Here is a 55,653-nt window from a genome sequence, read left to right as displayed (position 1 = left end):
GCAGAAGCGCTAGTGCCCTGCTGCGCCGGGGCGCGGGCCTCGGTCCGCCGGCTCGCACACAGGGTGCGGGGGTCGCACACAGGTCCGGGCCTGTGTGCGGGCACCCGGGCCTGTGTGCGAGCTGCGCTCTACAGGTCGGGGCCGTCGAGCTCGTCGATCTCGGCCCCGTGGGCGGCGAGTGCCTCCCGCACGACGCGGTAGGCGATGCCGCCGCCGTAGCCCTTGCGGGCGAGCATGCCGACCAGCCGGTTGGCCGCCTTCTTCCGCTGCTCCGGGGTGTCGGCGGGGACCGTGCGGAGCTTGCGGTCGACGAGCTCGCGGGCGCGCAGCTCCTCCGACGCCGGGTCGACCTCCTCCAGCGCCTCCCCCGCCACCTCGTCGTCGACGCCCTTGCGGCGCAGCTCCATCGCGATCGCGCGTCGCGAGAGGCCGCGGTAGGTGTGGCGGGAGCGCACGTACTGCCCCGCGAACGCGGCGTCGTCGATGAGGCCGACCTCGTCGAAACGGCTCAGCACCGACTCGGACGCCTCGTCGGGCACGCCCCGCTGCTTCAGCGCCTGGGCCAGCTCGTGCCGGGTACGGGCGCGGTCGGTGAGCAGCCGCAGGCAGATCTCCCGGGCCGCGACCAGCGGGTCGGCGTCGGGGTCGATCTGCCGGGGGCCCCAGCCGCGCCGGGGCTTCTCGCTCCCGGCCCTGCGGTCGTCCGGCGCCTCCTCGGGCGGGGACCCTGGAGGGCCGTCGCTGGTGACGGACGTGTCGGGGCTGGATGGGGTGTCGGGGCTGGATGAGGTGCCGGCGCTCCGCCGGGTGCGGGTTGCCGCAGCGTCGCGCCGGGTCCGGCGCTCGGTGGACCGTGCCTCCCCGGCCCGCCCACCCCCACCGGAGCGCGCCTGCCGGACGCGCCCCTCGCCGAAGCGCGCCGTGCGGGTGGGCGCAGTGGCTCCGGCACCCTCAGCCGCGTCCAGCTCGGCCAGCGGTGCGGCCGGCGGGGCGGCGGCCACCGCGTCGAGACGGGCGACCGCTGACGCCGTCGCGTCGCCGACCGGGGCATGGTCGGCGTCGGCCTCGGCCCCGCCGTCGAGCCCCTCGAACCCCGCCACCGCCGCGGCGGGGCCGTCGGCGCCGATCCGGTCGAGCCGGGCCTCGGCGGCCGGCGCGGACTCCGCACCGGCCTCACCGAACCGCGCGACCCGACCCACGATCAGAAGTCGACGGGAGCGGGGAGGGCGGCGTCGGCGTCGACGACGGCCCCGATGCCGAGCTTCTCCTTGATGCGCTTCTCGATCTCGTTGGCGACGTCGGGGTTCTCGCGCAGGAACTTGCGGGCGTTCTCCTTGCCCTGGCCGAGCTGGTCGCCCTCGTAGGTGTACCAGGCACCCGACTTGCGGACGAGGCCCTGCTCGACGCCCACGTCGACCAGCGAGCCCTCGCGGCTGATGCCGACGCCGTAGAGGATGTCGAACTCCGCCTGCTTGAACGGCGGGGCGACCTTGTTCTTCACGACCTTGACGCGGGTGCGGTTGCCGACCATGTCGGAGCCGTCCTTGAGCGTCTCGATGCGGCGGATGTCGAGGCGCACGGAGGCGTAGAACTTGAGCGCCTTGCCACCGGTGGTGGTCTCCGGCGAGCCGAACATGACGCCGATCTTCTCGCGCAGCTGGTTGATGAAGATCATCGTGGTGCCGGAGTTGCTGAGCGCACCGGTGATCTTGCGCAGCGCCTGGCTCATGAGCCGGGCCTGCAGGCCGACGTGGCTGTCGCCCATCTCGCCCTCGATCTCCGCGCGCGGGACGAGCGCGGCCACCGAGTCGACGACGATCAGGTCGAGCGCGCCGGAGCGGATCAGCATGTCGGCGATCTCGAGCGCCTGCTCCCCCGTGTCGGGCTGGGAGACGAGCAGGTTGTCGGTGTCGACGCCCAGCGCCTTCGCGTACTCCGGGTCGAGCGCGTGCTCGGCGTCGATGAAGGCCGCGATGCCGCCCGCGGCCTGGGCGTTGGCCACCGCGTGCAGCGCGACCGTGGTCTTGCCGCTGGACTCGGGGCCGTAGATCTCCACGACGCGGCCGCGGGGCAGGCCGCCCACGCCGAGCGCGACGTCGAGCGCGATGGAGCCCGTGGGGATGATCCCCACCGGCGGGCGGGTGTCGTCGCCGAGGCGCATCACCGAGCCCTTGCCGTGGTTCTTCTCGATCTGGGCGAGGGCGAGTTCGAGCGCCTTCTCGCGGTCGGGTGCTGCGGTCATCGCCGGCTCCACATCGTGCTCGTGTCGGACTGGAAGGTCGTTGTCGACGGTAGGGGCGACCACCGACATTCTGCGGGCGAGGTCCGAACCTGTGGACGGCCACCGCGCCATGTGGACAACACGATAGCGAACACTTGTTCGATCGTGACCCCGACACGCCGGACGGCTAGGATCCCGCGCCGGGCGGCACCCCTACTGGCGCGCGGGCGGCACGTCGTAGGCCGCGCAGACCGCCCGCCAGACCTCGCGGGGGTCGTAGCCGTGCTCCAGCGCCTGCTCCACCGTGCGGCCGCCGAGCTCGGCGAACACGTGGTCGCGGGCGAGCGAGGAGGCGCGAACGGCCCCGAACTCGCCCTCCATCAGCTCGCGGAACTGGGTCAGGCGCACGCCGACCAGGCTAGCGTCGCGGGCATGACGACGCCGTTGCGGCAGGTGTGGGCCCGGCTCGGCGGCGACCCCGCAGGCCCGGACCGGCTCGCGGTGACGGGCCCGCCGGCCGTGCTGCGCTCGACGTTCGCCGTGACCGACGCCGGCGTCGCCGCGGTCGGCGCGAGCCTGCTGGCCGCCACCGACCACCCAGTCGGCCTCGACACCCGCGCGCTCGCGGTCGCCCTGCGCAGCGAGCGGTACGTGCTGCGCGGCGGGGCGTCGCTCGGGGCGCCGTTCGACCCGCTCTCGGCGTTCCACCGCACCGCCGACGGCTGGCTGCGGCTGCACGCCAACTACCCGTGGCACCGGGCCGCGGCGCTGCGGGTGCTCGGGTGCACCGAGGCGCAGGTGCCGGCGGCGGTCGCGGAGCGCGCGGGCGTCGAGCTGGAGGCGGCGGTGCACGCGGCGGGCGGGGTCGCCGCCGCGGTGCGCACGCAGGAGCGGTGGCGCGAGGAGACGGGCGCACCGCCGCCGCTGGTGGAGCAGCGGGTCGTCGGCGACGCCCCGCCCCGGCCCGTCCGCCGCCCCCGCGTCCTGGACCTGACCCGCGTCATCGCGGGCCCGGTCGCCACCCGCACGCTGGCCCTGCACGGCGCCGACGTCCTGCGCCTGGACGCCCCGGACCGCCCGGAGATGCCGCTGCAGGCCGCCGACACGCTGCCCGGCAAGCGGTCCGCCCTGCTCGACCTGGCCGACGCCGCGCGGCGCGAGGAGCTGCTGGCCGGCGCCGACGTCGTCGTCACGGGCTACCGACCGGGCGCCCTGGACGCGTTCGGCCTCGCCCCGGAGGCGCTGGCGCAGCGCCACCCCGGCCTGGTCGTCGTCACCCTCTCCGCGTGGGGCGAGCGGGGGGCGTGGGGCGGGCGGCGCGGGTTCGACTCGCTCGTGCAGGCGGCGTGCGGGATCGCCGCGGACGAGGGGACGGCCGAGGCCCCGGGGGCGCTGCCCGCGCAGGCGCTCGACCACACCACCGGCTACCTCGGCGCCGCCGCGGCCCTGCTGGCGCTGGCCGCGCAGCGCCGCGAGGGCGGCACGCGGCACGTGCGGCTGTCCCTCGTCGGCACGGCGGCGTGGCTGCAGGGCCTGCCCCGCGGCGGCGCGGCCGACGTGCCGGACGTCGATCCCACCCCTCATCTGCAGGAGATCGACGACCTCACGCTGGCCGCGCCGCCCGGCACCGTCGACGGCTCACCCCTGCGCTGGCCGCGGCCCGCGCCGTCGTTCGGCACCGCGGCCCCGACCTGGAGGTAGCGTCGAGCTCATGGACTACTCGGGCGATCCCACCGGCTTCTCCTCGCCGCTCGGGCAGCTCGTGGTGCTGATGATGCTGCTCACGTCGCTGACGCTGCTGCTGCGCTGGTGGTGGCAGAACCGGAGGCGCTGAGCCGGGTGGCTCAGGTGTGCTCGGCCATGTACTCCTCGGCGCCGGTGTCCGAGTAGTCGAGACCGGCGCCGTGGGCGTGCTCGCGCTTGTACGCGGCGAACTTCTCGCCGACCTCCTGGCGCACCTCGAGCGAGGCCTTCTCCAGGAAGGGGGCGAGGTCGTCGCTCTCCTCCTCCGCGAGGTGCTCGTCGTTGGCCTCGCGGGCCTCCTGGATCCCGGCCCACCACTCGTCGCTGCCCGGCTCGTGGCCGGCGGCGCGGCGGATGCCCTGGCGGATCTCGTCGTGGTCGGAGACGGCGTCCTCGGTCTCGTCCTCGATGTCCTCGACGCGCTTGAGCAGCTGCGGGTAGAAGAACTGCTCCTCGGCACTGGCGTGGACCTCGAGGTCGGCAGCCAGCGGGGCCCAGACGGCGGCGGCGGCGGTGGGGTCGTCGCGGAGCTGCTCGAGCTCGGCGAAGCGCGCGCGGAACGACTCGTGGTCGTCGAGGATCAGGCGGATCACATCGGGCATGGGGTGCTGTTCCCGCAGGCCGGGGCGTCCAAACGGGAAAGTGTCGGACCCCCGGCGCATGATGGGGCCCGTGACCGCTCTCGACGGCTTCTCCCCCGCCACCCGGGACTGGTTCTCGGGTGCCTTCGCCGCGCCCACCGCGGCGCAGGAGGGCGCGTGGAGCGCGGCGCAGGCGGGCCGGCACGCGCTCGTCGTCGCCCCCACCGGGTCGGGCAAGACGCTGGCGGCGTTCCTGTGGGCGCTCGACAAGCTGGCGGCCGGCCCGGTGCCCGAGGAGCCCAAGCACCGCTGCCGGGTGCTGTACGTGTCGCCGCTCAAGGCCCTGGCCGTCGACGTCCAGCGCAACCTGCGCTCGCCGCTCACCGGCATCCGCCAGGCCGCGCAGCGCCTCGGCCTCGCGGTCCCCGACGTCACGGTCGGGATGCGCACGGGCGACACGCCGGCCGACGAGCGCCGCTCGTTCATGCGCACCCCGCCCGACGTGCTCGTCACCACGCCGGAGTCGCTGTTCCTCATCCTGACGTCGGCGGCGCGCGAGTCGCTCAAGGGCGTCGAGACGGTGATCCTCGACGAGGTGCACGCCGTGGCCGGCACCAAGCGCGGCGCGCACCTGGCGCTGTCGCTGGAGCGCCTCGACGAGCTCCTGCCCGCCCCGGCGCAGCGGATCGGGCTCTCGGCCACGGTGCGCCCGATCGACGAGGTGTCCACGTTCCTCGCGGGCGCGCGGCCGGTGGAGGTCGTGCAGCCGACGATCCCGAAGACGATCGAGGTCACGGTCGAGGTGCCGGTGCCCGATCTCGCCGCGCTCGACCAGCGACCCGCGCCGGGCAGCTCCGACGAGGAGGTCATCGGCTCGGCCGCGGGCACGGCCGAGCGGCCCTCGATCTGGCCGGCGGTGGAGCGGCGGCTGCTGGAGCTCGTGCGCGCGCACCGGTCGACCATCGTGTTCTCCAACTCCCGGCGCCTGGCCGAGCGGCTCACGTCGCGGCTCAACGAGCTGGCCGCCGAGGAGGCCGAGGGCGCCCAGGACCTCGACGACCTGGCGTTCCCGGCCGAGGCGGTCGGGCAGTCCGGCATCGGCGGCGGCGCTCCCCCGGTGGTCGCGAAGGCGCACCACGGGTCGATGTCGCGCGAGCAGCGCACGCTCGTGGAGGAGGAGCTCAAGGGCGGGCTGCTGCCGTGCGTGGTGGCCACCTCCAGCCTGGAGCTGGGCATCGACATGGGCGCGGTCGACCTCGTGGTGCAGGTCGAGGCGCCGCCGAGCGTGGCGTCGGGCCTGCAGCGCGTCGGCCGGGCCGGGCACCAGGTCGGCGCCGTGTCCACCGGCGTCGTGTTCCCCAAGTACCGGGGCGACCTCGTCTCGTGCGCGGTCGTGGCCGAGCGGATGACGTCGGGCGCGATCGAGTCGATGCGCTACCCGCGCAACCCGCTCGACGTCCTCGCCCAGCAGATCGTGGCCATGGTCGCGCTGGAGCCGTGGGCCCTCGACGACCTCACGCGCCTCGTCCGCCGCGCCGCCCCGTTCGCCGCACTGCCCGACTCGGCGCTGCACTCGGTGCTCGACATGCTGGCCGGGCGCTACCCGTCCGAGGAGTTCGGCGAGCTGCGGGCCCGCATCACGTGGGACCGCGTCACCGACACCCTGGCCGGACGCCCCGGCGCGCAGCGCCTCGCCGTCACCTCCGGCGGCACGATCCCCGACCGCGGCCTGTTCACCGTGATGACGCCGGGCGGGGCCGACGGCGCCGGGTCGCGGGTCGGCGAGCTCGACGAGGAGATGGTCTACGAGTCGCGGGTCGGCGACACGTTCCTGCTCGGCACGTCGAGCTGGCGGGTCGAGGACATCACCCACGACCGCGTGATCGTCACGCCCGCCCCGGGCGTGCCCGCGCGGATGCCGTTCTGGAAGGGCGAGTCGATCGGGCGTCCGCTGGAGCTGGGCCGCGCGGTCGGGGCGTTCGTGCGCGAGATGTCGGCGCTCGACACCGCCGACGCGCGGGCGCGCGCCGCGGCGGCCGGGCTCGACGAGTGGGCCATCGACAACCTGCTCGCCTACCTGCACGAGCAGCGCGACGCCACCCGCCACGTGCCGAGCGACCGCACGGTCCTCGTCGAGCGCTTCCGCGACGAGCTGGGCGACTGGCGGCTCGTCGTGCACTCGCCGTTCGGGCGGCAGGTCAACGGCCCGTGGGCGCTCGCGATCACCGCGCGGATGCGCGAGCGGCGCGGGGTCGAGTGCCAGGCGTCCGCGGGCGACGACGGGATCGTGCTGCGGCTGCCCGACGCCGTCGACGACTCGGGCACCGAGGTCGTCCCCACCGCGGAGGACGTGCTGCTCGACCCGGCCGAGGTCGAGCAGATCGTCGTGGCGGAGCTGGGCGGGTCCTCGCTCTACGCGTCGCGGTTCCGGGAGTGCGCGGCCCGCTCGCTGCTGCTCCCCCGCCGCGACCCGAGGCGGCGCAGCCCGCTGTGGCAGCAGCGGCAGAAGTCGGCGCAGCTGCTGGCGGTGGCCGGGCGCTACGAGCAGTTCCCGGTCACGCTCGAGGCGATGCGCGAGTGCGTGCAGGACGTCTACGACCTGCCCGGGCTGCGCTCGCTGATGGCCGACGTGCAGGCGCGGAAGGTGCACGTCGTCGAGGTGCAGACGCCGTCGCCGTCGCCGTTCGCGCGCAGCCTGCTCTTCGGCTACGTCGGGATGTTCCTCTACGAGGCCGACGCGCCGCTGGCCGAGCGCCGCGCCGCGGCCCTCTCGCTCGACTCCACGCTGCTCGCCGAGCTGCTGGGCTCCGAGGCGATCCGCGAGCTGCTCGACCCCGAGGTGCTCGCCGAGGTGGAGGCCTCGCTGCAGCGCCTCGCCGAGGACCGCCACGTGCGCGACGCGGAGGGCACCGCCGACCTGCTGCGGTTCCTGGGCGACCTCACCACCGAGGAGGCCGCCGCCCGCGGCGCGGCTCCGGAGTGGCTCGCCGGCCTGGAGTCGGCGCGGCGCGCGATCCGCGTGCGGATGGGCGGCGAGGAGCGCTGGCTCGCCATCGAGGACGCCGGGCGGGTGCGCGACGCGCTCGGCGCGCCGCTGCCGGTCGGGGTGCCGGAGGCGTTCACCGAGCCGGTCGCCGACCCGCTGGGCGACCTCGTGCTGCGCTACGCCCGCAGCCACGGCCCCTTCGCCGCGGCGCAGTGCGCGGCGCGGTTCGGGCTGGGTGTCGCGGTGGTGGCGGGCGTGCTCGACCGGCTGGTCGGGTCCGGCCGGGTCGTGCGCGGGGAGCTGCGGCCGGGCGCCGAGGGCATCGAGTACTGCGACGCCGAGGTGCTGCGGCGGCTGCGGCGGGGGTCGCTGGCGCGGCTGCGCGCCGAGGTCGAGCCCGTCGAGCAGCGGGCGCTGGGCCGGTTCCTGCCCGCGTGGCAGGGCGTGCGCACCGGCGCCGACGACGGCCGGCGCGGCCGGATGCGCCGTGCTCCCGGCGCGGAGGACGTGCTCGGCGTGGTCGAGCAGCTCGCCGGGGCGCCGCTGCCGGCCAGCGCGCTGGAGTCGCTGATCCTGCCCGCGCGGCTGCCCGGCTACACCCCCGCCCTGCTCGACGAGCTCACCGCGGCGGGCGAGGTCACCTGGACCGGGTGCGGCCCGCTGACCGGCAGCGACGGCTGGCTGGCGATCGCCCCGGCCGACGTCGCCGACCTGCTGCTGCCCGAACCCGAGCCCGACGTCGCCGACGCGCCGCTGCACCGCGCCCTGCTCGCCGCGCTCGACGGCGGCGGCGCGCTGTTCTTCCGGGAGCTGGCCGACCGGGCCGGGCGCGCGCTGGTCGAGGCCGGCGACGCGGGCCCCGGCGACGACGCCGTGGTCGCCGCGATCTGGGACCTCGTGTGGGCCGGGCTGCTCACCAACGACACGCTCGGCCCGCTGCGGGCCCGGCTCGGCGGCGGCAAGGGTGGGGCCCACCGCACCCGGCGCACCGCCTCCCGCGGCCGGTACGCGCAGTTGCGGGCGGGGCGGCCCACGATGCCCAGCCGGGGCGGGCCGCCGTCGGTGGGCGGGCGGTGGGCGCTCGCCGTCGACCGCGAGCCCGACGCCACCCGCCGCGCGCACGCCCGCGCGGAGGCGTTCCTGGAGCGGCACGGCGTGCTCACCCGCGGGGCGCTGAGCACGGAGCGGGTGGTCGGCGGGTTCGCCGCGGTCTACCGGGTGCTCCGCGCGATGGAGGACTCCGGGCGCGCGCGGCGCGGGTACGTCGTCGAGGGGCTGGGGGCGGCGCAGTTCGCGGTCCCGGGGGCGATCGACCGGCTGCGCGCGATGTCACGGCCCGACGGCGCGCCGGGCGAGGACGGGCTCTCGCGGGTGGTCCTCGCGGCCGCCGACCCGGCGCAGCCCTACGGCGCGGCGCTGCCCTGGCCCCCCACCGCGGGCGACACGAAGCACCGGCCCGGGCGCAAGGCGGGCGCGCTCGTGGTGCTGGTGGAGGGGGCGCCGGCGCTGTACGTGGAGCGGGGCGGCAAGTCGCTGCTCTCGTTCACCGCCGAGCACGACGAGCTGGCGGCGGCCGCGCAGGCGCTGGCCGGGGCGGTGCACGAGGGGTGGCTCGGGTCGCTGGCGGTGGAGAAGGCCGACGGGGTCGGGTCGCTGGGCTCCGAGCTCGCCGACGTGCTCACCGAGGCCGGGTTCCGCGTGACGCCGAAGGGGCTGCGCCTGCGGGCCTGACCTGGCGCCGGTTCACAGCCAGGAGGCGGTCGCGCACGTAGCGGGCGGTCGCACGGGTTGCAGCGTGTGCGACGGGCCGGTGGGGGTGCGACGAGCGCCGGGAACCCTCCCGCCCGCCGTGCGGCAGACTTCCGCCGGAGCGAACGGACGAGGAGGCGGTATGCGGGCCGGTCCCGGTGACGAGACCCCGGCGCAGCGGCGTCGGCGGCGCGAGGAGGAGGAGCGCCGCCGGCGGCAGGAGGAGGCCGCCCGGCGGCGCCAGGAGCAGCGGGAGGACGCGAGCGACGCCGTCGAGGGGGCGGCGGACGTGGTCGAGGCCGGGTCGGGCCTGGGGGTGCCCACCGGTCTCGGCCGCGGCCGCACCTCCGGCGGGCGCTCCGACGGCGGCAGCGGCGGGTGGGGCTGCGACGGCTGGCCCGGCGGGGGCTCGCGCGGGTCGGGATCGTCCGGGGTGTCCGGGCCGTCCGGCGGCGGAGGGAGCAGCCGGGGCGGTGGGAGCGGCAGCGGGTGGGGCTGCGGTGGCGGCTCCGGCGGACGCTCGGGAGGCGGCGCGTGCGACAGCTGCGACGGGTGCGACTGCAACCTCTCGCTGCTCGCGATCACCCGGCTCTCGACCCTGCTCCTGCTGGCCGCGGCGGTACTGCCCGACCGCGGCGGCAGCGCGCTGGCCCGCGGCCTGATCCGGCTCTACCGACGCCGGCTCACCCGGTTCACGCCCCGCTGCCCGTCGACGCCGAGCTGCAGCGCGTTCGCCCTCGCCGCCGTGCAGGAGCGCGGCGCGCGCCGGGGCCTGGTGGCGGCCGCCCGGCGGGTGCGCGACTGCGGCACGACCGGCACGACCGGCACGACCGGGGGCAGGGCTCAGTAGAAGTCCGGCGACCCGAGCAGCCGCCCGACGACCAGGTCGACGTAGCCCTCGACGACGTCGTCGAGGCAGAGGTCGCGGTCGTCGTGGAACCAGTGCGAGAAGCCGTTGAGCATGTCGCAGATGGCGAAGGCGGCCAGCCGGGCGTCGGGCACCGCGAACTCCCCCGACGCCGCCCCCGCGGCGACGCACCCGCGGACGCGGCGCTGGTAGTAGCGGCGGTGGTCGTCGACGACCGCCCGGTGCTCCGGCGTCAGCGCGGCCATCTCGTGTAGGCCGACGAGGTGCTCGACGCGGCGGCGGTGCAGGTGCTCGAGGTGCGCGCGCACGAGCGCGGCGAGCCGCTGCGAGGGGGTGCCGGCGGCGTCGAGCAGGGGCAGGTTGAGGGTGTTGGGCTCCTCGGTGACCGTCAGGCAGATCGCGTAGAGGATCTCCTCCTTGGCCGCGAAGTGGTGGTAGAGGCTGGCCCCGCGGATGCCGACGGCGTCGGCGATCTCCCGCATGCCGACGGCGGCGTAGCCCTGCTCGGCGAAGATCCGCGCCGCGGCGGTGACGATCTGCTCGCGCCGGGCTGCGCCCCGACCTCCGACGGCCGCCGCCCGAGCGGGCGGGGCGGAGGAGGCGCCGGCCGGGCGGGCGGGCGGACCGGACGCCGACCCGGCGGGTGCCCCGCCTGCGGACGGGGCCCCCGGCCGGCCGGGTGCCCCGCCGGCGGCCGGCGCCCCGGGCGCGCTCACGCCGGCAGCTCCACCTTGCGCAGCTCCCGCTTGAGCACCTTGCCCTGGGCGTCGACCGGCAGCGCGTCGACGAGGTGCACCGCCTTGGGCGCCTTGAACGTCGCGAGCCGCTCGCGGCAGAACGCGACGACCTCGGCCGGGTCGGGGCTCTCCCCCGGCTTCACGACGACGAACGCCGTGACGGCCTCCGACCAGTACGGGTCGGGCCGGCCGACGACCGCGGCGCGCAGCACGGCGGGGTGCGTGTGCAGGACCCGCTCCACCTCCTGCGACGACACGTTCATCCCGCCGGACTTGATCATGTCGCCCTTGCGGTCGGCGAAGAACAGGTTGCCCGCGTCGTCGACGCGGACGATGTCGCCGGTGCGCAGCCAGCCGTCGCGCAGCACCGCGGCGGTGCGCTCGGGCTCGCGGTGGTAGCCGAGCATGACCGAGGGCGAGCGGCAGATCAGCTCGCCGACCTCCGCGTCGTCGTCGTTCTCGTCGACGACGCGGGTCTCCAGGTGCGTGACCGGCCGCCCGATCCACGACGGGTCGCCGCCGGGGACGTCGTCGAGGGTGGCGAACCAGCCGACCGTGCCGAGCTGCGAGAGCTCGGACTGGCCCCAGTAGGTGCCCCACCGGGCGTCGGGCGCGGCCGCCGACCACGCCTCGACCGCCGCCGGGGCGACCTGCCCGCCGTAGGTCATGCACCGCCGGACGGCCCCGACGGCGTCGGGACCGAAGCCGGGCTGCGCGGCGAGCGCGAGGTAGAACGTGGGCGTCTGCGCGATCACCGTGACGCCCTCGCGCGCGACGATCTCCAGCGCGCTCGCCGGCTCGACCGTCGCGGGCAGCACGAGCGTGGCGCCCATCAGTGTCAGCGTCGTCATCGACCCGAGCCCGGCGATCGTGAAGAACGGCATGACGAACAGCCACGTGTCGTCCGGCCCGGTCTGCAGCCCCCAGCTCCACGCCGGCGCGGTGGAGATCAGGTAGTTGCGGTGCGGGATGAGCACGCCCTTGGGCTCGGCGGTCGTGCCGCTGGTGTAGACCAGCATGGCGACGTCGTGCTCGTCGACCTCGGCCTCGGGCTCGGTGTCGGGCTGCGCGCCCAGCTCCGCCTCCAGGCCCGGCCCGAGCACCACGGGCTCCCCGGGCACGGCGCCCGCGAACTCCGGGGCGACGAGCACGGCCGCGGGCCGCGCGTGGTCGAGCTGCCAGGCCACCTCGTGCTCGCGCAGCATCGGGTTGACCACGGTGAACGCCGCACCGAGCTTGAGCGCGCCGTAGTAGGCCGCGACCACGTCGACGGAGTTGCGCGCCATCGCCGCGACGACGTCGCCGCGGCCCACCCCGCGCCCGGCGAGCAGGTGCGCGAACCGGTTGGCCCGGGCGTCGAGCTCGCCGTACGTCGTCTCGACCCGGTCGGGGGTGTAGCTGACGAACGCGACCTTGCCCGGCTGCGTGCGGGCGTGACGGCGGAGTTGGTCGCCGATCGTGGCGCGGCCGATCGGCGAGCGGTGCTGCGGGGCGAGCGTGCCGGTCATGCGAACAGGGGCTTCGCGAACGACTCGGCGTACACGATCTCGTCCACCGGCGTGCGGGTGAGCTTGGTCGGGAACGGCTTCTCCGGGTAGCCGACGGCGATGTGCGCGGCGGTGATGAAGCCCTCCGGTATCGCCAGCAGCTCGCGCACCTTCGGCTCCTCGATGCACAGCAGCGTGGTGAACGCGGTGCCGACGCCCTGGTCGCGCAGCGCGAGGCAGAGGTTCTGCACGGTCGGGTAGATCGATCCGCCGCCGACGACGGAGAGCCGGCCGAGCTCGGTGTCGGTGGGGTGCAGGCCGTCGAGCTCCGCGCACGCGACGACGATCGCGGGCACCTCGGCGAGGTGCTCGGCGAAGAAGTCGGCGTCGGTGACGGTCTTGGGCAGCGCGCCGACGTTGACGTCACCGCTGGAGATCGCGTTGAAGTACGCCTTCCAGAGCGGCAGGTACAGGTCGGCCAGCGCCTGCTTGGTCGCGGGCTCGCGCACGACGACCCAGCGGACCGGCTGGCGGTTGCCGCCCTGCGGCCCGAAGCGGGCCACGTCGAACGCGGCGCGGAGCACCTCGTCGGGCACCGGGTCGGGTCGGAAGTAGCGGCACGTGCCGGTGGTGCGCATCGCCTCGGTCAGCTCCATCGCTGCTCCCTGTCCGCTGTGAGGTGGAGTAGGCAGCATGGTGGCGGATGTGATGCAGGTCAAGCGTCCGTCTTCCGCAATTCCCTAACCACGGTTAGGCTCGGTCGGGTGAGCGACGACGCCCTGACCGAGCCCGTGCCGTCCGCCGTGCCCGGGCGCGAGGCGCTCGCCGCCGCGATGCTCGACGCCAACCTGCCGACGCTGGTGGCCGTGCTCTTCCAGCTCACCGGCGACCCGCGCTGGCTCGCCGACCCCTACCGCCCGACGCGCAGCCGCGGCATGGAGGACAACGACTCCGGGGGCTTCCCGCCGGAGGTCCAGGAGCAGATCCGCGCGGCGGCCGTCGAGGCGGTGCTCGACTGGGCCGCCGGCCGCCCGCCCGCCGTGCCCGCCCCGACCGGTGACGACCTCGTCGCGCTGATGAGCCTGGCCGTCGGGGAGGAGGTCGGCGCGGAGTACGAGCCGATGACCGCGGCCGACATGGGCTTCCGCGACGAGCCCCCGCGCCGCGTCGACACCGACCTGCGCGTCGTCGTCATCGGGGCGGGCGTCTCCGGGATGCTCGCCGCGATCAAGCTGCGCGAGGCCGGGATCGAGCCGGTCGTGCTCGAGAAGAACCTCGACGTCGGCGGCACCTGGCTGGAGAACGCCTACCCCGGCGCGGGCGTCGACACCCCGAGCCACCTGTACTCGTACTCCTTCGCGCCGCGGCAGTGGTCGACGCACTTCGGCAAGCGCGACGAGGTGCTCGACTACCTGCGCTCCGTCGCCGACGCGCACGACCTGCGCCGCACCGTCCGCTTCGGCGTCGAGGTGGCGAGCGCGCACCAGCACGACCAGGGCTGGACGGTGACGACGACGGCGGGCGAGGTGCTCGAGGCCGACGTCGTCATCACGGCGGTGGGCCAGCTCAACCGGCCGAAGGTGCCCGACCTGCCCGGGCTCGCGGAGTTCCGCGGACCGCTGTTCCACTCCGCGCGCTGGCCCGAGGACCTCGACGTCACCGGCAAGCGCGTCGCCGTCGTCGGCACCGGGGCGAGCGCGATGCAGATCGTGCCCGCGATCGCCGGGAGGGCCGGGCACGTCACGGTGTTCCAGCGCTCCGCGCAGTGGGCCGCACCGAACGACGTCTACTTCTCCGAGGTCGCCGAAGGTGCGCGGCTGCTGCTCGCGCACGTGCCGTTCTACCGCCGCTGGTACCGCACGCGGCTGTCCTGGAACACCGGGGACCGCGTGCACCCGGCGCTGCAGGTCGACCCCGACTGGGAGCACCCCGAGCGCTCGGTCAACGCGGTCAACGACGGCCACCGCCGCGTGTTCACCCGCTACCTGCAGTCCGAGCTCGACGGGCGCGAGGACCTGCTGGAGCGCGCGCTGCCCGACTACCCGCCGTTCGGCAAGCGGATGCTGCTCGACAACGGCTGGTTCGCCGCCCTGCGCCGCGACGACGTCGACCTGGTGACGCAGCCGGTCGCGGCGGTCACTGCCACGGGCCTGCGCGCCGCCGACGGCACCGAGGTCGAGGCCGACGTGATCGTGCTGTGCACCGGGTTCGAGACGACGCGACAGCTCTGGCCGATGGACGTCCGCGGCCGCGACGGCGCCGTCCTGGCCGACGTCTGGGGCCCCGACGACGCCGACGCGCACCTCGGGATCACCGTCGCCGGGTTCCCCAACCTGTTCCTGACCTGCGGCCCGGGCACCGTGCTGGGCCACGGCGGCAGCTACATCACCGTCGCCGAGTGCCAGGTGCGGTGGATCGTCGACGCGATCACGACGATGGCCGAGCGCGGCTACGGCACCGTCGAGATCACGCCCGAGGCGCACGCCGACTACGCCGCCCGCCACGACGCCGCGCACGACGCCATGATCTGGACGCACCCCGGCATGCGGAACTGGTACCGCAACCCCGCGGGCCGGGTCGTCTGCGCCATGCCGTGGCGGATCGTCGACTACTGGCGGATGACGCGCGAGGTCGACTGGTCCGAGCTGGTGGTCGAGCCGCGCAGGAGTCGGGTGCACGCGCCCGGACACCCGACGCCCGGCGGGTGACCGCGGTCACCGCCGTCGCGCAGGATCAGGGCATGACCAGCCACGCGATCGACCCGGAGCTCGCCGCCGTCGTGCCGATGCTCCCGCAGCTCGACCTGACCGACCTGCCCTCCGCCCGCGCGAGCATGACGGCCCTGGTGGCCCAGCTCGGCGCGCCGGACGCGACCGGCGTGCGGGTCGAGGAGGTGTCGGCGCCCGGGCCGGAGGGGGCGCCCGACGTCCGCCTGCGCGTGTACCGGCCCGAGCGCGTCGCCGCGCCGGCGGCCGTCTACGACGTGCACGGCGGGGGCTTCGTCCTCGGCGACCTCGAGACCGACCACGCCCGCAACCTGGAGATCGCCCGCGAGCTCGGCGTCGTCGTGGTGTCGGTGGACTACCGGCTCGCGCCGGAGACCCCGTTTCCCGGCCCGCTCGAGGACGTCTACGCCGGGCTGGTGTGGACCGCGAAGAACGCCGCGGAGCTGGGCGTCGACCCGGAGCGCATCGCCGTGCACGGGGTGAGCGCGGGCGGCGGGCTCGCCGCGGGGCTGACCCTGCTGGCGCGCGACCGCGGCGGCCCGTCGATCGCGTTCCAGTACCTCGGCGTCCCCGAGGTCGACGACCGCCTGACGACGCCGTCGATGACCGCGTTCACCGACACCCCGATCTGGAACCGTGCCCGCGCCGTCGTCAGCTGGACCTCCTACCTCGGCGCCGGCGTGCCCGGGACCGACGGCGTGTCGCCCTACGCCGCTCCGGCCCGGGCCACCGACCTGTCCGGGCTGCCCCCGGCGTACGTGTCGGCGATGCACTTCGACCCGCTGCGCGACGAGGGCATCGCCTACGCCTTGGCCCTGCTCGCCGCGGGCGTGACCGTCGAGCTGCACCTGTTCCCCGGCACGTTCCACGGGTCGGGGCTGGCCCGGCACGCGGCCGTGTCGCAGCGCGAGCACGCCGAGGAGACGACCGTGCTGGCGCGGGGGTTGGGTCTCTAGCTCAGGCGCGCGCGAGCCGGTGCGCCAGCAGCGCGCAGCGGGCGCGGAACCGGCCGGCGGGGTCGTCGAGGGTCCAGCCGACGGCGGCCTGGACGTGCGCGAGGCGGCCCGCCACGGAGCTGTGGTGCAGGTGCAGCGCCGCGGCGGCGCCGCGCAGGGAGCCGGTGCGGCAGAAGGCGTCGAGCGTCGCGAGGTCGAGGGCGGGCAGCGCGGCGAGCGCCACGACGTCGGGGTGGGCCGCCAGCACGGCGGACGGGACCTCGGCGAGCAGCGCCGGGGCGCCGAGCGCGTCGTGGTCGACGAGCTCGCCGGGGGCGTCGGCGAAGCGCAGGGCCAGGCGGGCCTGACGCCAGGAGGTCCCGGCGTCCAGCGCCGCGACCGCCCCGCCCAGCCCGCCGCGGGGGCCGCCGTCGAGCGCCGCGCGCAGGGCGTCGACGGTGCCGGTGCCGCCCCGGGCCTGCAGCAGCGCGGCGACGACCCCGCCGACCTCCGCGGCGCGGACGGCGTGCCCGGTGCCGGTGGCGAGCGCGCGCAGGTCGGCCCCGGGCTCCAGGGCCGCGACGCGCAGCGGCCGCCCGGGCTCCAGGCCCAGCAGGTGCAGCGCGCGGGAGCGGTCCTCCTCGGCCTCCCGCCCCGAGAGCACCAGCTCGACGAGCGCTGGGTCGGCGAGGTGCGGGGCCGCGGGGACGGCGCCGAGCAGGCGCGCGGACAGCGCGAACCGCTCCAGCACCAGCTCGTCGAACGGGCCGGGCGGACCGTCGCGCTCCAGGCGGACCGAGCCGCCGCCGGGCAGCGCCACCTCCCCCGACGCCGCGGCCTCGGCGACCGGCCGCCCGTCCGGACCGGAGCGCAGGACCGGCTCGGCGGGCCGCACGAGCGCGGCCGGGCACTCCGCGAGCGCGGCCGTGGCCCGGACCAGTGCGGGCAGCGTCGCACCCCGCTCCACCAGGGCGTCGAACCAGGCGATGACGCGCACCGCGGCCTCCGCGTCGGCGTCGACGGCGGACAGGCGCAGCAGCAGACCCTCCATCGCGGCGACGCTACGGCGCGCCGGTCGTCGCGGGAACCCGCTCAGGCCCGGGCGCGGCCCCGCTTGCGGCTGGGCCGGTGGCCCGAGGGGTGCCTGCGGGGCGCGGCCCGCCTGATCGGCTTCGGGCCCGGGATCGGCGCGGGTGCCGGGGCGGGGGCGGGGGCGACCGGCACCGGCGGGCCGGCGGCGTCGAGGCGGGTGAGGACGACGTGCTGCTGCACGAGCGTCCACACGTTGTTGGTCAGCCAGTACAGCAGGATCGCGACCGGGAACGGGAAGAACAGGCCGCCGACCAGCGCGCCGAGCGGGAAGATCCACGGCGTCAGGCGCAGGACCGACGCGGCGGGGCCGGTGGGCGCGGTCTGGCGCGCGAGCGAGTGCCGGGCCGTGACGTGCGTGGCGACCGCCGCGACCACCATCAGCGGCAGCGCGACGGCCGCGACCTCCCAGCGGTCGACGTGGGCGCCGAAGGAGTCGAGCAGGTCCTGCGGCATCGACAGGTAGGACGACAGCGGCGCGCCGAACAGCCGCGCCTCCAGGAACGAGCGGACGTCGCCGGGCGGGAAGACGTAGTTGGCGATCGCGGCGTTCTGCTCGAACGACAGGCCGGCGCGGTTGAAGCCGTGCAGCACGTGCAGCAGGCCGACGAACACGGGGATCTGCAGCAGCGCGGGCAGGCAGCCGCCGAGGGCGCTCACCCCGTGCTCCCGCTGGAGGTCCTGGGTGGCGCGGGCGAGCGCGGCGCGGTCGTCGCCGTGGCGGGTCTTCAGCTCGGCCATCCGCGGGGCCAGCGCGCGCATCGCGCGCCCCGACCGCACCGACGCGAGGAACGGTTTGATCATGACGGCGCGCAGGGTGAGGACGAGGAAGACGACGGACAGCGCCCAGCCCAGGCCGCTGGACGGGCCGAGCAGCAGGGCGAAGAGCTGGTGCCACGCCCACATGACGGCGGACACGGCGTAGTAGATCGGATCGAGCACGGGAGACACTCCGGGGGCAGCCGGGACGGGGGACGCGTGTCCGGCAGGAGCGTCGAGCAGCTACACCGCCGGGAACGGGTCCGCCGGGGCGCGTGAACGGGTGCGGCCCGCGGCGTCGGGGTCGCGCTGGCGGGGCACGGCGCGGCGGGCCAGCGCACGGCGGCGCTCGCGGGCGGCGACGGCCGGTCCGGTGACCAGCGCCGACGGCGGCACCGCGGGGTGCGCGACCCCCCAGGCCAGCAGCAGCGCGCCGACCGCGCCGAGCACGAGCGACGAGCCGCCGCCGTCGGGGCCCGCGTCGAGGAGCCCGGCGTCGAGCAGGACGGAGAACAGCAGCGCGCACAGGAGCAGGACCGACCCGCCCACCCGCGCCCGCGCGTCCCGCATGCGGCCACGGTACCCCGGCGTGGGCGGGAAACGGCTGGCCTGCGGCACGGCGGCGGGGCACGGTGGCGCGCGTGCTCACCGCGCCCGACGTCCGCCTCCTCGCGCCGCTGTTCCCGCCCGAGCGACCCGGGCCCCTGATCCACGCCCACGCCGCGGCCACCGGCGTCGGGTGCGCGCGGGTCGACCGGTGGCCGGACCCGCGCGCCGCGCTCGTCACGCTGCCCGGCGGCAACCACGCCCTGGGCGGCGATCCCGACGCCCTCACCCCCGACGACCTCGCCGGCGTCGCCGGGTTCGTCGACGCCCCCGGGCACTGGCGACCGCTCCTGACCGGCGCCGACCCGCACGTCGGGACGTGGCGCCGGCTGTTCGCCGAGCTCCCCGCGTCGGTGCCGGTCCCCCGGTCCGACGCCCGGTTGCTGGGCCCCGCCGACGTCGATGCCCTCGCCGCGCTCGACCCCGGCAGCGCCTGGATCCACGACACCTGGGGCGGGGCGGCGGCGCTCGCGGCGGCCGGGGTGGCGCGGGCGGTCGTCGTGGACGGGCGGGCGGTGTCGGTGGCCGTCCCGTTCTACCGGGGCGAGCGCTACGAGGACATCGGCGTCGTCACCGATCCGGCGTTCCGGGGGCGGGGGCTGTCGACGGCCTGCGCGGCCGCGGTGGTGCACGACGTCCGCGCGCGGGGGCGGACACCGACCTGGACCACCTCCCCGCCCAACCTCGCGAGCCGGGCGGTGGCGGCGCGGCTGGGGTTCGTGGGGGTCGGGGAGGGGGTGCTGCACGCCCTGGGGGTGCCGGTGCCGGACTGACCGCCCGCCGCCTCCGCACCCGCGCGCGCCCGCCGACCGCCCCCGCCCCACCCCGAGCCCTTGCCAAACCCACCCACCGCCGCACTTCGCCCTCCCCCACGCGCCTCCGCCCGCCCTCCTCGCGCGCCCTCCTCGCGCGCCCTCCTCGCGCGCCCTCCCGCGCTCCCCGCGCGCCCGGCCCGCGCCCTCCGCCCCCGCCCACTCGCCCACGCGCCCCCGTCCAAGTGACAGTGGAGTGGCTTTACTGCCACTGGACGCCAGTAAAGCCACTCCACTGTCACTCGCAGGGGGGGGGGCGGGGCGGGGCGGGGCGGGGCGGGGCGGGGCAGGGCGGCGGGGCGGGCGGGGGGCGGCGCGGGGGGCGGGGGGCGGGGCGGGGCGGGCGAGGCCGGGGCGGGCCGCTACTCCTGGTCCGCCCTCAGCAGGCCCCGCTGGTACGCCGCGGCCACCGCCGAGGCCCGGTCCCGCACCTCCAGCTTCGCGTAGACGTGAAGCAGGTGGGTCTTCACCGTCGCCTCGCTGATGAACAGGGCGCGGGCGGTCTCGCGGTTGGTGGACCCGGCCGCCACGAACCGCAGCACCTCCATCTCGCGCGCGCTCAGGGCGTCGGCGGTGCCGCCACCCCGCCCGACCCCACGGACCTGCCCCATCAGGCGCCCGGCGACGGCGGGCGAGAGCACGGCCTCGCCCCGGTGCGCGGCGCGGACGGCGCGCAGGAGCTCGTCGCGCGGGGTGTCCTTGAGGAGGTAGCCGGTGGCGCCGGCCTCGACGGCGGGCAGGACGTCACGGTCGGTGTCGAACGTCGTGAGCACCAGGACGCGCACCGCCGGGGCCGCGCGGCGCAGCTCCCGGATGGCGTCGACGCCGCCCATCACCGGCATCCGCAGGTCCATGAGGACGACGTCGGGCGCGGCGGCGGCGACGCGGGCCAGCGCCTCCGCCCCGTGCCCGGCCTCGCCGACGACCTCCATGTCCGGCTCCGCGTCGAGCACCCCGCGCAGTCCGTCGCGGACCACCGGGTGGTCGTCGACGACCATCACGCGGATCACGCCTCGCCCCGTTCCGCCGGGATCGCCGGCACGCTCGCGCTGATCGCCGTGCCGTCGCCCGGCGCGCTCTCGACCGTGAACGTGCCCGACACCCGCCGGACCCGCTGCTCCATCGCGGTGAGGCCGAACCCGGTCCTGGCGGCGGTGGGATCGAAGCCGGTGCCGTCGTCACGCACGTCGAGCACCACGACGTCGTCCATGTAGGACAGCGTCAGCCCGGCGCGGGTCGCGCCCGCGTGCCTGCCCACGTTGGCCAGCGACTCCTGCGCCACGCGGTAGAGCGTCACCTCGATGTCGGGCAGCAGCGGCACCGGGTCGCCCGTGACCTCCACGTGCACGCCCACCTCCGCCGTCTCCGCCCACTCCTTGGCCATGTCGGTGATCGCGTCGGGCAGGCGGGCCCCGGCGAGGCGGCCGGGGGCCAGCGCGTCGACGGAGCGGCGGGCCTCGGTCAGGCTCTCGCGGGCGAGCGCGCGGGCGGTGTCGACGTGCCGGCGCCGCGCCGCCTCGTCGGCGCTGTCGGCCGCCTCCAGCTGCGTGACGATGCCGGTCAGGCCCTGGGCGAGGGTGTCGTGGATCTCGCGCGCCATCCGCGCCCGCTCGTCGGAGACGCCGGCCTCGCGAGCCTGGGCGAGCAGCCGGGTGTGCAGCTCGGCGTTCTCGTCGAGGCTCTCGGCGAGGCGCCGGTTGGTCTCGTTGAGGTCCGCGATGGTCCGGGCCCGGCGCTGCGACAGCTCGGCGGTCCGGGCGCCCATCACGGTGAAGGTGGTCGCGACGGTGGCGATCAGCACCGTGATGACCGCCCACGCGACGACCAGGAGCGGACCGAGCTCGTTCAGGCCGCCCCCGATGGTTCCGTAGGCGTGCAGCACCGCCATCGCGGCGATGCCGACGTAGCGCCAGCGTCCGCGCAGGTACTCGTAGGAGTGGGCGTACCCGGCGAGGGCCAGGAAGGCGAACCAGGGCGAGAGGTGCACCAGCGCGGCGGTCAGCAGGAGGAGGACCACGACGTAGACGGGACCCACCCGCGGGTCCGACGCCCGCACGCGCGGCCGACCGCAGTCGCCCGCCGCCGGTGCGCTCGTCCGGAACGCCAGCACGTACGCCCAGACCGCGGCGGCCGCCACCAGCGCCGCGAGCGGCCTCGCCGCGGGGCCGCTCACGGTCTGCGTGGCCGCGGTGATCGCGCTGCCGATCGCCAGGCCGGCGAACGGCCCGTAGCGGCCGATCGCCCACTCGACGCGGGCGCCGATGTCGACGGGTTCGGGCTCCGTGGTCACTCCCACCGGAAGAACCTAGCCGCGACCGCGGTCGCCGCAACGGCCACGAGCGCCATCACGAGGAGCTGCACCGGCTGCGGACCGGCGCCGGTCCAGGCGTCCTGGAAGGCCGTGATGCCCGGCGGCACGTACGCCCCGATCGCCACGACGGGCTCGGGCAGCAGGAACTTCGGCAGGTACACCCCCGCGAAGAACTGGGTGAGCATGAACAGGACCGTGCCGATCGCCGTCGCGGTGCGGGCGCGCGGCGCGACCCCGGCGACGACCAGCCCGAGCGCGAACACCGCCGAGGTCCCCAGCAGGAACGCCGCCGCGAAGCCGAGCGGGTGCCGGGGCGCGGGCACGTCGAACACGCCGACGGCGACCGCGACCATGAGCAGCGAGCCCGCCGCCGCCGTCACCAGGTTGATGAGCAGCTGCGCGACGATCACGGCCTGTGGGCGCACCGGCGTCGTCGACAGGCGGCGCAGCACGCCCTTCTCGCGGTAGGTCGCGAGCCCGACCGGCAGGGTCTGCAGGCCGAGCACGGCGATGCTGACGGCCAGCAGCGACGGCGCGAAGTACTCGGTGAACCGCAGACCGCCGAACACCTCCGCCGGCTCCCGCAGCGCCGGGATCGAACCCAGGCCGGTGAGGATCGCGGCCGGCAGCAGGATCCCGAACAGCGTGGTGGCCGGGTCCCGCAGGAACAGGCGCAGCTCGGTGCGGGCGAGGACGGTGGTCATCGGGTTCCCTTCGTGCCGGTGAGCGCCAGGAAGGCGTCGTCGAGGTCGGCCTGCTCCAGGCGCAGGTCGACGGGGACGACCCCGCGGGCGGCGAGGGCGGAGGTGACGGCCGTGAGCAGGTCGCCGTGGCCGGTGACCTCGATCCGGGCGCCGCGGCGGGTGACCGTGCGCACCTGCGGCAGCGCGGTGAGCACGGCGTCGAACCGGTCGTCCGGGTCGTCGACGTCGGCGCGGAAGCGCAGGGTCTGGCCCGCGGGCAGGGCGGCGACCAGCCCGGACGGGGTGTCGAGCGCGACGACGCGGCCCCCGTCGATCACGGCGAGGCGGTCGCAGAGGCGCTCGGCCTCCTCCATGAAGTGCGTGACGAGCACGACCGTGACGCCGGAGTCGCGGATCTGCTCGATCGCGTCCCAGGTGTCGCGGCGGGCCTGCGGGTCGAGGCCGGTGGTGAGCTCGTCGAGGATGGCGACGCGCGGGTTGCCGACGAGCGCCAGCACGATCGACAGCCGCTGCTTCTGCCCGCCCGACAGCTGGCCGAAGGGGGTCTCGCGCTTGTCCGCGAGGCCCCAGCGCTCGATGAGCGTGCCGGGGTCGGCGGGGGCCGGGTAGAACGACGCGAACAGCTCGACGGCCTCGCGCACCCGCAGCTTGTCGGGCAGCTCGCTCGCCTGGAGCTGGATGCCGAGGATCTCGCGGACGGCGGCGCGGTCGCGGCGGGGGTCGAGCCCGCACACCGAGACGCGGCCGCCGTCGGGGCGGCGGAGCCCGCCGACGCACTCGACGGTCGTGGTCTTCCCGGCCCCGTTCGGCCCGAGCACGCCGAAGACCTCGCCCTCCTCGACGGTGAAGGACACGTCGTGCACGGCGACGTGGTCGCGGTAGCGCTTGTGCAGGTCCTGCACCTCGATGACGGCCATGGGAACGATCCTGCGCGGCCGCGGCGCCGGGCGGATCGACCGCGGAGGCGGGGCCGGTCAACCGATCGGTGGACCCCGCACCTCACCTCCCCGCGAGTCGGGCTCTCGTTGTGCGCGAGTCGGGGTCTCGTGGCGCGCGAGTCGGGCTCTCGCTGCGCGTGAGTCGGGGTCTCGTCGCGCGCGAGCCGGGCGGGCCGGCGCCGCCCGGACTAGGTTCGGTCCGTGCCTGAGGGTGACACCGTCTACCTGGCCGGGAAGCGCCTGCGGGCCGCGCTCACCGGCGAGACGCTCGTGCGCGGGGAGCTGCGCCACCCCCGCCTCGCCGAGCACGACCTCACCGGCCGGACCGTCACGGGCGTCGCGTCGGTGGGCAAGCACCTGTTCACCCGCTTCGACGACGGCCGCAGCCTGCACAGCCACTTCCGCATGGACGGCTCGTGGCACCTCTACCGGCCCGGCATGTCGTGGCAGCGTCCGGCGTACGAGGCGCGGGCGGTCCTGGCGACCGCGGAGCGCGTCGCCGTCGGGTTCGCGCTGCACGACATGGAGCTGCTGCCCACCGCCGACGAGTCGCGGCTGGTCGGGCACCTCGGCCCCGACCTGCTCGACCCCGACTGGTCCGACGCCCACGCCGCCGAGGCCCTGCGCCGCCTCACCGCGCGCGGCGACTCCGAGATCGGGCCGGTGCTGCTGGAGCAGCGGGTGATGGCGGGCGTCGGCAACCTCTACAAGACCGAGGTCTGCTTCCTGCGCGGGATCTCGCCGTGGACGCTCACCCGCGACGTCCCCGACCCCGCGGCCGTCATCGCCCTGTCCCGCGAGCTGCTGCTGCGCAACGCCGACCGCCCCGAGCAGTCCACCACCGGCGACCTCGGCCGCAACCAGCACTGGGTCTTCGAGCGCGGCGGCCAGCGCTGCCGCCGGTGCGGCACCCGGATCCGCGTGGCCGAGCAGGGCGAGAGCGTCTACGCCCGCCTGTCCTACTGGTGCCCGGTGTGCCAGCCCGGCCCCGCCCCGGCCCCCCACCCCCCGCCGCGCCCCCCGCCGCCGCTGACCCTCCCGCCGAGTTTGCGGATCGGGCACGGGGTGTTGGCCGATCGCGTACGACCTCCGCCCGCAGGACCGGAGATCACCGGCTCGGCACGTTCCCGGCCACATGCGTCCCCGAACGCGCCGAAGTGGCGATCACCGACCGCCGGGGCCGCGGCGACTCCCCGGACGCCGGCGGCGAACTCGCCGGACACCAGCGACGAACTCGCGCGGCTCAGCGGCGAACTCGCCGGGCGACAGCGGCGAACTCCCCGGGCAGCGGCGGCGAACTCGCGCGGCGCGGCGAACTCGCGCGGATCCCGTCGCCCAGCCCCCAGCCCCCACCCCGTTGCAGGAAGGCCACCTTCATGCCGTGAACCGTCCACAAGGTGGCCTTCCTGCAACAGAGAGGGCGCGGGACACAGGGGGCCGGAACGCAGGACGCCGCCCTCCCGTCAGGGAGGGCGGCGTCGTCGAGCGCGGGACGTCAGGCCGTGCCGGGCTGCTGCTGCTTGTCGAGCTGGGGGGTGGAGGCGGGGGTCGGGGCCGCCGTGACCTCACCGGCCACCGGCGTGCCGTGCAGCGACGCCCGGATCTGCTCCAGGCGGCTCGCCCCGGCCATGTCGGCCGTGGAGGCCTGCACCTCGAGCATGCGGCCCTGCACCGAGTTCTGCGCCAGCTCGCCCGCACCGAGGGCGTTGGCGTAGCGCCGCTCGATCTTCTCCCGGACCTCTTCCAGCGAGGGGGTGTTGCCCGGGGCGGCCAGCTCGCTCATCTGCCGCAGCGACGCCGCGGCCTGCTCCTGCATCTTCGCCTGCTCGAGCTGGCTGAGCAGCTTCGTGCGCTCGGCGATCTTCTGCTGCAGCATCATCGCGTTGCGCTCGACCGCCTGCTTCGCCTGGCCCGCGGCCTGGATCGACTGGTCGTGCAGCGTCTTCATGTCCTCGACGGACTGCTCCGCGGTGACGAGCTGCGTGGCGAACGCCTGGGCGGACTGCTCGTACTGCCCGGCCTTCACCTCGTCCCCGGCCGCGCGGGCCTGGTCGGCGAGCACGAGGGCCTGGCGGGCCGAGGCCTGCAGCTTCTCGATGTCGCCGAGCTGGCGGTTGAGCTTCATCTCCAGCTGGCGCTGGTTGCCGATGACGGCCGCCGCCTGCTGCGACAGCGCCTGGTGCTGGCGCTGGGCGTCCTCGATGGCCTGCTGGATCTGCACCTTCGGGTCGGCGTACTCGTCGACCTTCGACGAGAACAGCGCCATGAGGTACTTCCAGGACTTCACGAACGGGTTGGCCATCTCTTCCGCTACCTCCGGGTGCCGTCTACGCGCTGTCCGATCCGGCCGCCGGTGCGCTGCTGCGCCCCATCGTGGCACTGCACACCGCCCGGCTTCCACCGGGCGCCGACGATATCCGGGAAGATCCCGACCTCGGTGTCGGGGCGCTCCCCGAGATCCAGGCTAGCGGCCCGGGGGCGCGGGCGCCCGTACTCGGGGTGGACCGCGCGATCAGGCGGCGGCGCGGGCCACCGGCTGCGGCAGCGGGACGGGCGCGACGGGGGCCAGCGGCATGCCCGCGGGCGCGGCGACCGTGGCGGGCTCGTCGACGCCGGCGATGCGGAGGTCGGTGTGGCGCAGACCCACCGGGCGGCGGCCGACGACGTCGAGCGCGGCGGCGGACAGCGCCTCGGCGGCGTCGCCCAGGAGGTCGGACAGCGTGATGTCGAGGGCGTCGCAGATCGCGGCGAGCAGCTCGCTGGAGGGCTCCTTGCGCCCGCGCTCGACCTCGGAGAGGTATCCGAGGCTCACGCGCGCCCGCCGCGACACGTCGCGCAGGGTGCGCCGCCGGCCCGTACGGGCCCGGCGGAGGCTGCCACCGATCGCCTCTCGCATCAGCACGGCATCCTCCGATCGACGAACCACGAACGCACGGCCGGTGTCCGGCCGTGGGTCAACCGTACCCAGTCCGGGGCTCGCACGCCTCGACCCGAACGGCGGCGTCGCGTCCGCCCACGGCGAACACGGCACCCGTCCGGCTCAGGACGCGGACGCCGCCCGCAGCCGCGCGGCCCGCAGCACGTAGTCCAGACCGGTGACGACGGTGAGCACGACGGCTGCCGCGAGCACCGCCCACCGCACGACGTCGATGGTCGTGGACGGCCCGAGCAGCTCCGTCAGCGGCAGCAGGTAGAGCCCGATCGCGAGCGTCTGCAGGGCCGTCTTGGCCTTGCCGCCGCGGCTGGCCGGGATGACGCCGTGGCGCAGCACGAGCAGCCGCAGCAGCGTGACGCCCAGCTCCCGGCCCATGATCACGACGGTGACCCACCACGGGACGATGCCCAGCACCGACAGCCCGATCAGCGCGGACCCGGTGAGCGCCTTGTCGGCGATCGGGTCGGCGATCGTGCCGAACGCGGTGACGAGGCCGCGGCGGCGGGCGATGTCGCCGTCGAGGCTGTCGGTGAACGACGCGAGCGCGAACACGCCGAACGCGGTGAGCCGCCAGGTGGTGCTCCGGCCGTCGTCGGTGAGCAGCGCGGCGAGGAACACCGGAACGAGCAGCAGCCGGATGCCGGTGAGCACGTTGGCGATGTTGAGCACCGGCGGCGGACCCGTCGGCCGCGAGGTCACCCCCCGCTCCCCGACACGCCCGCCGTGGCGCGCGCCAGGGTGCTGCGCGGGACCTGCTCCCGTGCGGAGACGACCAGGTCGGCCCCCTCGGTGCCGACGACGACCGCCTTCACCAGGTCGCCGACCGCCAGCCCGGAGCCGCGCTCGAACACGCACTCCCCGTCGACGTCGGGCGCCTGGTGCGCGGCCCGCCCGGTGCACTCGAAGTCCTCGTCCTCGGCGACCTCGACGAGCACCTCGACCTCGGTGCCGATCCGCTCCTCGGCCCGCTGGCTCATCAGCTCCTCGACCAGCGACGACAGCCGCGCCAGGCGCTCGGTGATCACCTCGGCCGGCACCTTGTCGGGCAGCGAGAGGGCCTCGGTGCCGTCCTCGTCGGAGTAGCCGAACAGGCCCACCGCGTCGAGCCGGGCCTCGGACAGGAACGCCTCCAGCTCGGCGAACTCCTCGTCGGTCTCCCCCGGGAACCCGACGATGAAGTTGCTGCGGATCCCCGCCTCGGGGGCGAGGGCGCGGATGCGTGCGCACAGGTCGAGGAAGTCGGCGCGCGAGCCGAAGCGGCGCATCCGGCGCAGCAGCGTGGGCGCGGCGTGCTGGAACGACAGGTCGAAGTACGGCGCGACGCCGGGCGTCGAGGCGATCACCTCGATGAGGTCGGGGCGCATCTCGGCGGGCTGCAGGTAGCTGACGCGGACGCGGTCGATGCCGGGCACCTGCGTGAGCCGCGGCAGCAGCCGGACCAGCGCGCGCGTGCCGCCGGGCAGGTCCTTGCCGTAGGACGTGGAGTTCTCGCTGACGAGGTACAGCTCGCGCACGCCCTCCATGCCCAGCCACGCCGCCTCGGCGACGACGTCGTCGGCCGGGCGCGAGACGAACGAGCCGCGGAAGGACGGGATGGCGCAGAAGGTGCAGCGGCGGTCGCAGCCCGAGGCGAGCTTGAGGTTGGCGACCGGGCCCTCGGTGAGGCGGGTGCGGGCGAGGTTGGGAACCCAGGCGTGCCCGGGGACGGCGACGTCGGCGGACGCGGCGGGCCGCTCGACCGGGGAGATCGGCAGCAGCGTGCGGCGGTCGACGGGGACGTGCGCGGCGGGCGCGTGGCCGCCGAGGACGTCGCCCAGGCGCTCGGCGAGGTCGGGGTAGGCGTCGAAGCCGAGCACGGCGTCGGCCTCGGGGAGCTGGTCGGCGAGCTCCTTGCCGTAGCGCTCGGCCAGGCACCCGACGGCGACGACCTTCGCGCCGCTCTCCTGCGCGGAGTCCGACGCGGCGAGCAGCGTGTCGATGGAGTCCTTCTTGGCCTGCTCGACGAAGCCGCACGTGTTGACCAGGATCACGTCGGCGCCGTCGTCGGCGTCGACGAGCTCCCACCCGCTGTCGGTCAGCCGGCCGGCGATCTCCTCCGAGTCGACCTCGTTGCGGGCACAGCCCAGGGTGAGCAGGGCGGCGCGACGTGGGGTTGACACGGGGCCAGAGTACGGCGCGGCCCGCCGCTAGGGTGACGGGCCATGACGGCCGTTGTCGTCCGGCGGGCGCGCACGTCCGACGTGACCACCATCAAGGACCTCGTCGACGAGTACGCGGGGCGCGTCCTGCTCGCCAAGGAGATCGTCACCCTCTACGAGGCGGTGCCGGAGTTCCTCGTCGCGGAGGTCGACGGGCAGGTGGTCGGCTGCGGCGCGCTGCACGTGCTGTGGGAGGACCTGGGCGAGATCCGCACGGTGGCCGTGCACCCCCGGGTCCTCGGGCGCGGCGTCGGGCACGCGCTGGTCCGCGGCCTGATCGCGGGGGCGCGCGAGCTCGGGCTGCAGCGGCTGTTCGTGCTGACGTTCGAGAAGCAGTTCTTCTCCCGGCACGGGTTCGCCGAGATCGACGGCACCCCGGTCGAGCCCGACGTCTTCGCCGCGATGCTGCGCTCCTACGACGCCGGTGTGGCCGAGTTCCTCGACCTCGCACACGTCAAGCCCAACACGCTGGGCAACGTGCGGATGCTGCTGCGCCTGACCTGATCGCGGCGGTAGCCTCGGCCCCATGTTCTGGGCGCGCCCGGCACCTGCGCTGCGGCGATGGGTGGGCGCCTACACGGGCTACCGGATGAACGCGGGCCCGCCCGGGGTCCACCAGGGCGTCCCCTCGGCCCACCTGACGTTCCTGCTCTGCCTCGACGGGCAGGTCGAGATCCTCGCCAACCCCGATCCGGCGCGGCCGCCCGGCAGGTTCACCGCGATGGTCGCGGGCCTGCACGACGGCCCGGCCACCATCGCGACCGGCCCGGCCCAGACGGGCATGCAGCTGCGGCTGAGCTGGCGCGGCACGCGCGCGCTGCTCGGGGTGCCCGCCGGCGAGCTCGCGGGCGACACCGTCGACCTCGCCGCGCTGCTCGGCGCCCGCACCGGTCCGCTGCTCGACCGCCTCGCCGAGCCCGGCACCTGGCCCGAGCGCTTCGCCCGGCTCGACGCGGCGCTGGCCGGGCTGGCCGCCGACGCCGCCGATGACGCCGACGCCGGCGTCCGCCCCGAGGTGTCCTACGCCTGGGACCGCCTGGTGGCCACCGGCGGCACGCTGCGCATCGCCGACCTCGCCGACGAGGTCGGGTGGAGCCGGCGCCACCTCGCCGACCAGCTCCGCCGCGAGACCGGCCTCGCCCCGAAGGCGGCCGCCCGCGTGATCCGGTTCGAGCGGGCGTGCGACCGCCTGCGCTTCACCGACGCCCCGCTGTCCGCCGTGGCCGCCGACTGCGGCTACGTCGACCAGGCCCACCTCTCGCGCGACTTCCGCGACCTCGCCGGCCTCACCGCCACGCAGTGGCGCGGCGAGCTGCTGACGGCCCACGACTGACGCGCGCGCGACCGGGGCCGGGGTCCGTTTCCTCCACGACACCGCCGCCCCACCCGGGCAGCATCGACGCCATGACGACCACCGTCCCGACCGTCTGGCCCACCTTCGTCTGCCGCGACCCCCACGCCCAGCTGCGGTTCCTCGTCGACGCCTTCGGCTTCACCGAGCGCGCGGTGCACACCGACGAGGGCGTGGTGGAGCACGCCGAGCTCGTCTGGGACGGCCCGGACGGCGCCCCCGCGGGCGGGGTGATGTTCGGCCAGCACCGGCCCGACGACCCGTGCGGGCAGCCGCCCGGAGGGGCCTCGGTGCACGTCGTGGTGACCGCGCCGGACGACCTCTACGACCGCGCCGTGGCCGCCGGGGCGGTGGTGCTGCGCCCCATCGAGAACACCGACTACGGCAGCCGCCAGTTCGTCGTCCGCGACCCCGAGGGCAACGTGTGGAGCTTCGGCACCTGGTACGAGTGAGGCCTACTGCTGCAGCACGCCCTGCACGTCGAGGGTGATCTCGATCGTCGAGCCGACGACCGGCACCCCGCGGGCCAGCATCTGCTGCCAGTTGACGGTGAAGTGCTCGCGGTGCAGCTGCGTGGTGGCGAGGCAGCCCGCGCGCAGGCCGTTCCACTCCTGCATGCCCAGGTAGGTCGTGTCGAGCTGCACGTCGCTGGTCATGCCGTGCAGCGTCAGCTCGCCGTCGATCAGCCAGCGGTTGCCGCCCGCGCGGGCGAAGCGGTGGCTGGTGAAGTGCAGCTTGGGGAAGCGCGCGACGTCGAGGAAGTCGGCCGAGCGCAGGTGCTCGTCGCGCTTCTCGACGTTGGTGAACACGCTGGCCGCGTCGATCAGCACCTCGACGTGCGAGTCCTCGAACTCCTCGGCGATGCGGACCTGCCCGGAGAACTCCTGGAACTGGCCGTACACCCGCGACATCGCGATGTGGCGGGCCACGAAGCGGACGGCGGAGTGGTCGGGGTCGATCTCGTAGACGCCGGGGACCGGGGTCGTCAGCGTCTCGTCGGGGACGAGCGTGAGCTGTCCGACGGCGTGGTGCGCGCCCCACTCGACGGCCGCCCGCTCGTGCAGGCTCTGGTAGCCGCCCGCCTCGGCGCGGATGCGGTAGTCACCGGGCTGCACGGCGTGGGCGAAGAAGCCGTAGGCGTCGGTGTCGGAGTGCGCGACGCGCTTGCTGGACCGGTCGAACACGGAGATCTCCGCGCCCGCCAGCGGCTTCCCGTCGACGTCACGGACCTCACCGGAGAGCAGTCCGCCGGTCAACGGGATGGGCATGACGGCCTGCCGGGCGCCACCGCTCCCCTGCGACCGGCCGTTACCCCGACCGCGCTTGCTCCAGAACATGCCGACCCTCCGACTCGTAGACACCCTCATCGTGTCACGGGTCCCCGCGGCACCGCCTGCCCGCAACGGACGAGCGCGGTGACGGTCCGTCGCCGCGCGACGGACGGCCGTCATTCGTCCGGCTCCTCCGGCTCGCTTCCGCCGCCGCCGCGCATGAGCCAGATCACACCGTCGAGCTCGTCGGGCTTGATGAGGACGTCGCGCGCCTTCGACCCCTCCGACGGCCCGACGACCCCGCGCGTCTCCAGCAGGTCCATCAGGCGGCCCGCCTTCGCGAACCCGACGCGCAGCTTGCGCTGCAGCATCGACGTCGAGCCGAACTGCGAGGTGACGATCAGCTCGGTGGCCTGGACGAGCAGCTCCAGGTCGTCGCCGATCTCCGGGTCGACCTCCTTGGCCTCGCCGGCCTTCTGCGCGGTGACACCCTCGGTGTAGGTGGGCTCGGCCTGGTCCTTGGTGAACGCGACGACGGCGGAGATCTCGTCGTCGTCGACGAACGCGCCCTGCATGCGGACGGGCTTGCTCATGCCCATCGGCAGGTACAGCGCGTCGCCCATGCCGATGAGCTTCTCGGCGCCGGGCTGGTCGAGGATGACGCGGCTGTCGGTGAGCGACGAGGTGGCGAACGCCAGGCGCGAGGGCACGTTGGTCTTGATCAGGCCGGTGACGACGTCGACGGAGGGCCGCTGCGTCGCGAGCACCAGGTGGATGCCGGCGGCGCGGGCCTTCTGCGTGATCCGCACGACGGCGTCCTCGACGTCGCGGGGGGCGGTCATCATGAGGTCGGCGAGCTCGTCGACGATGCACAGGATGTAGGGGTAGGGCCGGTAGACGCGCTCGGAGCCCAGCGGCGCGGTGATCTCGCCGTTGCGCACCTTGCGGTTGAACTCGTCGACGTGGCGGACCTTGTTGACCTGCATGTCCTGGTAGCGCTGCTCCATCTCCTCCACCAGCCAGGCCAGCGCGGACGCCGCCTTCTTGGGCTGGGTGATGATGGGCGTGATGAGGTGCGGGATGCCCTCGTAGGGCGTCAGCTCGACCATCTTGGGGTCGATGAGGATCATCCGGACCTCGTCGGGCGTGGCCCGGCTCAGCAGCGACACGAGCATGGAGTTGACGAAGCTCGACTTGCCCGAGCCGGTGGAGCCCGCGACCAGCAGGTGGGGCATCTTCGCGAGGTTCGCGGTGAGGAAGTGGCCCTCGATGTCCTTGCCCAGCCCGACGACGAGCGGGTGCTGCTCGGCGCGCGCGGTGCCGCTGCGCAGGACGTCGCCCAGGCGGACCATCTCGCGGTCGGTGTTGGGCACCTCGATGCCGACGGCCGACTTGCCCGGGATCGGCGCCAGGATGCGCACGTTGTCGGTGGCGACGGCGTAGGAGATGTTCTTCGTCAGCTGGGTGATCTTCTCGACCTTGACGGCCGGGCCCAGCTCGATCTCGTAGCGGGTGACGGTCGGGCCGCGCGTGAAGCCGGTGACCTGCGCGTCGATGGAGAACTGCTCCAGCACGCCGGTGATCCGCTCGATCATGGCGTCGTTCGCGCTGCTGCGGGTCTTCGGGACGGGCCCGGTGGGCAGCAGGTCGGCGGGCGGCAGGACGTAGGGCGGCTCGCCCTCGCGGTCGGGCACGGTGAGGCGCAGCTGCTCGCCGACGGGGCCGTCCGGCTCGTCGACGACGGGCGGCGTGGCGACGATCGCGGCCGGCGGGCGGCGGCGCACCGGCGGCGGGGGCTCCTCCATCGGCGGCTCGTCGGGGAGCGGGACGTCCTCCTGGTCGATGACGACGGGCGGCTCGCCCAGCTCGTCGCGGACGACGTCGGCGACCCTGGCCTGCCGGCGGCGCGCCGGGCGGCGCAGCGCCGTCTCCGCCTCGATGACGGGGTCGGGGACGATCTCCTCGGCCTCGCCGCCCTCGGACCCGGTCTCGCCCTCGGCCGGCTCGACGGCCCGGCCGAGCAGGCGCCGGACGCGGTCGGGCACCGCGCGGACCGGCGTGGCGGTGAGCACGAGGAACGCGTACCCGGTGAGCAGGACGAGCACGGGCGCGGCGACCCAGGCCGTGAGCCCGGTGGCGAGCGGCGTGGCCGCGAGGTAGCCGACGGCCCCTCCTCCGGTGGCCCACAGCGCGGGCTCGACGGGCGAGCCGGACACCAGGTGCACGAGCCCGAGCCCGCCGAGGGCGAGCAGCAGCGTCCCGACGGCGACGCGCGGGCGCGAGTCGGGCTGCGGCTCGGTGGCCACCAGCACGATGCCGACGACGAGCAGGATCAGCGGCAGCAGGTACGCGCCGCGCCCGATGACCGAGCCGACGGCGCCGGAGAGCCACTGCCCCACCGGCCCGCCCGCGCCCCACCACACGCCCGCCGCGGTGACGACGGCGAGCACGAGCAGGGCGACGCCGAGGCCGTCGCGGCGGTGGGCCGGGTCGATCTCGCGGGTGCGCCCGACGGCCTTGCCGGTGGCGCGCCCGAGGCGGGCCATGCCGCGGCCGGTGGCGTCGATGGCCTTGTCGAGCAGGTCGCGGCGCGGGGGCGCCTTGCGGGCCGGGGGCCGCCGCGCGGGGGCCCGGCGCGTCGACGACGGGCGCTTGCGGGGGGACGACGCGCGCGCCGTGCTGCTGGTCGTCGTCCGTCCTGCCATGGATCCACGGTATCGGGCGGCAGACCATGATCCGGTGACCGACGCACCCCCGCCCGGAGGTCACACCGGGAGCGGGGGCGTCACCGCCGTGAACGTGCCCCCCGGCAGCCACGTGTCGGTGGCGTGCGCGTGGTCCCCCGGCATGACCGAGACCTGCACGGCCGTGAAGATCCGCGGCCCCCCGTCGGCGGTCGCGCCCCAGGCCGCGAGGCCCGCGGGCGAGGCGAGCCCGGTGACCCCGGACGCGCGCAGGTCGGCGACGTAGCGCTGTGCGGGTTCGGCGCGCGGGTCGACCGTGAGCGCGGTGACCGCCCCGGTCTGGCGCCCCAGCACCGGTCCGGTGGCCAGCCACGGCGCGGCGTAGGTGCCGAAGACCGTCGACAGGCCCAGCGCCTCGTCGACCAGCCGCCGGCCCCCGGTCTCCCAGCCGGCGACGACGAGCACGGCCCCCGACGTCGCGACGCCGTCCGAGAGCGGCAGCCCGTGGGCGGCCGCGGCGTCGCGCGCCACGGCGGCGGCCGCCGTCGAGCGGGGCGAGCCGTCGTCGACGACGTGCAGCGAGGGGGCGTCCCGGTCGGCGAGGAAGCGCACCGTGGACCGCAGCGTCGCCGCGTCGGTGTCGGTGAGCGCGCCCGCCGGGCAGGCCGCCGGGACCTCGGCGCCCTCGCGCACCAGCGCGCCGACCACGGCGCTGAGGCACTCCGGGCCGTCCGGGCCGGTCAGCCCGGCGACGAGGTCCGCGGGGGCCGGGTCCGCGCCGGTGCGCAGCCGCAGGACCGCGCGGTGCGCGCCGGAGGTGACGACGAGCTCGCCCGCACCCGCCGGGAGGTCGACGACCGCCCAGTGCCCGGGGGCGCCGTCGCGGGCCGCCGCCGGGACTCCCCCGGCGGTGACGTCCGTGACGGGAGCGGGACCGGTGGGTGCGGTGCCGGGCGGGTCACCGACGAAGACCAGGTTCGGGCCGGGCCGCTGCGGGACGACGGCGACGGGCACGGTGAGGCCGCCGAGCGCGACCGTCCGCAGCAGCGGGCGGCCCTCGTCGGGCAGGGCGACCGGGGCGGGCAGCGCGAGCAGCGCGGTGAGGGAGACGAGCGCGACCGAACCCGCCGCGGCGGCGCCTGCCGCTGCCCGGCGGTGCGCCGGGTCGCGGCCGCGCACCCAGCCCGCCGCCGTGACGGCGAGCAGCAGGAGTCCCGTGACGAGCACGACGCCCGCCCCGGACGTCGCCGAGACGGCGTCGGGGCGCAGGCCGTCGACGACGGCGCCGGCGGCGGCCGCGGCCGCCGCACCGACGAGCGCCACCGCGGCGAGCGGGGTGCGGCGGCGCAGCTCGGCGACGGGGTCGTCGGCGCAGGCCACAGCGGCCAGCACGCCCAGCCCGGCGACGACGGACACGACGAGGCCGGCCGCGGCGGGGCCGAAGGTCAGGAGGGTCTCGACGGCGAGCAGCCCGGCGAGCAGGACGCCCGCGGCCACGGTCGGGACGCGCCGGGCGCGGGCCACGAGCACCGCCGCCGCGACGACCGCGAGGGTGCGGGGCACGGACGCGAGCGCGCCCGCCCCGCCGCCGAGCCAGCCCAGGGCCAGCACGGCGACGGCGTACCCCGCGCCCGCCTCGGCGGCGATCGCGGTCCGGCGGGTGGGGGCGTCCGCGCCGCGGAGCAGCGCGGTCCCGGCGACGAGCGCCGCGGCGAGGAGCCCGGTGATCCCGAGCGCCGCGGCCAACGGCGCGGTGAGGAAGGAGGCGGCCTCGCCGCCGGACAGGTGGCCGTGCCCGTCCGGGAGCGGCGAGGCCGCCCCCGTGACGAGCAGGCCGAGCAGGGGGGCGGCGCCCCGGAGGGCGGGCCGCGTCGGGCCCGCCCCCCGGTCCGTGACGCCGTCAGCGGACGTCGCCACCGGCCACCGCGAAGATCATCGAGTGCGGCTTGGCGTTGCCGGTCTCGCCGTGCGGCCAGGCCAGGCGGTTGAAGTCGACGCAGGTGCCGCCGCGGGCCTCGTCGCGGAAGTCCTCGTCGACGGTCATCACGCCGTCCTGCACGTCGGCGAGGCAGACCCGGTGGTTGCCGTCGATCCCCGTGCGCGCCACGAAGTAGTTCGAGTACGCGATGCGGGTGACGTCCGTGGTCTCGCTGTAGGTGCCGTCGCCGTTGGCGGCGTAGTTGTCCAGCGCGCCCCAGTGCGGGCCGCCCGACGTCGTGTCGGTCACCTCGAGCACGTCGACCAGCGCCGGGCAGTCGGCCTCCTCGCCGCCCTCGGCGACCTCGAGGATCGTGTCGATGCTGCAGTCGGGCGAGTCACCGGCGGCGAGCAGGGCCCGGATGTCCAGCGTGTAGATCATCTTGGTGGTGCCCTGGTCCTCCGGGAACTGCGCGCCCGGGCCGCGGCCGATCACCGCGTGGTAGAGGTACCTGTCGTCCAGCGAGGTCTGCACCCAGCCGCCGCCGTCGCAGCCGCCGCCCTCGATGACGTCGGGGTCCACCGACAGCGCCGCGGTCGTGTTGTCGAAGACCTCGCGCCACGCCGGCTCCGGCACGGTGATGTCGGGCGCGTAGAAGATCGCGCCGCCGCACATGGACTCGGCGAACGCCCCCCGGTGCTCCGGCAGGTTCGTCACCGTCGTCTCCATGATCGCCTGGTTCTCCTCGTGCGCCGGGTTGGTCTCGCGGCGCGGACCGTCGGGCAGCTTGGCGACGGAGACGACCTGCGGGTTGTTCCGGTCGGAGATGTCCCAGGTGCGGATCGTCGGCCGGCACAGCTTGTGGTCGGGCGCCTTCACCGGGTCGAGGATGATGTTGCGCGGCTCGCAGTAGTCGCTCGTGACCATCGTGTCCAGGTCCTCGCGGACCTGGATGCCGTGCGGGTTCGCGCAGGTCGGGACCGGGAGTGCCGGGAGGTTGTGGCAGTCCTCCGGGAACTCCGCGGTCGGGAGCGCGGCCGGGACCTCGGCCAGCGTGCGGCCCTGCTGGTCCAGCCGCACGACCGAGCCGGGGCTGCCGGCGAAGCCGTTGCCGACGCGGACCTCGCCGTTGGTGTACCGGCACGGCCCCGGGACGTCCGGCCCGCCCATGTAGGTGCCGTAGGCGGTGCCGTCGTCGAGCACCCAGTAGGCGTCGGGCACCGAGCCGCAGGGGGTGTCGACCGGGTTGCTGACTCCCGAGAGCTCCAGCAGCGGGAGCTTCGCGGTGTCGAAGACGTAGGTGATGTCGGAGAACAGGCCGCCGGCGTAGATGCTGTCGCCCGCCGTGTGGATGTACTGCATGTGGTGCGGCTCGTTCTCCGGCACCGGGCCGAGCGTGACCGTGTTGACGACCTTCCCGTAGGTCGGCGAGTCGGCGTCGGCGTCGATGACGGCGAGGAAGTCCTGGCCGGGCAGGTCGGTGGGCAGCTCGGAGAGCTCCTTGACCGCGCCGACCGCGAGCGGGGTGTCGGCGATGTCCTGGCCGCTGGTGTCGGCGACGTTCTCGTCACCGGCCCAGACGACGAGGTACTCCTTGCCCTCGTGGCCGGGCTCCCCCACCGGGACGACGCCCGGCAGGTCGACGAGGTGGTTCGTCGCGGTGAACAGCGTGCCGACGCTGTCGTGGAACTCGGAGGTGACGGTGTGGATCGGGGAGTCGGCGGTGGCCTGGCCGGCCAGCGCCGTGGCGCCCGCGACGAGCGGGACGGCCACGGCGACGGCGGTCCAGCGCCGTCGTCGGGTGTGCAGGGGGGACAAGCGGTTCTCCTGGGGAGCAGGGGGAGCGGATCGGGGGCGGGCACGGCCGCGCGCACGGCCGCCTCCCCCCGGTGCCGGGCACGGGGGGTTCACGAGGCGACGGGTCACGCGACCGGGCGACACCACTGGTCGAACAGGCCGGCGCGACGGCCGGTCCAGAACGGTTCGAGCGGGGGCACGGGGCTCCGGAGGGGGATGTGCGGTCGACGGGTCAGCGGGGGTCGGACACCCGCGGACACAGCTCGTCGAAGGAGTTCTGGCGACGGGTCACCCAGAAGACCTCGAGCAGGACGATCGGCACATCCGGTCAACGCGCTGCTCCGTCCGGTGGGTGCGAGCCGGGCCGAACATGATCGTTGTCTGGGAGCGGCCCGAGAAAGGTCCGGACTCCATCACCCGTCCGTGGCGCTGTTCCCGTTCAGCGGTACCGCCGCAGCACCACCCAGGTCGTCGTGCGGACGGTCTCGCGCCAGCCGTGCACGCGGTCGAGCAGCGCGTCGAGCTGCACCGCCGTGGGGGCGGTCAGGAGCACGACGAGGTCGTACTCCCCCGTCACCGCCTCGATCTCCGCGCAGCCGGGGAGCTCCGCGAGGCGGGCGGCGTAGGCGGCGACGTCGGTCGTGCGGACGACGACGCCGACCCGCGCCCGGTGCGCCGCCGCGACGTCGGGCAGCGCGACGTCGGCGTGGTAGCCGCGCAGCACGCCGTCGCGCTCCAGGCGCTGGACGCGGGCGAGCACGGCGGTGCGGGACAGGCCGACCGCGCGGCCGAGGTCGGCCATCGTCGCGCGGGCGTCGTCCTGCAGGAGGGCGAGCAGGCGGCGGTCCAGGTCGTCGGGCTGACGATCCGTCGGTGGCACGACCGACATCGTGGCAGGTCGTCACCGCATCCCGACGGTCGGCGTCGTGCCTGCGGGCCGGTGGCTCAGGACACTTCTCCCATGAACCCGGAGGACGTCCACGACACCCTGCGCCGCCACCTGCTCGTCGACGGCTTCGACCTCGTGCTCGACACGCGCGCCTCCCACGGCTCCTGGATCGTGGACGCCCGCGACGGCACCCGCTACCTCGACCTGTTCAGCTTCTTCGCCTCCGCGCCGCTCGGGATGAACCCGCCCGCGCTCGTCGACGACCCGGCGTTCCTCGCCGAGCTCACCGAGGTGGCGGTGAACAAGCCGTCGAACTCCGACGTCTACACCGTCGCGATGGCGCGGTTCGTCGAGGTGTTCGCGCGCGTCGTCGGGGACCCGGCGCTGCCGCACCTGTTCTTCGTCGAGGGCGGCGGGCCGGCCGTCGAGAACGCGCTGAAGACGGCGTTCGACTGGAAGCGGCGCCACAACGCGGCGCACGGGCGGCCCGCGCACCTCGGGACGCGGGTGCTGCACCTGACCCGCGCGTTCCACGGCCGCGGCGGCTACTCGCTCTCGCTCACCAACACCGACCCGGTGAAGACCGCGCTGTACCCGGTCTTCGACTGGCCCCGCATCGACGTGCCGGCCACCCACTTCCCCGGCGACGTCCGGCTCGCCGAGGCCCGCGCGCTGGAGCAGGCCCGCGCGGCGTTCGCGGCGCACCCGCACGACATCGCGTGCTTCGTCGCCGAGCCGATCCAGGGCGAGGGCGGCGACAACCACCTGCGCCCGGAGTTCCTGCAGGCGGTGCAGGCGCTGTGCGTGGAGCACGACGCGCTGTTCGTCCTCGACGAGGTGCAGACCGGCGGCGGGATGACCGGCACCGCGTGGGCCTACCAGCAGCTCGGGGTGGCGCCCGACGTCGTCGCGTTCGGCAAGAAGCTGCAGGTGTGCGGCGTGATGGCCGGGGGCCGCGTCGACGAGGTGCCCGACAACGTGTTCCGGACCTCGTCGCGGATCAACTCGACGTGGGGCGGCAATCTCACCGACATGGTCCGGGCGCGGCGCTACCTGGAGGTGATGGAGTCCGACGGCCTGTTCGCGCGGGCCGCGGCGCTCGGGACGCACCTGCGCGACGCCCTGTCCGCCGTGCCCGGCCTCGCGTCGGTGCGGGGCCGGGGCCTGTTCTGCGCGGCCGACCTCCCCACCCCCGCCGCCCGCGACGCCGTCCTGGCCCACCTGCGGCGCGAGGAGCACGTGCTGATGCTGGGCAGTGGGGACCGTTCGGTGCGCTTCCGCCCGGCGCTGACGATCACCGCCGAGGAGCTGGACCTCGCGGTGGCGGCCCTGGCCCGGGCGGTGGCGGCGACGGGCGGGGCGGCGGCGGCAGCCTGACCCGTGAGTGGATACCGGTGCTGGAGCACCGGTATCCACTCACGACCTGACGTCCGCCCGGCCCGTGGGATCATCACGGCGAGACCGGACGGCGACGGGAGCAGCCATGCAGGACGAGGTGTGGGCCGAGGTGGACGCCGACCGCCTCGACGCGGTCTGCCGGCGCTACGGGATCGCGGCCCTCGAGGTGTTCGGCTCCGCCGCCCGCGGCGAGTCGGGGCCCGACAGCGACCTCGACCTGCTCTACGAACTCGTTCCCGGTGCCCGTCTCGGCTGGGAGATCGAGGACCTCACCGACGCGCTGGCCGCGCTCTTCGGCCGGCCGGTCGATCTGGTGGCCCGATCCGCGCTCCACCCGATGCTCCGCAGCACGGTCCTGCACGACGCCAGGCCGATCTGTGCAGCGTGATCTGCTCCTGCTGCGCGAGATGATCGACGCCGCCGAGCAGGCGCGCAGCATCGTCGCGGGCCGCACTGTCACGGAGGTCGCTGATGACCGGCTGCGGCGCGACGCGCTGCTCGGGAACTCCACCGTCCTCGGCGAGGCCGCCACCCTGGTCTCCGACGAGACGAAGGCCCGCTTCCCCGCGCTGCCGTGGCGCAACCCGGTGCGTCTGCGCAACCGCGTCGTGCACGGGTACTGGTCGGTCGACGTCGCGCTCCTGCACACCACCGCCACCGATCAGCTCGACGGCTTCGTCGTCGGGCTGGTCGAGGTGCTCGCCGTACTCACTGCGGACGCGGAACAGCCTGACCCGTGAGTGGATACGGGTGCCGGAGCACCCGTATCCACTCACGGGGTCAGACGGCGATGACCGTGGGCACGATCATCGGGCGGCGGCGGTAGGTCTCCCCCACCCACTTCCCGACGACCCGGCGCACCTGCTGGGCCACGCGGTGGGTGTCGACGATCCCGTCGCTGCCGGTGCGGGCCAGCTCCTGCTCGACGATCGGCAGCACGGCCTCCAGCGCCTTCGGGTCCTCGGAGAACCCGCGCCCGGACAGCGTCGGCGGGGCGACGGCCCGGCCGGTGGTGGCGTCGATGGCCACGGTGATGGAGATGAAGCCGCCCTCGCCCAGCACGATGCGGTCGGCCAGCGTGGGCTGCTCGATGTCGCCGGTGGCGACGCCGTCGACGTAGGCCCGGCCCACCTCGACGCGCCCGGAGATCACGGCGCGGCCGTCGACGAGGTCGACGGTGATCCCGTTCTCGGTGACGACGACGGCGTCGTGCGCGACACCGGTCTTCTCGGCCAGCGCGGCGTTGGCGCGCAGGTGGCGCCACTCGCCGTGCACCGGCATGACGTTGCTCGGGCGCACCGCGTTGTAGAGGAACAGCAGCTCCCCCGCGAACGCGTGCCCGGAGACGTGCACGTTGGCGTTGCGGTTGTCGATCACCTGGATGCCCGCGCGGCGCAGCCGGTTGACCACGCCGAACACGGCGTGCTCGTTGCCCGGGATGAGCGAGCTGGACAGGATGACGGTGTCGGTCGAGCGCATCTGGAACGTGCGGTGCTCGCCGCGCGCGATCCGCGACAGCGCCGCCATCGGCTCGCCCTGCGACCCGGTGCACACGACGAGCAGCTTGTCCTCGGGCACCTCCTCGACGTCGTCGAGCGCGACCATGACGCCCTCGGGCACCGACAGCAGCTCGAGGTCGGTGGCGATCTCCATGTTGCGCAGCATCGAGCGCCCGATCAGGCACACGCGACGGCCGTGGAGCACCGCGCCGTCGATGATCTGCTGCACGCGGTGCACGTTGGAGGCGAAGCACGCCACGAACGCACGCCCCGACGCCTGGCCGATCGCCTGCGCGATGGCCGGGCCGAGCGAGGCCTCCGAGGGCGACACCCCGGGCACGTCGGCGTTGGTGGAGTCGCACAGGAACAGGTCGACGCCCTCGTCGCCCAGGCGCGAGAAGCCGGGCAGGTCGGTGAGGCGCCCGTCGAGCGGGAGCTGGTCGAGCTTGATGTCGCCGGTGTGCAGGACGACGCCGGCCGGCGTGCGGATCGCGACCGCGAGGCACTGCGGGATCGAGTGCGCGACGGCGAAGTACTCGCACTCGAACGTGCCGTGGCGCAGGCGGTCGCCCTCGTTGACGACCAGCATGTGCGGGGTGAGGCGGTGCTCCTTGCACTTGGCCGCCACCAGCGCGAGCGTGAACGGCGACCCGACGATCAGCAGGTCGGGGCGCTGGCGCAGCAGGAACGGCACCGCGCCGATGTGGTCCTCGTGGCCGTGGGTGAGCACGAGCGCGTCGATGTCGCCGAGGCGGTCGAGGATGGGGCGGAAGTCGGGCAGGATCAGGTCGACGCCGGGGGCGTCGGCGTCGGGGAACAGCACCCCGGAGTCGACGACGAGCAGGCGGCCGTCGTACTCGAAGACGGTCATGTTGCGGCCGATCTCGCCGATGCCGCCCAGGGTGAGCACGCGCAGCGCGCCCTCGGGCAGCGGGCCCGGGGGTTGCGTGGGCAGGCCGGGCTGGGTGGCTTCGACGACGGCCGGGGGTCGGTTCTGGTCGCGCCGGGGCGGGCGGGACCGACGGTCGGACCTGTTGCGGTCGGACCGTGCAGGGGGACGGCTCAAGGATCTCCTCGGATCAGGTGGACTGCACGTGCATCAGCGGTAGGCGACCTCGGCCCCGAGGTCGACGGAGGCCCGGGCGCCCAGCGCGCCGTGGCCACGGGAACGGCGGCCCGAGCGGGCCCCCGGGTCGAGCGCGACGCCGGCGGCGTCGAGGTCGGCGACGATCGCGGCCACCTCGGCGTCGGTGGCCGGCGGCAGCGGCAGGCGCGGGTCGCCCACGTCGAGGCCGCGCAGGCGCATCGCCGTCTTGGCGAACACCGCACCGCCGACGCGACCCATCGCGCGCAGCACCGGCAGCATCGAGGCGTTGAGGTTGCGGGCGCGGTCGGTCTGGCCGGCGTCGAACGCGTCGATCATCGCCTTCAACCGGTCGGCGACGACGTGCCCGGTGACGCTCACCACGCCCACGGCCCCGACCGAGAGCCACGGCAGGTTCACCGGGTCGTCGCCGGAGTAGTAGGCGAGCGTGGTGGTGGCGATGATCTCGGTGCCGACGCGCAGGTCGTTGCGCGCGTCCTTCACCGCGACGATCCGCGGGTGCTGGGCCAGGCGCTGCAGCGTCTCCAGGTCGATCGGGATGACGCTGCGCGGCGGGATGTCGTAGAGCATGACCGGCAGCCCGGTGGCGTCGGCGATGGCCGAGAAGTGCAGCACGAGCCCGCTCTGCGGCGGCCGCGAGTAGTACGGCGTGACCAGCAGCAGCCCGTGGGCGCCCGCCTCCTCGGCGGCGCGGGCCAGGTGGATGCTGTGCGCGGTGTCGTACGTGCCGGCCCCGGCGACGACCGTGGCGCGGTCGCCCACCGCCGCGACGACGGCCCGGACCAGCGCCGACTTCTCCTCGTCGGTGGTGGTGGGGCCCTCGCCGGTGGTGCCGTTGACGACCAGGCCGTCGTTGCCGAGGTCGACCAGCCGGGTGGCCAGCTCCTGCGCCGTGTCGAGGTCGAGACGACCCTCGGCGTCGAAGGGCGTGACCATGGCCGTGAGCACCCGACCGAACGGGCGTCCCGGCGTGCGCGCGGATTCGGGGCTCATGGGTCGACGGTACCGCCCCGGTCCGACGGGCCCCGCCCCCGCGGCCCCGTCAGATGCCGCGGGAGCTGCCGGCGAGCGCCGCGACGTCGGCCGGCGCGCCCTCCAGCTCGACGCGGACGGCGTCGCGGCCGAACGCGTGCAGCACGAGCTCGCCCGGCTCGCCGACGATCGTCACCACGCCCGACCCGGTGCGCAGCACGTGCTGCTCCCCCGTCGGCCGCCGCACGACGACCCCGGTGGGGCTGCCGCGGTGCAGGAAGCGGCCCGTCTTGAGCAGCAGGGCCCAGAGCTGGGCGTCGCGCGTGGCGTCGGCCGGGCGCGGCTCCCACCCGGGCGCGCCGCGGCGCACGTCCTCGTGGTGGACGAAGAACTCGGCGCCGTTGGCCAGGTCGTCGACGGCGGGGATGCGGTAGGGCGACCAGACCGGGGCGCCGCCGCGCAGCTGGTCGACCATCTGCCCCCACGGCGTGTCGGCGTAGGAGGCCATGGCGCGGTCGGCCAGCGGGGCGAGCGCGGCGACGAGGATGCCCGGGGCGGCCCACGGCTTGCGCTCGCGGACCAGGAGGTGGGCGAGCAGGTCGCGGGTCTTCCAGTCGCCGGACAGCGTGGGCCGGTCGTCACCGACCCGCTCGAACTCGTCGCAGATCGCCGCACGCTCGTCGGAGGCCAGACTCATGCGGCCGACACTACTGATCCCCCGCCGCGGCGCACGGTCCGACGGTGACGGCCACCCCGCGGTGCGAGGAACCGGGCAGCTCCTCGCGGCGCGCGCCGTCGCCGCACCAGCCCGGGGCGACGAGGACGTGGTCGATGCGACCCAGCAGCGGCAGCCACTTGCCGACCGACGTGGGCCCGCCGGTGGTCTCGCGCATGGCGTCGGGGAGCACGTCGGTGAGCACGCGGTAGTCGCGCCCGCGGTCGGTGCTGTTGAGGTCGCCGACCAGCACCACCGGCAGCGACTCGGCCCGGACCCGGTCGGCCACCGCCGCGGCGAGCGCGTAGTGCTCGGGCACCGAGACCTCGTAGCCCTCCTCGCTCGCGCCGAACCAGGGACGCGGGACGTGCAGCGCGTAGAGCACGAACTCCCCGTCGGGCCCGTCGACGAGCACGCGCATCCCGGGCAGGTCGGGCCCGGCGTCCTCCAGCAGCCGCGCCGGGTAGCGGCTGAACACCCCGACGGGCGAGTTCTGCGGCCCGCCGACGACCGAGTGCGGGTACTCCTCGCCGAAGTCCTCCGCGGTGTCGGGCGCGAGCTCGGCGGCGACCACCACGTCGGCGCCGACGTCGATCATCGCCGGGGTGGGGGTGTCCTGGAAGTCGACGTTGCCGCCCAGGACGCCGACGCCGGTGCCCGCCACCGCGCCGGTGTCGGCGGGCAGCCACGGCCCGGCGACGGCGACGACGCCGACCAGCAGCGCGGACAGCCCGAACACCCCGGCGCGCGTGCGCCGCACCCGGGAGCCGGGCACCAGCGCGGCGACCAGGGCCACCAGCACGATGCCCGCGACCAGCAGCGGCATCGCGATCGCGACGACGTCGGCGGCCGTGCCCGCGTCGCGCACGGCGAACCACAGCCACGGCAGCGCCGCGACCAGCACCGTCAGCGCGACGGCGCCCGAGCGCCCGCGGCCCGCCTCGGGAGTGCGCTCCCGGTGCCCGACCACGTCCGTGGCCCCGTTCCCCCGGCCCCGCTCAGCCCTCGGCCACGAACGGGCTGGACGCGATCTCGGTGCCGTCCTCGAGAGCGGCGATCTCGAAGTCGCGGAACACGTTGGGCACCTCGCGGTGCAGCTGGCGCAGGCACTCGATGGCCAGCGCGCGGATCTCGACGTCGGCGTGCTCGGTGGCGCGCATCGCGATGAAGTGGCGCCAGGCGCGGTAGTTGCCCGTGACGACGATCCGCGTCTCGGTGGCGTTGGGCAGGATCGCCCGCGCCGCCTGCCGGGCCTGCTTGCGGCGCAGCGTGGCGTTCGGGACGTCGGCGAAGCGCTTCTCCAGCCCCTCCAGCAGCTCCTCGTAGGCCTGCGCCGATGCGGCGGTGGCCCGCGCGAACAGCTCGTGCAGCTCCGGGTCGGCCGCGATCACCTCGGGCTCGACCATCGACGCGTCGCGCTCGGGCACGTAGCGCTGCGAGAGCTGGCTGTAGGAGAAGTGGCGGTGGCGGATCAGCTCGTGGGTGAGGCTGCGCGAGACGCCGGTGAGGTAGAAGCTCACCGACCCGTGCTCCAGGACCGACAGGTGGCCGACCTCGAGGATGTGGCGCAGGTAGCCCTCGTTGGTGGCCGTGGCCGGGTTGGGCTTGCCCCACGACTGGTAGCAGGCGCGGCCGGCGAACTCGGCCAGCGCCTGGCCGCCGTCGGCGTCGGTGCTCCAGGGCACGTCCGGAGGGGCCGTGAACTCCGTCTTGGCCACGAGCTGGACGGTGAGCGGCACGGTCTCGGGCATGGCGGCAGCGTAACCGGGGCCACCGACGGCCCCGGATGACATCACCGGATTCCTTGACTGGCGTCATGAGTGACGTCATGGTGGTGTCATGGACATCAGCCAGTACGTCACCCGGCTGCGCGAGGACCTCGCGTCGGCCGCCGCGGCCGGTGACGAGCAGACGCAGCGCACCGCCGCCCTGCTCGGCGCCGCCGTCGAGCCCGCGGCGCGGCTCGCGATGATGAACGCCCTCGCCGACCTGGCCGCGGAGGTCACCGCGGCGCTCGGCGACCGCACCGTCGACGTCCGGCTCGACGGGCGCGACGTCCGCGTCGTCGTCTCGCCCGACACCACCCCGGCCCCGGAGCCCGAGCCGCAGCCGTCCTTCCGCGGCTTCGGCGGCGCCGACGCCGGCGACATCAGCCGCATCACGCTGCGGCTCGTCGAGCAGATCAAGAGCCAGGCCGAGCAGGCCGCCGCCACGCAGGGGGTGTCGCTCAACTCCTGGGTGGCGCAGGCCGTGCAGGGCGCGCTGCACGGGCAGGACCGGGGCTCCCGCAAGGGCGGCCGCGACGGCAACCGGATCCAGGGATGGGTGCAGGGATGAACGACGACGTGATCGACTTCACGAAGGACCACTTCCCGGACGACGGCCCGTCCGAGCCCACGGTCCGCCAGCAGTCCTGGCCGTGCGACCGGCCCGCGGAGCTGGAGCTGACGATCGACGTCGGCCGGATCCGCGTCGACCTCGTCACCGGCGACGAGGTGCGCGTCGAGGTCCGCCACGACCCGCACGCGGGCGGCGCCGTCGCCCAGGGCATCGGCGGGCTGATGAGCTGGCTCGGCACCGGCGGCGCCGGGTTCGGGATCGACCCCGACCAGCTCATCGTCGACGCCGTCCGGGCCGCGGAGATCACCTGGTCCGAGAGCGGCAGGCGGCTCGTGGTGCGCTCCTCGCAGGAGCTGCCGCTGCGGGTCGTGCCGCTGGCGGTCACGGTCACGGCCCCGGAGGGCTCGCGGCTGGCGGCCCGCACCGGCTCCGGTGACGTCACGGTCGGCGGCACCGCCGGGTGGGCCGCGGTCCGCACCGGCTCGGGCCGGGTCGAGCTGGGCCCCGTCGACGGCGACGCCGACGTCACCACCGGCTCCGGCGACGTCGAGGTCGGCGCGGTGGCCGGGCGCGGGCGCGTCCGCACCGGTTCGGGCGGCGTCCGGATCGCCGCCGTGCGCGGCTCCACCGAGGTCCGAGCCAGCAGCGGCGACGTCGAGGTGCTGGAGGTGGCCGCCGACCTGGGCGTGCGCACCGGCTCCGGCGGGGTCTCCGTGCGCGACGCCCGCGCCGGGAGCCTCGACCTCACCACCGGCTCGGGCGACCTGCGCGTCGGCGTGCACGGCGGGGTCGCGGCGAAGCTCGACCTGACGTCGGGCTCCGGGCGGGCCCGCAGCGAGCTCGAGGTCGGGGCCGTGCCCCCCGCCGACGCCGGCTCGCTCACCGTCCGCGGCCGCACCGGCAGCGGTGACGTGCTGGTGACGCGGGCAGCGGTCCCGGTCTGACAGCTCCGGTCTGACCTCCCGCGCGAACGGCACTCTCACCCGACCGGGTTGGGCGGGAGTGCCGTTCGCTCACCGCAGGGCCGCCGCCAGCCCCCCCGCCAGCCCGCCCCGCTCCCCCACCACCACGCCGTCGAGCTCCAGCCACTGCGCCATCTCCCGCAGCGCCCCGGCCAGCTCGGCCACCACCCGCGGCTCGTCGACCCCGGGCTCCGCGAACGCGCCGGGCACCCGCAGGACGCCCGCGGCGCGGTCGGCCTTGAGGTCGACGCGCGCCACCAGCTCGCCGTCGAGCAGGAACGGGAAGACGTAGTAGCCGAACTCCCGCTTCGCCTCCGGCACGTAGATCTCGATGCGGTAGCGGAAGCCGAAGATCCGCTCGGTGCGCTCGCGCTCCCAGATCAGGGGGTCGAACGGGCAGAGCAGCGCCCGTCCGGTGACCTTGCGCGGGACCTTCGCGCCGGGCAGCCGGTAGGCCGGGCGGTTCCAGCCGCGCACCGCCACCGGGGCCAGCGCGCCCGCGTCGACGAGCTGGGCCACCGCCCGCTGCGACGTGGTGGGCCCGAGGCGGTAGTAGTCGCGCAGCTCGGGCTCGGTGGCCACCCCCAGCGCCGACGCCGAGCGCAGCACCAGCGTGCGCGCCGACTGCTCCGGGTCGGCGGGCCCGGCGGCCAGCACCTCCGGCGGCAGGACGCGCTCGGGCAGGTCGTAGAGCCGCTGGAAGTGGCGGCGCGTGCCGGTGGTGAGCGCGCCGGTGCCGAACAGGTACTCGCAGATCCGCTTGACGTCGGAGCGCTCCCACCACGTGGCCCCCGGCGGGCGGCGGCGCGAGCTGCCGCCCAGCACGGCCTCCAGCTCCCCCGCCCCGACCGGCCCGAGCTCGCGCACGGCGGCCAGCACGTCGTCGACCAGGCCGGGGTTGGCCTCCACCAGCGCCCCGTAGTGCCGCCACCAGCCGCTGCGCTTGGCCCCGGACTGCAGCAGCGGCCAGTCGGCCACCGGCAGCAGGCTCGCCTCGTGCGCCCAGTACTCCACGAGCATCCGCGGCCGCCGCGCCGAGTGCGACCACGCCGCCTCGTCGAGCAGCGGCCGGGCGTACGGGCCGAGCCGGCTGAACACCGGCATGTAGTGCGCCCGCACGGCCACGTTGACGGAGTCGAGCTGGAGCAGCCGCACGCGGTCGAGCACCCGCTGCAGGTGCCGGCGCGTGACCGGGCCGCCCGGGGCCGGGTCGGTGAAGCCCTGGGCGGCCAGTGCCGCCCGGCGGGCGGCCGGGGCTCCGATCGTCTCGATGCTCACGACCGGTGATCGTGCCACCGACCCCCGACGGTCAGCCGCCGTTGCGGTCGAGCCACTCGTCGAGCGCGGCGACGGCGTCGAGGTGGTTCGCCTCGACCAGCGGGAAGTGCGAGGCGTCCGCGATCGTCACCGTCGTGACCTCGGGGCTGCCGAGGTAGCGCAGCGACTGCTGGGCGGCGGCCGGCGGCAGGAACACGGAGTCGGCGTCGCCGAACACCACCAGCACCGGCACGTCGATGCGGGCGAGGTTCGCGACGTCGAGGGCGACCGCGGCCGGGATCGACGCGAGCTGGCCGCACGGGTCGGGGTTCAGCGCGGGCACGACCGCGCGGACGTCCGGCGTGGCGCTGGAGAAGTAGAACCGGTCCTGCTGCCCGCGGAAGATCGCCGCGTAGCCGGGGTCGGCGCCGGGGTCACCGCCCAGCGCGCAGCGGGCCAGCACGTCGGTCAGCGCGGCGCCGGTGAACGGCGAGGCCGCGAAGTCGCCCCACGACATGTTGAGCACGCCGTCGACGTTGCCGAAGGTGTACGCCGTCGTGTGCGCGATCAGCGCGCCCACCGACGACCCGGCGAGGAAGACGTCGTCGAACGCCGCGGGCTCCGCCCCGTCGAGCGCGTAGTCGCCCGAGCGCAGCGCGTCGACCATCTGCCCTGCGACGTCGGCCTCGGACCCGATGCAGGTGCCGTAGCCCGCCGGGCGGTCGCTGTCGCCGTAGCCCAGGCGGTCGATCGTGACGGAGACGTGGCCCTCCTCGGCCAGCTGGTGCGCGGCGTCGTAGCCGGGGACCTCCTGGAAGCGCCAGTAGTACTCGCCCCACGTCACGGCGTGCAGGTACAGCGTGGCGGCGTCGCCGCTCTCCAGGGCCTCGCGCGGGGCGACGAGCGTGCCCCGCACGGTGTGCGTGGCGCCGTCGGAGGCGCAGGGCACGGCGGTGCGGTTGGTGTTGGCGACCTCGAAGGAGATCGGGAGCTCGACGACGTCGGACTTCGACGGCGAGGCCGACGCGACGGCCGGGACGGCCGCCAGCACCGTGGCGGCGACGGCGCACACGGCGGCGATCAGGGGGGTTCTGCGCATGGGGGAGGTCTCCTCGTCGAGCCCTGGGGAGGGGGGGCTGACGCGGAGCGTACTAGGCCATTCGGGCTACACGCGTGAGGCCACGCGCTCCGCCGCGATGACCAGCACCACGGAGCACACCACCACCGCCCCGCCGACGAGCTGCAGCGCCGTGAACCGCTCCCCCACCACCAGCACGCCGAGCAGCACGGCGATGACCGGGTTGACGTAGGCGTAGGTCGCGACGGTCGACACCGGCAGCGACGCCAGCGCGTAGGCGTAGGCGCTGAACGCGCCCAGCGACACGACGACCATCATGTACGCCCACGCCCACCAGGCGACGGGCGAGACGGCGGCGGGGTCCAGGCGGTCGCCCTTGCCCAGGCTGACGGCCAGCAGCACCGCACCGCCGACGAGCATCTGCACCGCGGCCAGCGCGAACGGATTGGGCGGCACGGGCAGCCGGGTCGTCGCGAACGTGCCCGTCGCCCAGCCCAGGCCGGCCAGCAGGATCAGCCACGGCCCCCACCAGGCGCTGCCGACGGTGCCGCCCGACCCCGACGACCCGGTCAGCACGAGCAGCGCGAGGCCCACCACCCCGACGGCGACGCCGCCGACGGTCGCCGGGCGCGGGCGGTCGCCGGTGAGCGCGCGGAGCACGACGATGTAGAGCGGCACGGCCGCGATCAGCAGCGCCGCGAGGCCCGACGACACGTGCTGCTGCCCGAGCGTCACGATCCCGTTGCCCCACGCGGGCAGCAGGACCCCCGACAGCGCGGTGGTGCCGAACTGGGCGCGCGTCATCCGCAGCGCCGAGGGCCCCGCCACCACGGCGACGACCACGGCCAGCAGCCCCCCGCCGACCGCGAACCGCACACCGCCCGACAGCAGCGGCGGGACGTCGGTGATGATCAGGCGGTTGGCCAGGTAGGTCGATCCCCACAGGACGTAGACCACCCCGAGGGCGGCCCAGGCGACGCGACGGCTCGACACCCCCGCGACGGTGCCACGGCCGCCGACCCCCTGCCGTGCCGGGCGGTCCGGTGGGGTATCCATGCGCCATGGCCATCGCCGCGGTCCGTGCCGCCACGCCCGCCGACGTCGCCGAGATCGTGCGCATCCAGGGCGACACCTGGGAGGCCGCGTACTCCGCGTTCGTCCCGGCCGAGGCGCTCGCGCAGCTGCGCGGGCCGGGCGCGCGCGCCGCGTGGACCGCCGCCGTCGAGGGTGGGGACGGGCACGTGCTCGTGGCCACCGAGGGCGAGTGGACCGTCGGGTTCTGCGCGGCCGCCGCCGCCCTGCCGCCCGAGGGGGCCGCGACGCCCGAGCAGGCCTGGGGCGAGATCGGCGCGCTGCTGGTGGAGCCGCGGTGGGGCCGCCGCGGGCACGCGGGGCGCCTGCTCGCCACGGCGGCCGAGCACCTGCGCGGGGCGGGCGCCCTGTACGGGCTGGCCTGGGTGCCCGAGCCCGACGAGGCGTCGCGCCGGTTCTACGCCCGCGCCGGCTGGGAGGCCGACGGCGGCGTGCGCGCGCTCGACACCGGTGCCGGCACGCTCCGCGAGATCCGCATGACGGGTTCGCTGGACCTCGAGCTGGGCTAGGGACCGCTGCTCAGAGGCCGAGCAGGCTCTCCAGCCCCACCGTCAGGCCCGGGTGCTCCCGGACCCCCCGCACGGCCAGGACGACGCCGGGCATGAAGCCCGCGCGGTCGATCGAGTCGTGGCGCAGCGTGAGCGTCTCCCCCGCCATCCCCAGGATGACCTCCTGGTGCGCGACGAGGCCCGGCATCCGCACCGAGTGCACGTGCACCCCGTCGACGACGGCGCCGCGCGCCCCGTCGACCTCGCTGGTCGTGGCGTCGGGCACCGGGCCCATCCCGGCGCGGGCCGCCGCGATCCGCGACGCCGTGCTCACCGCCGTGCCCGACGGGGCGTCGACCTTGCGCTCGTGGTGCAGTTCGATGATCTCCACGGACTCGAAGAACCGGGCGGCCTGCTCGGCGAAGCGCATCATCAGCACCGCGCCGACGCCGAAGTTCGGGGCGACGAGGACGTGCCCGGCCCGCGCGGAGAGCCAGCCGCGCACGGTGTCGAGCTTGTCGGCGCCGAACCCGCTCGTGCCGACGACGGCGGCGATGTCGTGGTCGACGCAGAACGCGACGTTGTCGAGCGCGACGCCGGGGTGGGTGAAGTCGACGGCGACCTCGGCGCCCGCGTCGGTGAGCAGCGTCAGCGCGTCGCCCTCGTCGACCTGCGCCACCAGCTCCATGCCCTCGGCGGCGGTGACCGCGCGGCACACCTCGGCACCCATCCGCCCGCGCGCGCCGAGCACGCCCACCCTGATCGTCATGCGCGCCAGCCTAGGGCCGACCACCGTCACCGTCAGCCGAGGACGAGCCCGCCGATCCACACCCCGGTGGCCAGCAGGGCGGTCAGCAGCTCGATGACGATGCTCCAGCCGACGGCCGCGAGCGCACCGCGCGTGGAGGGCCAGGCCTGCGCGTGCTCGCGGAGCCGGGCGCGCTCGGCCAGGTAGACGCCGAGCACGAACCCGAGGAACAGGCCGACGACCGGGACCACGAAGAACCCGACGACGCCCAGCACCCCGCCCGCGGCGATCGTGCGCCCCGGCACCCCGGAGTCGCGCAGCCGCCGCCCGGGCAGCAGGTACTTCGCGACGGTGCCGGCCACCACGATCGCGACCGCGAGGCCCAGCACCGTCCACCCGACGGCGTCGTTGCGCGGCACCGCCCACACCGCCACGCCGGCGAGCACCAGGATCAGCCCCGGCAGCACCGGCAGCAGGATCCCGACGATGCCCGCAACGATCAGCACGCCCGCGATCAGGGTCTCGACGCTCACCGGCGCAGCATCGCACGCCGGGTCAGGGCGCGGGCACGGTCTCCGGGTCGCCCGCCACGGCCCGGTCCAGCAGCGGCACCAGCCGGTCGAGCACGTACGGCAGGCTCAGCGGGGTGGCGAAGTAGATCGCCCCGGCGAGCTCGCCGTAGGTGAAGACCAGGTTGCCCCCGCGCACGGCGGCGAGCTGGCGGTAGAGGGGCTGCGCCTCCAGCTCGGCGCGGGCGGTGGTGTCCTCGGTGGCCCAGAGCAGGACGTCGGCGCTGTCGAGGACGCCGAGGTTCTCCAGCGGGATGTAGGCCTGCGCGGTGTCCCCCTCCGGCGCGAACCGGTCGATCTCCGACGGCACCACGAAGCCGAGGTCGGTGAGGAACTCGGTGCTCAGCCCGTCCTGGTAGGCGATCGCGGAGCCGTCGTAGTAGGGCGCCTGCAGGAACACGGCGGGGACGCCGGCGAACTGCGGGTGCGCGGCCGCCTCGGCCGCGAACCGGTCCTTGATACCGGTGATCAGCGCCTGCGCCTCGTCGGCGCGGCCCAGCGCCTGCCCGACGATCAGTGTCTGCGCGTCCCAGGGCGCGAAGTTCGACGGGCCGTCGGTGGGCTGCGCGACGGTCGGCGCGATGGCCGAGAGCCGGTCGTAGGACGCCTGGTCGAGACCGGCGTTGACGGCGACGATGAGGTCGGGGGCCAGACCGGCGATCTTCTCGTACTCGAAGGTGTCGGCGACCGACAGCACCTCGGGCGTCGCACCGCCGAGCTCGTCCTGGGCCCAGGGCCAGGTGGCGTAGGGCTGGTCGCCGTACCACTCGGTGACCCCGACGGGCGTGACGCCCAGTGCCAGCACGACGTCCTGCTCGGTGAGCCCGGCGGTCACGACGCGCACCGGCTCGGCCGGCACGACCGTCTCTCCGAACGCGTGCGTGACGGTGACCGGGAAGGCCCCGGCGGCGGGGGCGGCGGCCTCGGGGGCGGGGGCGGCGGGGGCGCAGGCCACGGCGGCGAGCAGCACCAGCGCGCAGGACGTTCTCGTCAGGACGGACACGACGGTTAGGCTAACCTCACCACCAGCTCGGATCGACCCGCCGAGCGTTCACCCCGGACCGCTCGGCGGTCACCGCAGGGAGGCCGGATGACCTCGGCGCTCGACGTCCACGAGGACACCGACGAGCTCGACATGTGGGTCTGCCGCTTCGGCCGCGACGAGCCCGGCGGCTGGGGGCTGCACCACCACCGCGAGCACCAGATCATCTGGGTCGGCGACGGGCGCACGACCGCCGTCGCCGGCGACCGCACCTACGTGCTCCCGCCGACCCGGGCGCTGTTCGTTCCCGGCGGCGTCCCGCACGACACGCGCAACCGGCCGCCGTCGGCGCTGCACTGCGTCTACGTCCGCCCCGAGGCCTGCCCGCTGGACTGGACCGAGCCGACGGTGCTCGACATGACCCCGCTGCTGCGCGAGCTCACGCTGGCCCTCGCCGGGGCGGGCGTGCACGCCGAGGTCGAGGAGCAGGCGCGCAGCCTGTTCTTCGCGCTGGTGCGGCAGGTGCCCGACCCGGGCGTCGCCGTGCCGATGCCCGACGACCCGCGCGCCCGCGTGGTCGCCGTGCACCTCGTGGCCGCACCCGCCGACCCGCGCACGCTGGAGGACTGGGCCGCCCAGCTCAGCACGAGCGTCAGCACGCTGCGGCGGGCGTTCGTGGCGGGCACGGGGATGACGTTCACCGACTGGCGCACGCAGGTGCGGCTGCGCGCGGCGCTGCCGATGCTGGCCGACGGCCTGCCGGTGGCCAGCGCCGGGCGCCGCGCCGGGTTCTCGTCACGGGCGGGGTTCGTCGACGCGTTCCGCCGCCACTTCGGCCGCAGCCCGGGCGCGTACGCCCGGGGCGGCCGGTAGCGGTCAGGCCAGCGCGCGCAGCACGTCGGGGAGGTCGGACTCCTCGTCGTACGGACCCACGACCGCGGCCGTCAGCGGCACCGACAGCAGGTCGCGCGCCACCTCCGACACCTGCTCGGGGGTGACCGCGGCGATCCGGTCGAGGCTCTCGGCGATGCTGCGCTGGCGGCCGTGGTCGAGCTCGGCGCGGCCGAGGCGGTTCATCCGCGACGGCGTGTCCTCCAGCCCGAGGACGAGCCCGCCGCGCAGGTTGCCCTGGGCGCGCGCGACCTCGACCGGGGAGAGGCCGTGCGCGGCGACGTCGGCGAGGACGTCGCGGATCACGGTCGTGACCTCGTCGAGCCGCTCCGGCGCGCACCCGGCGTAGACGCTGAGGATGCCGGCGTCGGTGTAGCTCGACAGCCCGGAGTACACCGAGTACGCGAGCCCGCGCTGCTCGCGGACCTGCTGGAACAGCCGGGAGCTGGGCCCGCCGCCGAGCGCGGTGTTGAGCACGCCCAGTGCGCTGCGCCGCGGGTCGTGCCGCGAGATCCCGGGGACGCCGAGCATGACGTGCGCCTGCTCGGTGTCCTCGCCCCGCAGCACCAGCCGCGGGCCGCTCTCCAGCACGGCGACGCCGGACGCGCGCGGCGGCACCGGCGGCACCGACCCCGCCCGCGCCGCGGCCGCCGCGAAGGCCTCCTCCACGAGCGCGACCAGCACGTCGTGGTCGAGGTTGCCCGCGGCCGCGACGACCATCCGCGGCGTCGTGTACTCCCCGCGCCAGAAGTCGTGCAGCGTCTCGCGCCGCATCCCCGTGATCGACTCCTCGGACCCGATCACCGGGCGCCCCAGCGGGTGCCCGCCGAACAGCGTCTCGTCGAACAGCTCGCCGAGCAGGTCCTCGGGGTCGTCGTCGCGGATCGCGATCTCCTCGAGCACCACGCTGCGCTCGACCTCGACGTCGGCCGGCGCCATCACGGCGTCGGTGACGACCCCGGCGAGCACGTCCACGGCCAGTGCCAGGTCGGTGTCGAGGACCTGCGCGTAGTAGCAGGTGTGCTCCTTCGCGGTGAACGCGTTGAGCTCCCCGCCGACGGCGTCGACGTCCTCGGCGATCTGCGCGGCCGTCCGCGTCGACGTGCCCTTGAACAGCAGGTGCTCGAGGTAGTGCGCCGCGCCCGCCTGCGTCTCGGACTCGTCGCGCGAGCCGACGCCGATCCACACGCCGATCGACACCGAGCGCACGCCGGGCACCGCCTCGGAGACGACCCGCAGGCCGCCGCCGAGGTGGGAACGAG

Annotated in this window: 53 protein-coding genes and 1 pseudogene (2 of these 54 running past the window's edge); 19 read left to right on the top strand and 35 right to left on the bottom strand. The window is 75.5% G+C overall.

From position 1 onward, the window contains the following. Window positions 1-13: the end of a DsbA family protein gene (locus tag HOP40_RS17245; protein ID WP_172159836.1), read on the top strand. The gene continues 710 nt to the left of window position 1, outside the view; the window shows 13 of its 723 coding nt (coding positions 711-723); its start codon lies off the left edge, out of view; the stop codon is at window positions 11-13. A 115-nt stretch (window positions 14-128) separates the two neighbouring features. Here the strand turns inward: HOP40_RS17245 and HOP40_RS36610 are convergent, their stop codons facing one another. From HOP40_RS36610 to HOP40_RS17230, 3 genes are all read right to left on the bottom strand, one after another. After that, window positions 129-1,199, bottom strand: coding sequence for a regulatory protein RecX (locus HOP40_RS36610; RefSeq protein WP_338053069.1), 1,071 nt, complete (start codon window positions 1,197-1,199; stop codon window positions 129-131). 2 nt (window positions 1,200-1,201) lie between these two features. Continuing rightward, a complete protein-coding gene (gene recA, locus HOP40_RS17235) occupies window positions 1,202-2,242 on the bottom strand; it encodes a recombinase RecA (RefSeq protein ID WP_172159834.1) in 1,041 nt (346 codons plus the stop codon). Between the two features lie 192 nt (window positions 2,243-2,434). Then, window positions 2,435-2,629, bottom strand: a complete 195-nt coding sequence (locus HOP40_RS17230) for a DUF3046 domain-containing protein (protein WP_172159832.1) — start codon at window positions 2,627-2,629, stop codon at window positions 2,435-2,437. A gap of 24 nt (window positions 2,630-2,653) precedes the next feature. Between HOP40_RS17230 and HOP40_RS17225 the strand changes: the two genes are divergently transcribed. Both HOP40_RS17225 and HOP40_RS36460 read left to right on the top strand, forming a co-directional pair. Continuing rightward, window positions 2,654-3,922 (top strand): CoA transferase, encoded by a 1,269-nt coding sequence (locus HOP40_RS17225; RefSeq protein WP_172159830.1) that lies wholly within the window; start codon window positions 2,654-2,656, stop codon window positions 3,920-3,922. 10 nt (window positions 3,923-3,932) lie between these two features. Then, the gene (locus HOP40_RS36460) at window positions 3,933-4,055 is read left to right on the top strand and encodes a hypothetical protein (protein WP_255425225.1); all 123 of its coding nucleotides are present in this window, start codon (window positions 3,933-3,935) and stop codon (window positions 4,053-4,055) included. A gap of 10 nt (window positions 4,056-4,065) precedes the next feature. Here the strand turns inward: HOP40_RS36460 and HOP40_RS17220 are convergent, their stop codons facing one another. Beyond that, the gene (locus HOP40_RS17220; RefSeq protein ID WP_172159828.1) at window positions 4,066-4,566 is read right to left on the bottom strand and encodes a hemerythrin domain-containing protein; all 501 of its coding nucleotides are present in this window, start codon (window positions 4,564-4,566) and stop codon (window positions 4,066-4,068) included. A gap of 58 nt (window positions 4,567-4,624) precedes the next feature. Between HOP40_RS17220 and HOP40_RS17215 the strand changes: the two genes are divergently transcribed. Both HOP40_RS17215 and yidD read left to right on the top strand, forming a co-directional pair. Next, window positions 4,625-9,262 (top strand): ATP-dependent helicase, encoded by a 4,638-nt coding sequence (locus HOP40_RS17215; RefSeq protein WP_172159817.1) that lies wholly within the window; start codon window positions 4,625-4,627, stop codon window positions 9,260-9,262. 160 nt (window positions 9,263-9,422) lie between these two features. Next, window positions 9,423-10,130 carry a membrane protein insertion efficiency factor YidD gene (yidD, locus tag HOP40_RS17210; protein WP_172159815.1) on the top strand — a complete coding sequence of 236 codons (708 nt, stop codon included), beginning with the start codon at window positions 9,423-9,425 and terminating at the stop codon, window positions 10,128-10,130. On the opposite strand, the gene HOP40_RS17205 is transcribed toward yidD, so the two are convergent. The 3 genes from HOP40_RS17205 to HOP40_RS17195 are packed head-to-tail and all read right to left on the bottom strand — an operon-like array spanning window position 10,124 to window position 13,028. Beyond that, window positions 10,124-10,864: a TetR/AcrR family transcriptional regulator gene (locus HOP40_RS17205; protein WP_172159813.1), complete on the bottom strand. Its 741-nt coding sequence runs from the start codon at window positions 10,862-10,864 to the stop codon at window positions 10,124-10,126. The genes yidD and HOP40_RS17205 overlap by 7 nt on opposite strands. Continuing rightward, a complete protein-coding gene (locus tag HOP40_RS17200) occupies window positions 10,861-12,393 on the bottom strand; it encodes a class I adenylate-forming enzyme family protein (protein ID WP_172159811.1) in 1,533 nt (510 codons plus the stop codon). The genes HOP40_RS17205 and HOP40_RS17200 overlap by 4 nt, the downstream gene beginning before the upstream one ends. Continuing rightward, window positions 12,390-13,028 carry a nitroreductase family protein gene (locus HOP40_RS17195; protein ID WP_172159809.1) on the bottom strand — a complete coding sequence of 213 codons (639 nt, stop codon included), beginning with the start codon at window positions 13,026-13,028 and terminating at the stop codon, window positions 12,390-12,392. Before HOP40_RS17195 ends, HOP40_RS17200 begins: the two co-directional genes overlap by 4 nt. A gap of 108 nt (window positions 13,029-13,136) precedes the next feature. Here HOP40_RS17195 and HOP40_RS17190 point away from each other — a divergent pair, with 108 nt between their 5' ends. Beyond that, on the top strand, window positions 13,137-15,080 hold the full coding sequence (locus tag HOP40_RS17190) for a flavin-containing monooxygenase (protein WP_240157726.1): 1,944 nt from the start codon (window positions 13,137-13,139) through the stop codon (window positions 15,078-15,080). A gap of 32 nt (window positions 15,081-15,112) precedes the next feature. Continuing rightward, window positions 15,113-16,054 (top strand): alpha/beta hydrolase, encoded by a 942-nt coding sequence (locus HOP40_RS17185; RefSeq protein ID WP_172159807.1) that lies wholly within the window; start codon window positions 15,113-15,115, stop codon window positions 16,052-16,054. Window position 16,055: 1 nt separating this feature from the next. On the opposite strand, the gene HOP40_RS17180 is transcribed toward HOP40_RS17185, so the two are convergent. The 3 genes from HOP40_RS17180 to HOP40_RS17170 are packed head-to-tail and all read right to left on the bottom strand — an operon-like array spanning window position 16,056 to window position 18,451. Then, on the bottom strand, window positions 16,056-17,084 hold the full coding sequence (locus tag HOP40_RS17180) for a helix-turn-helix domain-containing protein (protein WP_172159805.1): 1,029 nt from the start codon (window positions 17,082-17,084) through the stop codon (window positions 16,056-16,058). Window positions 17,085-17,125: 41 nt separating this feature from the next. Beyond that, window positions 17,126-18,064 carry a membrane protein insertase YidC gene (yidC, locus tag HOP40_RS17175; protein ID WP_172159803.1) on the bottom strand — a complete coding sequence of 313 codons (939 nt, stop codon included), beginning with the start codon at window positions 18,062-18,064 and terminating at the stop codon, window positions 17,126-17,128. 60 nt (window positions 18,065-18,124) lie between these two features. Further along, window positions 18,125-18,451: a DUF6412 domain-containing protein gene (locus HOP40_RS17170; RefSeq protein ID WP_172159801.1), complete on the bottom strand. Its 327-nt coding sequence runs from the start codon at window positions 18,449-18,451 to the stop codon at window positions 18,125-18,127. Window positions 18,452-18,522: 71 nt separating this feature from the next. On the opposite strand from HOP40_RS17170, the gene HOP40_RS36455 reads away from it, so the two are divergent. Beyond that, the gene (locus tag HOP40_RS36455) at window positions 18,523-19,260 is read left to right on the top strand and encodes a GNAT family N-acetyltransferase (protein ID WP_205347217.1); all 738 of its coding nucleotides are present in this window, start codon (window positions 18,523-18,525) and stop codon (window positions 19,258-19,260) included. A 401-nt stretch (window positions 19,261-19,661) separates the two neighbouring features. Here HOP40_RS36455 and HOP40_RS17160 read toward each other — a convergent pair whose 3' ends face one another. The 4 genes from HOP40_RS17160 to HOP40_RS17145 are packed head-to-tail and all read right to left on the bottom strand — an operon-like array spanning window position 19,662 to window position 23,231. Further along, the gene (locus tag HOP40_RS17160; protein WP_205347216.1) at window positions 19,662-20,309 is read right to left on the bottom strand and encodes a response regulator; all 648 of its coding nucleotides are present in this window, start codon (window positions 20,307-20,309) and stop codon (window positions 19,662-19,664) included. Next, complete coding sequence (locus tag HOP40_RS17155) at window positions 20,306-21,595, bottom strand: sensor histidine kinase (RefSeq protein ID WP_240157725.1); 1,290 nt, start codon at window positions 21,593-21,595, stop codon at window positions 20,306-20,308. Before HOP40_RS17155 ends, HOP40_RS17160 begins: the two co-directional genes overlap by 4 nt. Then, on the bottom strand, window positions 21,586-22,314 hold the full coding sequence (locus HOP40_RS17150) for an ABC transporter permease (protein WP_172159799.1): 729 nt from the start codon (window positions 22,312-22,314) through the stop codon (window positions 21,586-21,588). Before HOP40_RS17150 ends, HOP40_RS17155 begins: the two co-directional genes overlap by 10 nt. Beyond that, window positions 22,311-23,231 (bottom strand): ABC transporter ATP-binding protein, encoded by a 921-nt coding sequence (locus tag HOP40_RS17145; protein WP_172159797.1) that lies wholly within the window; start codon window positions 23,229-23,231, stop codon window positions 22,311-22,313. The genes HOP40_RS17150 and HOP40_RS17145 overlap by 4 nt, the downstream gene beginning before the upstream one ends. Window positions 23,232-23,453: 222 nt before the next feature. On the opposite strand from HOP40_RS17145, the pseudogene HOP40_RS35940 reads away from it, so the two are divergent. Further along, window positions 23,454-24,248 (top strand): annotated as a pseudogene (locus HOP40_RS35940) (DNA-formamidopyrimidine glycosylase family protein); the annotation flags it as partial. Window positions 24,249-24,747: 499 nt separating this feature from the next. Here HOP40_RS35940 and HOP40_RS17135 read toward each other — a convergent pair. The 4 genes from HOP40_RS17135 to rimO form a co-directional block, all read right to left on the bottom strand. Further along, window positions 24,748-25,554 (bottom strand): PspA/IM30 family protein, encoded by an 807-nt coding sequence (locus HOP40_RS17135; RefSeq protein ID WP_172159793.1) that lies wholly within the window; start codon window positions 25,552-25,554, stop codon window positions 24,748-24,750. A 210-nt stretch (window positions 25,555-25,764) separates the two neighbouring features. After that, window positions 25,765-26,148, bottom strand: coding sequence for a helix-turn-helix domain-containing protein (locus tag HOP40_RS17130; RefSeq protein ID WP_172159791.1), 384 nt, complete (start codon window positions 26,146-26,148; stop codon window positions 25,765-25,767). Window positions 26,149-26,292: 144 nt separating this feature from the next. Then, window positions 26,293-26,886: a CDP-diacylglycerol--glycerol-3-phosphate 3-phosphatidyltransferase gene (gene pgsA / locus HOP40_RS17125; protein WP_172159789.1), complete on the bottom strand. Its 594-nt coding sequence runs from the start codon at window positions 26,884-26,886 to the stop codon at window positions 26,293-26,295. Then, window positions 26,883-28,346 carry a 30S ribosomal protein S12 methylthiotransferase RimO gene (gene rimO / locus HOP40_RS17120; protein WP_240157724.1) on the bottom strand — a complete coding sequence of 488 codons (1,464 nt, stop codon included), beginning with the start codon at window positions 28,344-28,346 and terminating at the stop codon, window positions 26,883-26,885. The genes pgsA and rimO overlap by 4 nt, the downstream gene beginning before the upstream one ends. 42 nt (window positions 28,347-28,388) lie before the next feature. Between rimO and HOP40_RS17115 the strand changes: the two genes are divergently transcribed. The 3 genes from HOP40_RS17115 to HOP40_RS17105 all read left to right on the top strand — a co-directional run bounded on the left by HOP40_RS17115 (window position 28,389) and on the right by HOP40_RS17105 (window position 30,188). After that, window positions 28,389-28,889, top strand: coding sequence for an amino-acid N-acetyltransferase (locus HOP40_RS17115; RefSeq protein ID WP_172159787.1), 501 nt, complete (start codon window positions 28,389-28,391; stop codon window positions 28,887-28,889). A gap of 22 nt (window positions 28,890-28,911) precedes the next feature. After that, window positions 28,912-29,718 (top strand): helix-turn-helix domain-containing protein, encoded by an 807-nt coding sequence (locus tag HOP40_RS17110; RefSeq protein ID WP_172159785.1) that lies wholly within the window; start codon window positions 28,912-28,914, stop codon window positions 29,716-29,718. 71 nt (window positions 29,719-29,789) lie between these two features. Further along, the gene (locus HOP40_RS17105) at window positions 29,790-30,188 is read left to right on the top strand and encodes a VOC family protein (protein ID WP_172159783.1); all 399 of its coding nucleotides are present in this window, start codon (window positions 29,790-29,792) and stop codon (window positions 30,186-30,188) included. A gap of 3 nt (window positions 30,189-30,191) precedes the next feature. On the opposite strand, the gene HOP40_RS17100 is transcribed toward HOP40_RS17105, so the two are convergent. The 5 genes from HOP40_RS17100 to HOP40_RS17080 all read right to left on the bottom strand — a co-directional run bounded on the left by HOP40_RS17100 (window position 30,192) and on the right by HOP40_RS17080 (window position 38,286). Further along, complete coding sequence (locus HOP40_RS17100) at window positions 30,192-31,004, bottom strand: YceI family protein (protein ID WP_172159781.1); 813 nt, start codon at window positions 31,002-31,004, stop codon at window positions 30,192-30,194. 179 nt (window positions 31,005-31,183) lie between these two features. Next, on the bottom strand, window positions 31,184-33,712 hold the full coding sequence (locus tag HOP40_RS17095) for a DNA translocase FtsK (RefSeq protein ID WP_172159779.1): 2,529 nt from the start codon (window positions 33,710-33,712) through the stop codon (window positions 31,184-31,186). A gap of 60 nt (window positions 33,713-33,772) precedes the next feature. Continuing rightward, window positions 33,773-35,608 (bottom strand): hypothetical protein, encoded by a 1,836-nt coding sequence (locus tag HOP40_RS17090; RefSeq protein WP_172159777.1) that lies wholly within the window; start codon window positions 35,606-35,608, stop codon window positions 33,773-33,775. Next, on the bottom strand, window positions 35,592-37,427 hold the full coding sequence (locus tag HOP40_RS17085; RefSeq protein WP_172159775.1) for a hypothetical protein: 1,836 nt from the start codon (window positions 37,425-37,427) through the stop codon (window positions 35,592-35,594). Before HOP40_RS17085 ends, HOP40_RS17090 begins: the two co-directional genes overlap by 17 nt. Before the next feature lie 418 nt (window positions 37,428-37,845). Then, a complete protein-coding gene (locus HOP40_RS17080; RefSeq protein ID WP_172159773.1) occupies window positions 37,846-38,286 on the bottom strand; it encodes an Lrp/AsnC family transcriptional regulator in 441 nt (146 codons plus the stop codon). 81 nt (window positions 38,287-38,367) lie between these two features. Here HOP40_RS17080 and lat point away from each other — a divergent pair, with 81 nt between their 5' ends. The 3 genes from lat (at window position 38,368) to HOP40_RS17065 (ending at window position 40,433) form a co-directional block, all read left to right on the top strand. Continuing rightward, window positions 38,368-39,672, top strand: coding sequence for an L-lysine 6-transaminase (lat, locus tag HOP40_RS17075; protein ID WP_172159771.1), 1,305 nt, complete (start codon window positions 38,368-38,370; stop codon window positions 39,670-39,672). 106 nt (window positions 39,673-39,778) lie between these two features. Further along, window positions 39,779-40,081 (top strand): nucleotidyltransferase family protein, encoded by a 303-nt coding sequence (locus HOP40_RS17070; RefSeq protein WP_172159769.1) that lies wholly within the window; start codon window positions 39,779-39,781, stop codon window positions 40,079-40,081. Next, a complete protein-coding gene (locus HOP40_RS17065; RefSeq protein ID WP_172159767.1) occupies window positions 40,071-40,433 on the top strand; it encodes a HepT-like ribonuclease domain-containing protein in 363 nt (120 codons plus the stop codon). The genes HOP40_RS17070 and HOP40_RS17065 overlap by 11 nt, the downstream gene beginning before the upstream one ends. 40 nt (window positions 40,434-40,473) lie before the next feature. On the opposite strand, the gene HOP40_RS17060 is transcribed toward HOP40_RS17065, so the two are convergent. The 5 genes from HOP40_RS17060 to thyX all read right to left on the bottom strand — a co-directional run bounded on the left by HOP40_RS17060 (window position 40,474) and on the right by thyX (window position 45,735). Continuing rightward, a complete protein-coding gene (locus HOP40_RS17060) occupies window positions 40,474-42,147 on the bottom strand; it encodes a ribonuclease J (protein ID WP_240157799.1) in 1,674 nt (557 codons plus the stop codon). A 144-nt stretch (window positions 42,148-42,291) separates the two neighbouring features. Beyond that, a complete protein-coding gene (gene dapA / locus HOP40_RS17055; protein ID WP_172159763.1) occupies window positions 42,292-43,290 on the bottom strand; it encodes a 4-hydroxy-tetrahydrodipicolinate synthase in 999 nt (332 codons plus the stop codon). Window positions 43,291-43,339: 49 nt separating this feature from the next. After that, entirely contained in the window at window positions 43,340-43,966 is a 627-nt protein-coding gene (locus HOP40_RS17050; RefSeq protein WP_172159761.1) for a TIGR03085 family metal-binding protein, read from the bottom strand. Between the two features lie 10 nt (window positions 43,967-43,976). Further along, window positions 43,977-44,954, bottom strand: coding sequence for an endonuclease/exonuclease/phosphatase family protein (locus HOP40_RS17045; RefSeq protein WP_172159759.1), 978 nt, complete (start codon window positions 44,952-44,954; stop codon window positions 43,977-43,979). A 28-nt stretch (window positions 44,955-44,982) separates the two neighbouring features. Then, the gene (gene thyX / locus HOP40_RS17040) at window positions 44,983-45,735 is read right to left on the bottom strand and encodes an FAD-dependent thymidylate synthase (RefSeq protein WP_172159757.1); all 753 of its coding nucleotides are present in this window, start codon (window positions 45,733-45,735) and stop codon (window positions 44,983-44,985) included. A gap of 88 nt (window positions 45,736-45,823) precedes the next feature. On the opposite strand from thyX, the gene HOP40_RS17035 reads away from it, so the two are divergent. Then, complete coding sequence (locus HOP40_RS17035; protein WP_172159755.1) at window positions 45,824-46,321, top strand: toxin-antitoxin system HicB family antitoxin; 498 nt, start codon at window positions 45,824-45,826, stop codon at window positions 46,319-46,321. Further along, window positions 46,318-47,268: a DUF4097 family beta strand repeat-containing protein gene (locus HOP40_RS17030; protein WP_172159753.1), complete on the top strand. Its 951-nt coding sequence runs from the start codon at window positions 46,318-46,320 to the stop codon at window positions 47,266-47,268. Before HOP40_RS17035 ends, HOP40_RS17030 begins: the two co-directional genes overlap by 4 nt. A gap of 69 nt (window positions 47,269-47,337) precedes the next feature. Here HOP40_RS17030 and HOP40_RS17025 read toward each other — a convergent pair whose 3' ends face one another. The 3 genes from HOP40_RS17025 to HOP40_RS17015 all read right to left on the bottom strand — a co-directional run bounded on the left by HOP40_RS17025 (window position 47,338) and on the right by HOP40_RS17015 (window position 50,614). Further along, entirely contained in the window at window positions 47,338-48,558 is a 1,221-nt protein-coding gene (locus HOP40_RS17025; RefSeq protein ID WP_172168492.1) for a winged helix-turn-helix domain-containing protein, read from the bottom strand. A 37-nt stretch (window positions 48,559-48,595) separates the two neighbouring features. Then, the gene (locus tag HOP40_RS17020) at window positions 48,596-49,642 is read right to left on the bottom strand and encodes an alpha/beta hydrolase (protein WP_172159751.1); all 1,047 of its coding nucleotides are present in this window, start codon (window positions 49,640-49,642) and stop codon (window positions 48,596-48,598) included. A 66-nt stretch (window positions 49,643-49,708) separates the two neighbouring features. Then, entirely contained in the window at window positions 49,709-50,614 is a 906-nt protein-coding gene (locus HOP40_RS17015; RefSeq protein ID WP_240157723.1) for an EamA family transporter, read from the bottom strand. Window positions 50,615-50,682: 68 nt separating this feature from the next. Between HOP40_RS17015 and HOP40_RS17010 the strand changes: the two genes are divergently transcribed. Further along, window positions 50,683-51,222 (top strand): GNAT family N-acetyltransferase, encoded by a 540-nt coding sequence (locus HOP40_RS17010; protein ID WP_172159747.1) that lies wholly within the window; start codon window positions 50,683-50,685, stop codon window positions 51,220-51,222. Window positions 51,223-51,232: 10 nt separating this feature from the next. Here HOP40_RS17010 and dapB read toward each other — a convergent pair whose 3' ends face one another. Genes dapB through HOP40_RS16995 form a run of 3 tightly spaced genes read right to left on the bottom strand, consistent with a single transcriptional unit; the run spans window position 51,233 to window position 53,521 of the window. Next, window positions 51,233-51,970, bottom strand: coding sequence for a 4-hydroxy-tetrahydrodipicolinate reductase (dapB, locus tag HOP40_RS17005; RefSeq protein WP_172159745.1), 738 nt, complete (start codon window positions 51,968-51,970; stop codon window positions 51,233-51,235). 32 nt (window positions 51,971-52,002) lie between these two features. Continuing rightward, the gene (locus HOP40_RS17000) at window positions 52,003-52,482 is read right to left on the bottom strand and encodes a DUF456 domain-containing protein (RefSeq protein ID WP_172159743.1); all 480 of its coding nucleotides are present in this window, start codon (window positions 52,480-52,482) and stop codon (window positions 52,003-52,005) included. A gap of 22 nt (window positions 52,483-52,504) precedes the next feature. After that, complete coding sequence (locus HOP40_RS16995; RefSeq protein WP_172159741.1) at window positions 52,505-53,521, bottom strand: iron-siderophore ABC transporter substrate-binding protein; 1,017 nt, start codon at window positions 53,519-53,521, stop codon at window positions 52,505-52,507. Between the two features lie 87 nt (window positions 53,522-53,608). On the opposite strand from HOP40_RS16995, the gene HOP40_RS16990 reads away from it, so the two are divergent. After that, window positions 53,609-54,373 (top strand): helix-turn-helix domain-containing protein, encoded by a 765-nt coding sequence (locus HOP40_RS16990; protein ID WP_172159739.1) that lies wholly within the window; start codon window positions 53,609-53,611, stop codon window positions 54,371-54,373. Window positions 54,374-54,376: 3 nt separating this feature from the next. Here the strand turns inward: HOP40_RS16990 and HOP40_RS16985 are convergent, their stop codons facing one another. Next, window positions 54,377-55,653, bottom strand: partial view of a M16 family metallopeptidase gene (locus HOP40_RS16985; RefSeq protein WP_172159737.1) — the 3' portion only. It continues 52 nt past the right edge of the window; 1,277 of the gene's 1,329 nt are visible here — the last part of the coding sequence; its start codon lies off the right edge, out of view; the stop codon is at window positions 54,377-54,379.

It is taken from the genome of Pseudonocardia broussonetiae (genome assembly GCF_013155125.1).
Lineage (GTDB): Bacteria > Actinomycetota > Actinomycetes > Mycobacteriales > Pseudonocardiaceae > Pseudonocardia > Pseudonocardia broussonetiae.
This window is presented reverse-complemented; position numbering and strand designations above follow the sequence as displayed.

Excerpts from the sequence above, each read along its gene's own strand:
- HOP40_RS17130 (WP_172159791.1), bottom strand. The coding sequence starts at position 26,148 with ATGCGAGAGGCGATCGGTGGCAGCCTCCGCCGGGCCCGTACGGGCCGG.
- yidD (WP_172159815.1), top strand. The coding sequence starts at position 9,423 with ATGCGGGCCGGTCCCGGTGACGAGACCCCGGCGCAGCGGCGTCGGCGG.
- HOP40_RS17220 (WP_172159828.1), bottom strand. The coding sequence starts at position 4,566 with ATGCCCGATGTGATCCGCCTGATCCTCGACGACCACGAGTCGTTCCGC.
- HOP40_RS17100 (WP_172159781.1), bottom strand. The coding sequence starts at position 31,004 with ATGCCCATCCCGTTGACCGGCGGACTGCTCTCCGGTGAGGTCCGTGAC.
- HOP40_RS17150 (WP_172159799.1), bottom strand. The coding sequence starts at position 22,314 with ATGACCACCGTCCTCGCCCGCACCGAGCTGCGCCTGTTCCTGCGGGAC.
- HOP40_RS17185 (WP_172159807.1), top strand. The coding sequence starts at position 15,113 with ATGACCAGCCACGCGATCGACCCGGAGCTCGCCGCCGTCGTGCCGATG.
- lat (WP_172159771.1), top strand. The coding sequence starts at position 38,368 with ATGAACCCGGAGGACGTCCACGACACCCTGCGCCGCCACCTGCTCGTC.
- HOP40_RS17050 (WP_172159761.1), bottom strand. The coding sequence starts at position 43,966 with ATGAGTCTGGCCTCCGACGAGCGTGCGGCGATCTGCGACGAGTTCGAG.
- HOP40_RS17225 (WP_172159830.1), top strand. The coding sequence starts at position 2,654 with ATGACGACGCCGTTGCGGCAGGTGTGGGCCCGGCTCGGCGGCGACCCC.
- thyX (WP_172159757.1), bottom strand. The coding sequence starts at position 45,735 with ATGCCCGAGACCGTGCCGCTCACCGTCCAGCTCGTGGCCAAGACGGAG.
- HOP40_RS17135 (WP_172159793.1), bottom strand. The coding sequence starts at position 25,554 with ATGGCCAACCCGTTCGTGAAGTCCTGGAAGTACCTCATGGCGCTGTTC.
- dapA (WP_172159763.1), bottom strand. The coding sequence starts at position 43,290 with ATGAGCCCCGAATCCGCGCGCACGCCGGGACGCCCGTTCGGTCGGGTG.
- HOP40_RS17020 (WP_172159751.1), bottom strand. The coding sequence starts at position 49,642 with ATGCGCAGAACCCCCCTGATCGCCGCCGTGTGCGCCGTCGCCGCCACG.
- HOP40_RS17115 (WP_172159787.1), top strand. The coding sequence starts at position 28,389 with ATGACGGCCGTTGTCGTCCGGCGGGCGCGCACGTCCGACGTGACCACC.
- HOP40_RS17010 (WP_172159747.1), top strand. The coding sequence starts at position 50,683 with ATGGCCATCGCCGCGGTCCGTGCCGCCACGCCCGCCGACGTCGCCGAG.
- HOP40_RS17070 (WP_172159769.1), top strand. The coding sequence starts at position 39,779 with ATGCAGGACGAGGTGTGGGCCGAGGTGGACGCCGACCGCCTCGACGCG.
- HOP40_RS17035 (WP_172159755.1), top strand. The coding sequence starts at position 45,824 with ATGGACATCAGCCAGTACGTCACCCGGCTGCGCGAGGACCTCGCGTCG.
- HOP40_RS17195 (WP_172159809.1), bottom strand. The coding sequence starts at position 13,028 with ATGGAGCTGACCGAGGCGATGCGCACCACCGGCACGTGCCGCTACTTC.
- HOP40_RS17200 (WP_172159811.1), bottom strand. The coding sequence starts at position 12,393 with ATGACCGGCACGCTCGCCCCGCAGCACCGCTCGCCGATCGGCCGCGCC.
- HOP40_RS36460 (WP_255425225.1), top strand. The coding sequence starts at position 3,933 with ATGGACTACTCGGGCGATCCCACCGGCTTCTCCTCGCCGCTCGGGCAG.
- HOP40_RS17215 (WP_172159817.1), top strand. The coding sequence starts at position 4,625 with ATGATGGGGCCCGTGACCGCTCTCGACGGCTTCTCCCCCGCCACCCGG.
- HOP40_RS17145 (WP_172159797.1), bottom strand. The coding sequence starts at position 23,231 with ATGGCCGTCATCGAGGTGCAGGACCTGCACAAGCGCTACCGCGACCAC.
- HOP40_RS17030 (WP_172159753.1), top strand. The coding sequence starts at position 46,318 with ATGAACGACGACGTGATCGACTTCACGAAGGACCACTTCCCGGACGAC.
- HOP40_RS17170 (WP_172159801.1), bottom strand. The coding sequence starts at position 18,451 with ATGCGGGACGCGCGGGCGCGGGTGGGCGGGTCGGTCCTGCTCCTGTGC.
- recA (WP_172159834.1), bottom strand. The coding sequence starts at position 2,242 with ATGACCGCAGCACCCGACCGCGAGAAGGCGCTCGAACTCGCCCTCGCC.
- dapB (WP_172159745.1), bottom strand. The coding sequence starts at position 51,970 with ATGACGATCAGGGTGGGCGTGCTCGGCGCGCGCGGGCGGATGGGTGCC.
- HOP40_RS17105 (WP_172159783.1), top strand. The coding sequence starts at position 29,790 with ATGACGACCACCGTCCCGACCGTCTGGCCCACCTTCGTCTGCCGCGAC.
- HOP40_RS17095 (WP_172159779.1), bottom strand. The coding sequence starts at position 33,712 with ATGGCAGGACGGACGACGACCAGCAGCACGGCGCGCGCGTCGTCCCCC.
- HOP40_RS17180 (WP_172159805.1), bottom strand. The coding sequence starts at position 17,084 with ATGGAGGGTCTGCTGCTGCGCCTGTCCGCCGTCGACGCCGACGCGGAG.
- HOP40_RS16990 (WP_172159739.1), top strand. The coding sequence starts at position 53,609 with ATGACCTCGGCGCTCGACGTCCACGAGGACACCGACGAGCTCGACATG.
- HOP40_RS17110 (WP_172159785.1), top strand. The coding sequence starts at position 28,912 with ATGTTCTGGGCGCGCCCGGCACCTGCGCTGCGGCGATGGGTGGGCGCC.